Genomic DNA, 57,671 nt, shown 5'->3' on the forward strand with positions numbered 1-57,671 from the left:
CTATCAGACGCTCCCTTCCTCTGGAATTTCCCGCAGGAGGCTGCAAAGTATCTCAAGCATACCATTTCACACCCCGGAACACAACCCCTAAATCGTGAAATTTCTGTTTGATTTTCGTTTCGGGCCGGTCCGCGAGGGTTCCCGGACGCAGCGTTCAAAGGCTCTGCCGCCAAAGTGCAACCAAAAAGAACCGCCGTCTGCCCAAACGAATCCAAAGGCAGACGGCGGTTTTCAAAAGAGAAGAGAGAAAGACAGCTTTCGGGAGATCAGCGGGCCAGCAGGATGGATGCGGTCACTTCTTTTGCGTCCGGGCTCAGGTCAAAGTCGCCGCCGTCCTGCAGGGTGAAGCGGATCTCGTACACCTTCTGCGCGCGGAGACGACCGGAGGCATTTTCCAGCGACCAGCTGCCCGTAAAGGCGTGATACTGCCCGTCGGTGCCCTTGGCGTAGAGCTTGTAGTCGGAGGCCTTGCCGGTCAGGCCGTTGACCCGGATGGCGGCAATGGTCTGGGGGTGGAGGTTGTCGAAGGTGACGGTGTGCAGCCAGGTCGCCGGGGTGCCCTGCCCGCCTGCTGCGGCAAATTCTGCCGCCGAAACGACGGTGCGGCGGGTCTTATCCAGGTCCACCTTGCGGTAGGGCATCTCCGGCAGGTAGACGAAGCGGTCCTGCAAACGGAGCAGCTCCTTGTAGCCGGTGGGGCAGTACAGCTTGTTGCCGTCCCGCCCGGCATACATGCCGATGGCCATGTTGTTGTAGCCGTACAGCGACGCGACGTCCACGGTGAGCACGGTCCTGCCCGTCTCAAAATCCAGCACGATGTACTGCCACATACCGCTGTCCACATCCTGCACGAAGCCGTAAATATAACCGGTGGCCGTGGAGAGCTTCATCATGGAGGTGTCGCTGAGGTCGTCGCGGCACCAGACGCTCTTCATGGTCCAGCCGTCGTCGGTCCGGATGGTATCCACCCGCTCGATGCCTGGCATGATCATGCTGTTGCCCTTCATCAGCCAGTTGCGGTCGTAGATGTTCTCGTAGCTCTGGATGGAGGAATCGTTGTCGGGTTTGGCGAGGTTCGGGCTGCCGGCGCCGAACCAGTTGCAGACGATGGTGCTGATGGTGCCGGTGCCGTGGTCGTAGACGATGGCAGAGTTTTCCACCGAGACCGGCATATTGGCGGGCAGTTCGTCGATGACGGGCAGACTGGCCACGATGGCACCGGTGTGGATATCCAGCGCCAGCAGGCTCACGGTGTCCAGATTGTCGGTGAAGAAGACCAGGTCCCGGCTGAGGGAGGGCGAGCAGCCGCTGCCCCAGGCCAGACCGCCGCCGGTGGTGGCGTCGCCCTCATGGCTGTCCTTGGCACCCACGCTGTTGTAGCCGGTGTGCCAGACGACCTCCACGCCGTTGTTGGCCCGCAGCAGGTAGCAGGCCAGGTTCGTCAGGATGACCGCGCCTTCCTTGCAGGCGGCGATGCCGTTTTCGGCACCTTCCCCGGCGATGGGCGCATAGACGTGGACTTCGTGGTCGAGGTCGGCCGTGCCGCCCGCCAGGATGGCCTCGATGGCGGCATGGGAGACATAGCCCATCGCGCCCTGCTGGCCCCGGCTGGGGTAGATGCGGAAACCGCCCGTCACGAACCAGAGGTTGCCCTCGTAGTCAAAGACGACGGAAAGGAGCTTCTGGTCCAGCGTTCTGCCCAGCACCTTTTCGGCTGCGGCCTTGATGTCGATGTCCAGCATCTTTTCGAACACCGGCAGCGGGGTGCCGTTCTCGTCGGCGGCGCGGAGCATCAGGACGTGGTTGTGGCTGGTGGGGCAGACGATGAGGTTCCGCCCGTCCACGAACGAATAGGAGCTCTGGATGACATACCCGCCGCCGTCGTGCCTGGTGGGCGAAAAGAAGCCCCGCGTGGTCACCTCTTCCGCATCCAGGTCCCGGATGGCGAGGCCGCCCAGGAACGGGCTGATGGGGTTGTCGAAATTGTCAAAGAAGATGGCCGGAGAGGCATTGGGGTTGACCTTTTCCATCGCTACATTGACTTCCGGGCAGATGCCGATGGGCAGCACGGCATCTGTGGAGTCGGTGTTGTAGCAGTCGTGGTGGATGTTGGACTCGCTGAAGCCCATAAAGGGGTTGGCATCCACGACCTTGGCGGTCAGAGGCTTGGGCGGAAGGGCGGTCTCCGCCTTGCTGCCCAGCAGCCCGGTCAACAGGCTGTTGGTCTCCTCCGCATGGGCGGCAGGTGCAAGGCCGCAGGCCAGCAGGGTGAATGCAGATGCGCTGAGAAAGCTGCGTCGTGTCATTTTCATCGTGTCGATCCTCCAATTTTCCATTGATGCGTTGTCGATTCGTTATAAATTCAGGAGCACATTGGCTCGGAAGACGTTGTTCTTCGTTTCTACGGTCAGATCGCCGTTGTACTTGCGGACGGCGGTCTCGATGGAGACCAGCCCGATGCCGATCCCCTCGTGCTTGGTGGAGTGCAGGATGCCGCTCTGCTTTTTCAGCACACCGTCGTAGCGGTTCTCCACCACGATGCCCAGCATGGCCGGGCTGAGCATCCGGGCCATCACCCGGATCTGCCGCTGGTCCGGCGTCAGCTTCCGGCTGGCGTCGAGCGCATTTTCCAGCAGGTTGCCCAGGATCATGCACAGGTCGGCTTCCGGCATGGGCAGCAGAACGGGCAGCTCCAGCTTCCATTCGATGGGCACCCCCTTCTGCCGGGCCTCGTGGTCGTAGTGGCCCGCCAGCGCATCCACTGCGGGGTTGGCGCACAGGGTGGGGCGGGCCTCGCTGAGCTCGCTCTCGTACTGGCTGAGGTAGTGTTTCAGCTCGTCCAGCTGCCCGGCCTCGGTCAGGCCGGAGATGACGTGCAGGTGCTGGCGGAAATCATGCCGCAGGCTGCGGGTCTGCTCCATGTATTCCCGCAGCTCCATATAACGGCGGGATTCCACGCCCAGCAGCTGGTTTTCCCGGTCCAACTGGGTGTTCCGGGTGTACTCCTGCGCCACCCGGTACATCTCGTACAGCAGCAGGAAGATGCCCAGCAGCGAGATGGACACCGCCAGCACCGCAATGATCATGATCCGGTTGAGCAGGACGACCGACGGGTCCAGCGGGATGCAGAAGATGAGGAAGGCCGCATAGATGGCCGGCAGCGGCCACGCCGACTGCCAGAACGCTTCGCCGTGGTATTCCTGCAAGAGCCATGCGCTCCATCGGACGGCCGTGAAATGGAAGAGGACGCTCAGCACCGCCGAGAGACACAGCGCCAGCAGCGCTGTGGAGACCAGATTGGCCTCCTGCTGGTTGCCGGTCTCGGCGCGGGCGTTCAGCACCACGGCCATCAGCGAACAGACCGCCAGCATGACAGCGGAGACCGAGAACAGGAAGGCCGTCTGGCTGACGGTCACTCCCTCCGTCCGCCATCGCAGCAGCCAGAACGAGACGATGAGAATGGGGAGCAGGAAAACGTTGCTGGGCAGTTCAAAGATCGTGCACAGTGCTGCACACCCAAGGCACAGCGCCGTGAGGGCACCGCCCGCGATCCAGCAGGTCGTTTTTGGGGCCTTCAGGTGGTCCCGCAGCGGGGCCAGGCAGAGATAGGCCCCCGGATACAACAATGCAAATTCGAGAAAGTAGCGTCCGAACAACACAGCATCCACGGCGTTTTTCTCCTCTCAGAACTCCCGCTGCATGTGGCGGAATTGATATTGTGTGAATTGCGCAAACAGGCTGTTTTTATCCTTCAGGCGGACGGGCAGCCGGGCACCGTCCAGCATCTCGATGCAGTCGCCCTCGAACCGCAGCACCTTATCCATGTTCAGCAGCAGGCCCCGGTTGCAGACAAGAAAGTTCTCCTGCGTCTCCAGCTGCTGCTCCACCTGCGCAAAGGTGGCAGCGGCCCGGCATTCGCCGTCGTCGGTCACGATCCGGACGAAGTGGTTCTGGGATTCCGCATACAGGATCTTATTCAGCGGCAGCTGCACGGTCTGGCGTGCGATGCGCACCTCCAGCTCCGGCTCCTGGCGGCAGAGCACCCGCCGCAGTTCGGCGGTCAGCTGCCGGATCTTTTCCTCTTTATACGGCTTGAGCAGATAATCGAACGGATGCACCGGAAAGGCTTCCCACACGTATTCCGGCGACGAGGTCACAAAGACGATGAGGAGATGCGGGTCCTTTTCCCGCAGCTGCCGGGCCGTCCCGATGCCGTTCGTGCCCTCCATGCAGATATCCAGAAACACCACAGCATACGGCCCGGCGGCGGCTCTGTGCAAAAATGCGTCGCCGCTCTCGTACAGGTCGCAGACGACAGGATCCTCCCACGTCTGCCGCAGCAGCCGCTCCAGCCGCTGGGCTTCAAACTTCTGGTCTTCAACGATCGCGATCCGCAGCTCCATCGCTACGCTCCCCCCTTGCAACTTGATTGTACCACATTTTTCCGCCCCCTGCACCTGCCTTTCACGCGCGAAACACCCCCTTTCACGCAGAATTGCCCCATCTGCGCCGCCAAAGCGTGTCGGAAAACATCGAATCCGTCTGGTCTGCCCGCTTCCCGCCGCCTTCTCCAGAATCTGTGTTTTTTCATTCCTTTTTTACATTTTTTCAAAAAAGGATTGACAGCGTGAAACCGGCATGATAAGATAACATTTGATTTTGAGAGACAAAGCATGTCGGAGTCTTTTCAAAGCAATTTACCTGGGACCGCCCATCGGGGCTAAGGCCATACGGACAGCCGGGTCCACTGCCGACCGGCGGCATCGCCGCCATTATTGATCGAGTTAAGATCTCGAATTTTATAAGTTGGTTCCTTTACAGCCATGAAATTGCGCACCCGCTGCGCAGACTTGTGAAACGGTCAATAAGAGTAGTAAAAGTGTAATTGCTATATAGACTCTCCTCATCCCGTCTTTTGGATCCTGCACACCGTCCGGTTCCGGCTCGCCGCTGGGGGCTTTGTGCGCACATTCAAACGCTTTTTGCAAAGCGCAGGTCTGCACCTTTGGGTGTTGGTCCTGCGCTTTTTTGTTTGTCAGGGGATCAGGGACGGAGGAAAAGAACATGAGTGAGAACCGTACACGGTTCCGGCTGGACCAGCGCCGGGCACCCATCTACGAAGCGCTGGAACAGTTCCGGCAGATGCGGGTGGTGCCCTTTGACGTGCCGGGCCACAAGCGCGGCCGGGGCAACCCGGAGCTGACCGCCTTTCTGGGCCAGCAGTGCGTGGGCGTGGATGTGAACAGCATGAAACCGCTGGACAACCTCTGCCACCCGGTATCGGTCATCCGGGAGGCCGAAGAACTGGCCGCCGATGCCTTTGGCGCGGCCCACGCCTTTTTGATGGTGGGCGGCACCACCAGCTCGGTGCAGAGCATGGTGCTGACCGCCTGCAAGCGGGGCGATGAGATCATCCTGCCCCGCAACGTGCACCGCAGCGTGCTGAACGCGCTGGTGCTCTGCGGCGCTGTGCCCGTTTACGTGAACCCAGAGGTGGACAAGCGCCTGGGCATCTCACTGGGCATGAAGCGGGAGCAGGTGGAAAAGGCCATCCGGGAGCACCCCAACGCCGTGGCCGTTCTGGTGAACAACCCCACCTACTACGGCATCTGCAGCGACCTGCGCGCCATCGTCAAGATGGCCCATGACGCCGGGATGCTCTGCCTGGCGGACGAAGCCCACGGCACCCATTTCTACTTTGGCGGCGGGCTGCCGGTCTCGGCCATGGCCGCAGGGGCCGACATGGCCTCCGTCTCGATGCACAAAAGCGGCGGCAGCCTGACCCAGTCGAGCCTGCTGCTCATCGGACCGAACGTCCACCCCGGCTATGTGCGGCAGATCATCAACCTGACCCAGACCACCTCTGGCAGCTATCTGCTGATGTCCAGCCTGGACATCTCCCGCCGCAATCTGGCCCAGCGGGGGCGGCAGGTCTTCCACCAGGTGGCCGACATGGCCGAGTATGCCCGCGAGGAGATCAACGCGGTGGGCGGCTACTACGCCTTCGGCAAGGAGCTGTGCAACGGCAACTCGGTCTTCGACTTCGACACCACCAAGCTCAGCGTCCACACGCTGGACATCGGCCTGGCGGGCATCGAGGTCTATGACATCCTCCGCGACGAATACGACATCCAGATCGAGTTCGGCGACATCGGCAACATCCTGGCCTACCTCTCCATCGGCGACCGCCCGCAGGAAGTGGAGCGGCTGGTCAGCGCACTGGCCGAGATCAAGCGCCGCTACCGCACCGACGGCACCGGCCTGCTCAGCCAGGAATACATCGACCCCGTGGTGGCCACCAGCCCGCAGGAGGCCTTCTATGCGCCCAAAAAGAGCCTGCCTCTGCGCGAGACCGTAGGCATGGTCTGCAGCGAGTTCGTCATGTGCTACCCGCCGGGCATCCCCATTCTGGCCCCCGGCGAGCGCATCACGAAGGAGATCCTGAACTACATCGAGTACGCCAAGGCCAAGGGCTGCAGTATGACCGGCCCGGAAGACCCCGACATTTTACACCTGAACGTTCTGGCCTGAGGAGGAAAACATGGAATTTTGGTTTTCGGAATTTCACACCCCGGATGTGAAACACAGCATCCGGGTGAATAAGCAGCTCTATTCCAAGCAGAGCGACTATCAGCGCATCGACATCTTCGAGACCCCGGAGTTCGGCCGGGTGCTCACGCTGGACGGCAACGTCATGCTGACCGAGCGGGACGAGTTCATCTACGATGAGATGATCGTCCATGTGCCCATGGCCGTGCACAAGGAGGCCAAGGACATCCTCGTCATCGGCGCAGGCGACGGCGGCGTGGTGCGGGAGCTGACCCGCTATGACCGGGTGGAGCGGATCGACCTGGTGGAGATGGACCCGCAGGTCGTGGAGGCCTGCCGCGCCTATCTGCCCGGCAACGCCTGCCGGATGGACGACCGCCGGGTGCACATCTACTTTGAGAACGCGCTCAAGTTTATCCGCCGGTGCGAAGAAGAATACGACCTCATCATCGTGGACTCCTCCGACCCGTTCGGCCCGTCCGAGGGCCTGTTCACCCGCGAGTTCTACGGCAGCTGCTTCAATGCGCTGCGGGCCGACGGCATCATGGTCAACCAGCAGGGCAGCCCCTTCTACGCCGAGGACGCCAGCGCCATGCAGCGCAGCCACAAGCGCATCGCGTCCACCTTCCCCATCAGCCGGGTGTATCAGGCACACATCCCCACCTTTGCCGCCGGGTACTGGCTGTTCGGCTTTGCCAGCAAGAAATATCACCCCATCGACGACCTCGACGCCGACGCATGGAAGGCGCTGAACATGCGCACCCGCTATTACACTGCCCGGCTCCATGTCGGCGCATTTTATCTGCCCGCCTTCCTCGAAGAGATGCTGCGGGAAGTGGAGGAACACTGATGCAACCCAACGTTGAGACCTTTATCGGCTGCGACAGCAGCTACCGCGCCGCCAGCATCGTGCTGTACGGTGCGCCTTATGATTCCACCACCAGCTACCGCCCCGGTGCCCGGTTCGGCCCGGCCGCCATCCGGCACGAGAGCTATGGTCTGGAGACTTACAGCCCCTATCAGAACGCCGACCTGACCGACTTCGACATTTTCGACAGCGGCGATCTGGAGCTTTGCTTCGGCTCCAGCGAATCGGCGCTGGCCGACATCGAAGCCCGCGCCGAAGAGGTCCTGAAGGACGGCAAGTTCCCGCTCCTGCTGGGCGGCGAACATCTTGTCACGCTGGGGGCCGTGCGGGCCGCCGTGAAGAAGTACCCGGACCTGCACATCGTCCACTTCGACGCACACGCCGACCTGCGGGACGACTACCTCGGTGCCCGGCTCAGCCATGCCTGTGTCCTCCGCCGCTGCCACGAGCTGGTCGGCGACGGGCACATCCACCAGTTCTGCATCCGCAGCGGCGACCGCACCGAGTTCGAGTTTGCAGCCCAGCACACCGAGATGCACAAGTTCGACTTCACCGGCCTTGCCGAACTGACCGAGCAGCTCTGTGCCAGCAAGGCCCCGGTCTACCTGACCATCGACCTCGACTGTCTGGACCCCTCCTGCTTCCCCGGCACCGGCACCCCCGAAGCGGGCGGCGTGAGCTTTTTGCAGTTGCTGGATGCCATCCGCACCGTGACCAGCGCAAACATCGTCGGTGCCGACCTCAACGAGCTGGCCCCCACGCTGGACACCACCGGTGTTTCCACGGCCACGGCCTGCAAAGTCCTGCGGGAGCTGCTGATCGCGCTCGACAAGGGCTGGCCCGGCTTCCAGGTCTGATGAAACCACGCGCAGGCGTTCGCTCTGCGCTGCGATATATGATAACAAAGGAGAAACCTACCATGAGCAAAGTTCTGATCATCGGCTGCGGCGGCGTGGCTTCCGTCGCCATCCACAAGTGCTGCCAGGTCCCCGAAGTGTTCACCGAGATCTGCATCGCCAGCCGCACCAAGTCCAAGTGCGACAAACTCGCGGCTGAACTGGCCCCCAAGACTGCCACCCAGATCACCACCGCCCAGGTGGACGCCGACAAGGTGGACGAAGTGATCGCCCTCATCAAGAGCTACCAGCCCGACCTCGTGATGAACATCGCCCTGCCCTATCAGGATCTGACCATCATGGACGCCTGCCTGGCCTGCGGCGTCAACTACATGGACACCGCCAACTACGAGCCGGAGAACACGGACGACCCGGAGTGGCGCGCCATCTACGAGAAGCGCTGCAAGGAGGCCGGTTTCTCTGCCTACTTCGATTACAGCTGGCAGTGGGCCTATGCCAAAAAGTTTGAGGAAGCCGGCCTGACCGCGCTGCTGGGCAGCGGCTTCGATCCGGGTGTGACCCAGGCTTACTGCGCCTATGCCAAGAAGCACGAGTTCGACACCATCGACACCATCGACATCCTCGACTGCAACGGCGGCGACCACGGCTACGCCTTCGCCACCAACTTCAACCCGGAGATCAACCTGCGCGAGGTCTCGGCCCCCGGCAGCTACTGGGAGAACGGCCACTGGGTCGAGATCCCGGCCATGAGCATCAAGCGGGAGTACAACTTCGATCAGGTGGGTGAAAAGGACATGTACCTGCTCCACCACGAGGAGATCGAGTCTCTGGCCAAGAACATCCCGGAGGCCAAGCGCATCCGCTTCTTCATGACCTTCGGCCAGAGCTACCTCGACCACATGCGCTGCCTGGAGGACGTGGGGATGCTGTCCACCACGCCCATCGAATTCAATGGGCAGGAGATCGTGCCCATCCAGTTCCTCAAGGCCCTCCTGCCCGACCCCGCCAGCCTCGGCCCCCGCACCAAGGGCAAGACCAACATCGGCTGCATCTTCACCGGCAAGAAGGACGGCAAGGAAAAGACCTACTATATCTACAATGTCTGCGACCATCAGGAGTGCTACCGCGAGGTCGGCTCGCAGGCCATCAGCTACACCACCGGTGTGCCTGCCATGTGCGGTGCCCTCATGCTGCTGACCGGCAAGTGGACCACCAAGGGTGTCCACACGGTGGAAGAGTTCGATCCGGACCCGTATCTGGACGCTCTGGACAAGTACGGCCTGCCCCGTTCTGAGAGCCACGCCCCGGCTCTGGTGGACTGATGCGGCTGCGGGACACGCGCCCGCCCTTTGCCGGGCTGGCGAACCTCTCCGAGACCGCGCTGTCTGCCCTGCCCACCCCCTGCTATCTGCTGGACGAAGCCCAGCTGCGCCGCAACGGCGAACTTCTGCTGGGGGTGCAGCAGCGCACCGGCTGCAAGATCCTGCTGGCACAGAAGGCGTTCTCGAACTTCGACCTCTATCCCCTGCTGGCCCCTTATCTGGCGGGCACCGAGGCCAGCGGCCTCTATGAGAGCCGCCTCGGCCGGGAAACGCTGCCCGACAAGGAGAACCACGTGTTCTGCGCCGCCTACCGGGCCGACGCATTCGACGAGCTGCTGCACTACGCCGACCACATCGTCTTCAACTCGCCCCGCCAGCTGGCCAGATTCGGCCCGACAGCCAAAGCGGCGGGCAAGAGCGTCGGTCTGCGCATCAACCCAGAATGCTCGACCCAGGAAGGCCACGCGATCTACGACCCCTGCGCCCCCGGCAGCCGCCTGGGCACCACCCGTGCCCAGTGGGACGCCGCTGTGCAGGCAGACCCGGCCCTGCCGGGTCTGCTGGACGGCCTGCACTTCCACACCCTGTGTGAGCAGGATTCCGACGCGCTGGCCCTGACGCTGGCCGCCGTGGAAGACCGCTTCGGCGACCTGCTGCCCCGGATGCAGTGGCTGAACTTTGGCGGCGGACACCACATCACCCGCCCCGGCTACGACCTGCCCACGCTGGAGCGCTGCATCACCGAGACACAGACAAAGTACAGCGTACAGGTCTATCTGGAGCCCGGCGAGGCCTGGGCGCTGAACGCAGGCTATCTCGTCACCACGGTACTGGACACCCTGCGCAACGGCGATACCAGCCTTGCCATCTTGGATCTGTCCGCTGCCTGCCACACGCCGGACGTCATCGAGATGCCCTACCGCCCGCCCCTGCTGAACGCGGGCGACCCCGGCGAAAAAACCGTCACCTTCCGGCTCGGCGGCCCGACCTGCCTGGCCGGGGATGTCATCGGCGACTACAGCTTCGACGCCCCCCTCACCGAGGGCGACCGTCTCCTCTTCGGGGATATGGCCATCTACACCACCTGCAAGAACAACACCTTCAACGGTATGCCCCTTCCGCCCATCTGGACGATGGACGCCGCCGGCACCTGCCGCGAGCTTGTAAAGTTCGGGTATGAGGATTTCAAGATGCGGGTGGGAAATAGCAAAAAATAAAATATCCCGCATTCAAACGCGCCCCTTCCCTGTGGCAGACCACATCGGAAGGGGCGCTTGGTTTATGATGGAGCTCACATAACAAAAACACCCTTCCTCTCACGGAGACCCGCAAAAGGAAGGGTGTAGAACTCAAGTTCCTGTTGTCGCACCTATCACAGCATGTTCGTACCAGCAAAGCCGGTACTAGCTGTCATTCAGCACGGCACCTCAAGCACTTTTGAGCGTAGAGCTGTGATTAGCAGTTCTCAGCGAAGTACTTAATGGTACGGACCATCTGAAAGGTGTAGGAGTTCTCGTTGTCGTACCAGGACACGACCTGAACCTGATAGGTGTCATCGTATCTACGCTAAATTTTCACGATTTTTTTGTGATCGTTCATAATTTCGAAACAACAGTTACAGTACCACAACATACCGTTGTCGTACCAAAACCGGCTTGTTCGTACCAAAATTATATCACGTTTTAGCGTCATTTGCAAGGTTTTGCGAAGTTTTTCTCTAGAGTCCATTTTTTGCCTTTCAAAGATGAACTTTTACTGTTGTTTTTGTTCGGAGCACCCGGGGCCCTAGGCTCCCGCCGGGGCGTTCGCCTTCCCGGAGCTACTCCTCCGCCATGTGAAGTTGATATTCGTATGTATCGTTTTTTCCGGATCATTTTTCATTTTCCTGCGCATCAGTCATCGTGCTGCGGCAGGTTGATACGAATTTCTTTCCTGAAAATACAATAGAATCCCATCAAAAATATGTCTTATATACAGATTGCAGCAACAATCTATACGCAGGCTTGCCTTCGTACCTCCTTATTCTGTTTTCTGCTCTATCAGCTTTCGCTGTGGTGGGTTAAGTATAGAGCGCAACCAGAAGCCATTAGCACCTGAAATCACGCTGGCCGTAACGCACCATGACAGGCAGAAACAGGTTGAGGTAAAAAGGTCAAGCCGCGTAAACCCGCATAAAATCAGGCTTTTCTCTGGTTGCCCATATGCGGTTGTCAAGTAAGGAACAAAAATTTTTGCAAAAAAATAAGCCTTTCCAAGCCGAAACCGATACGGTTTCAAACTCGGAAAGACTTCTCTTGTTATTTTTTTGATTTGAGCTTTTCTCTCCTTCTTGACGCGTGATAGCATTTGTGCTATCATATAAATAGAAAATCACATTGCCACTTTGGAGACAATATTCTAATGTATGAGATTGAATTTTACGAAACAGAAGATGGAAAGTGTCCTATCTGGGATTTTCTTGAAGCTTTACGCCTCAAGGCTCCTACCAATAAAGATGCACGGATACAGCACAAACAGGCAAGCCTCTACATTGAACTACTTCAGCAAAATGGAACCCACATGAATGCAGAGATTACGAAGCATCTTGACGATGGCATTTGGGAGCTTCGGCCTGGAAACAATCACATATTCTACTTTTTCTGTCAAAATGATACTTATGTACTACTTCATCAGTTTCGAAAGAAATCTCAAAAAACGCCTAAACGCGAAATTGAGAAAGCAAAAGCAGAGCGCAACGACTATCTTCGCAGAAAGGAGACTGCTAAATTATGAAAACATGGAATGATTACAAAGAATACGTTCGTACTGTAGACCCTGAAACAGCAAAGGACATCAAAGAAACAGAGGAAGTGGCTGCAATTGTCACTGCCATGGTTGAGCAGCGGAATGCGCTTGGCCTAAGCCAACGCGAACTTGCCGCCATGTGCGGTCTGCCGCAATCCTCTGTTGCAAGAATTGAGTCCTGCAAAACAACGCCTAATCTCGGAACCCTCTTGAATATTTTCCAGCACCTCGGATTAACGCTTACTGTTTCTCCCGTCAATCCTACCGTGTAATTTCTTATCACGGAGTCTGCTTCATTCAGCAGGCTCTTTTTTCTTTGTCTGTACTAACATTCCCTTTCATCTTTTCGAGCGAAATTATAGCAGCATTTTCTCCGCGTCATATCATCCCCTAAATTGGCATTTTACCCTGCCACCAATCATTTGCCTTCAATAGTTTTCAGTTCTTCAAGGTAATAGTCGCCATGATAGAATTTAGAAACATCCATATCAAGCGCTTCAATTACCCGACACGCCAAGCCAAAAGAAGAAGTCAAAATGTTTCTTTCCCCAGATTCCAGCCTTTGATATTGACGTAAAGTTATATTGGCTCGATCAGCAACCTCTTGTTGCGTCATCCTTAACATTTGTCGTCTTTCCGATAAGACAGCCGCTGCTGTTGGAATTATCGTTTGAAAACCATCTAAAATTCCACCACTCATAGGAATCGCCCCCTCCATTACGTCCATTTGGTCATATTGTACAACCAATCGGACGTAATGTCAAGTCAAATACTTTTAGAGGTTCAAGCCTATTTTCGATTAACATTCGTTCTCAAATTCATTTTCTTCGAGCGAAATAACAACCGCATTTTTCTCAGCATCATACCGTCCTTTAAATTGATGGTCTTTTTCTACAGCTAGACCATTTGTTTCCAGAAGCGCATGCAAAGAGCCATTCTGAAAAATCCACACTGAATAGGCGGTTCTGCATCCAGTGCGAAACCACCTGTTCATTTTTCACATTACTTTTATTGGAAACACAACTGCATTAAGCTCAGGTAGATACTTACCCTCTACCCTATGAAATTCTAACGGAGAAAAATTGTTTGCCTCAACCAAGCGATCGATGAACTGCTGGCTGCAAATTCGCATATTGCACCTGTTATCCATCAGAAGATTTTCCGGCACCTTAAACGACATCGGATGAGATGCTTCGCAACACGCCACTGCAACAGATTGTTTATCCTTTCCCTGCAGCACACAAACATAGCTTGGACTCCCCAAAATACGAATCACATCTTTGCTGATTGTCAACTGGCTCTGTTTTGCAGAAATCGTCAATCCAAGGCGCATCACTCTCTCATTGCTCATGTAGTCGCCCCTCTCTTCTCATACAGATATTGACCTTTTTCCGTATTTATCGTTTGTGTTGATGATGGGCCTGATGAATTGATTTCGTGGTCTATCCGTTCTGTTTCAGTCGCTGCAGAAGCAGTTGGTTCCACGTCTTCGGCTTCCTTTTTTCCCTCTACTTCTTCATTTTTTCTGCCATGATCGCCGCTTGTGCTTGCTCATCGCCTTGATAGCTGACGATATTTTCAAACATACTCATCTGGTGTGTTGCCACGTAGTCATTGTAAGACCGTCCAATTCTGCCTTTATAAATATCCGGGAAGAATTTGACCTGTTTCTTCTTCACTTCTCCCGTCATTGGGTCTGTAAACTCCTGCGGCTGCGGAGTAAACATAATAGCTTCTTCCAAATCAAAAAGCATGACCAGTCCCTGATCTGAATTAGCCACCCGTCCAAGCACTTTATAGCGGCACTCCCGATTCCAGTTCATCATGCGGAACATCTTTTCCAGAAACTCCAGTGACGAAATAGACTTGTTTACCCATACGCCATTCTTTTGCCGTGCCCATTCTACAGACGCACTATCTTCTTCGGGGCACATAATCAAGGCCATCCGCTTCTTTGCTGTATTGACAATAGGCAAAATGTACTTTATACCCTCAAACAGCCGGATGCAGGCCATATTGAATGTCATTTCGCCGTATTTGATACTGACAGCAGGCTTTTTAACCATAGAAAACTGCGTCCGAGGCGGCAGTTCGTACCCATCGAACTTTTCAAATTCCAGTTCTTCGCTCCTTTCCTTACGAATCTGCGCCAGTTCACGAATCAACTCTACTTCGCGCAGGGATAACTCCTGCCGCTTATCTACTTCAGTCATTTCCTGAGACCTCCATTACATTGACATCAAAAGTTCGTCCAATTCACGCTGAACTTCGTTTCTGCTCGGAATTGCACCAATCATGGGATTTTCTACGACTTGGCCGGATTCCATCACATCACTAACTGTAATGCTCTGAACCCATTTACTCCGATATAACCGACATTTCAGATTCATCGAACACTCTTCAGCCTGCTCATACTGATTTTTCCCAGTCAAAATCCGGGACTCATCCAACTCAAAAAGCAGGAATTTTGCATTTCCCTGACCCCGGCAGATACCACGGCACTGGTAACGGCAATTCATTTTCCAGTTCAACGTTTGAAGGATCAGGCCAGAAAACGCTCTGGCTGAAAAGGCACTATGAACGTCATTGTCATCTTGCCAGTGCATCGTCGTTGAAAAGCCGTGATTGCTCTTTCGCAAAATCACGACCTGCAGAACCGGATGATAGAGCAGTTCCACATACTCGCAGTCGTCCAACCGGCTATGGCAGGCCTTGCTGAAACGGATTCCATTTTTAGAAATCGTCATAACCGGGCTGCTCTGGTTGATAAAGCAAGCACCTGAAACCGTCATATATTCAGATTGAAGTGCCTTTCCCAGTGTTGCCCCAGCCCTCATCTCTGCTATATCGTTCAGTTTCATCACCTCTTCCGGCAGATAGGTGCTCAGGCAAAGGCAGCGGATGCTTTCAACACTGATGCCGCTCCAATTCGGATGGATGCCAACAAAGCCTTTCAATGTTCCCTGCTGGATCACCACAATATCCTGCACACCGCACTTCTTCCTGCTGGATGCCACCAGATGTGCAGCCCGTGCAATTTCCGGCGAAACGATTGCTTCATGGTGTTCCGGAACATAGGCAGAGCAGCGATTCCCATTATTCTTTGTAACCTTGCCCAGCTTGTAGTCCACCACGATGCTCTTCCGGGCTTCCAGATCACCCCAGCGGCGTTCATTTTTCATGATATTTGCCACCATCATGCCATTCCACTCCTGCTTGCCACGCAGGGTGCTACGCTTCTTCTGCGTCAGCACTGCCGCAATTTGATCGCAGTTATAACCATAGATAAACGCCAGAAAGATAAAACGCACCGTCTTTGCTTCTTCCGGCTCAATTACCAACTGTCCATCTTTGGTATGCCGATACCCCATCAGGTCGGCCACCGGGTACTGGCCTGTCATAATGCGCTGGTCATACGAAAGGATCATGCGGCGGCTCTTATTGCCCGATTCCCAGTCCGCCAGAAGCGCCTGAATGTCAAGGCTGTATTGGCTACTTGGATTCAGCGTGTAGATATTCTCTGTTTCAAAGTACACACCGATGGGATGTGCAGGATGCATAGTTTTCAAAGCTGCGATCTGTGTCATGCAATCCGAAAAATTCCGGGCAAAACGTGAAATGCTGGCACAGATAATCAAATCCATCTTCTGGTCTTTGGCATCCCGCATCATGCGCTTAAACGCATCCCGTTTCCGCAGTGAAGTACCCGATTTTCCTTCATCGCTGTAAATATCCTGCAAATTCCAGTTTTCTGTTTCTGCAATCTTTTTGGTGTAATATAGAGTCTGGTTTTCAATGGAAGAAATCTGTTCTTCGCTGGAAGTGCTGACACGGGCATAAACGGCCACACGCTTCAGGTCGCTGTCATAAATCGACGGTGTCGGTTTCGCCGGACGAAAGTAGTCTTTTGCCGTTTTCTGGCCCTGTTCTGCCTGCTTATGGATTCTGTCACGAATTTCAGCTTTTCTCTTTTCGGACTCCAAATGCCTACTCTGCCAGTCTGCTCCACACGGCAGCATGTCCACATCTTCTGCTGGGATATGTTCTACGTTCATTTTTCTTCAGCCTTTGTCATTTCATCTTCCAGTCGAATTCTCCACTCAAGATAATATTTCCTTCGGATTGATGTATATTTTTCGGCCAACTCTTTCAGGTTCTGACGCTGATTTTCAACATCAAGAATCGTGTCGATTCTCTGGTCGTCATCATCTGTAACAATGTCCACCCGCATCGGCATATCAAACAGATATTTCAGCAGAAAACAGAAATCACAGGTATTCGCTGCAAGGTAGGCCCTTGTCTGTGAAAAAATCAGATTGACGGCACCCTTTTTGCAATCTTTGAGCAGATGCACCATTTCCGGGCGTTTATAAATTTCCTTATTCCCTGTGATGTCAATATAAACACCAACCAGCTTTTTATCGCTATCAGTTTTAAACTTTTCAGCATAGTAGGAACTGTGATAGGCTACTGCTGCATCCTTAGCGCGTTCCCACAGTTTTGCAAGTTTCACATAGCCGCCAACCTTATACTTGCGATCCATTCATAGCACCTTCTTCCGGCTGAACGCTCCAATACCATTTCCGCTTTTTCTGGTAGCAGTGGATTCCCATTTCTGTTTTTACCATCCGCGCTACTCGTTTGCTGACACCTTCATTATCTAAGCGACAATACATTTCATTTGCGCTCATATCGCCTTTTTCAAGGAAATGCTTAATCCAGTAGACAGCTTTCTGTTGCTCGGTATCAAATTCAGGTTCGGTGTCCGGCTGTTGTTTTTCAAAGAGCTGTGGCCTACATTCAAGCCACTGAAAACCACTTTCGGCAGAAATAGAGAAACGGATGTCTTCTGCCGTAGGCGCAAGACTGTTTTTGATTTGATGTACGATTCTTATATCAGGGTTCTCTGTATCTCGCTCCACCTGCAGGACGCTTCGTGCTGCTGCCACAACATCAATGCTGCCAAGGCTGCGGTACAGCCCTTTGGAGCCTTCTTTTTTATTGAGGTGCCCAATCAGAACAATAGCGCAGTCGTAGCCAACAGCCCACATTCCAAGGCGGCGCATAAGTTTCCGTGCCCTGCCTGCGATCTGCAAATCTGAATCACTGCCAAGATAGGCCTGAATTGGATCGATCACGACCAAGCGCGGCCGGAATTCAATGATTGCCTGACGGATGCGCTCATCGTCCAATGTAAGGCCGTTATAGACTTCTTCATTGATGAAAGCGATCTTCCCGCAATCTGCTCCGCAGCGTTCCAGACGGGGCTTTATCGTGTCTGAAACGCCATCCTCGGAGCACTGATAAATCACCTTTTGCGGCGCACCGATCTTACAGCCATCCGGGGTCTTACCTCCTGTTGAAAGTTCCGCAATCAGATTCATCATCATGCTAGACTTTCCATCGCCGGGATCACCCTGCAGCAGTGTGATTTTCCCGATTGCAATAAAGGGATACCACAGCCACCGTACATCCGTTGACTGAACTTCGCTATACAGTGTCAGCAGCCTTTCCATTTCGTTTTCCTCACTTTTTTGTAGTTTGGTTTCACGCTTTTATTATACGCTTGTCAGATATATTTTTCTGTGAACCAGCAGTTCACTTGTACCCTAAAATGTGAACTACTGGTTCACATTTTTGCCTCAGAAGCCACCTCCGCTAAAAGGGAAAAGAAAAATTCTGATTTCTATGCGGATCGATCTTTTGGTTTTTCTTGATACATTTTTTCATAAGTCAAATAATTAAAGTATCTTATGCGGGCATTTGAAAGGAAGATCACTATATGTCCGTAAATCGTACTTCTCTAGGAAAACGAATCAGCTTCTACCGTTCAAAATCGAATCTGACACAGGAAGATCTTGCCGCAAAAGTCAACTGCAGTCGTGAATACATTGTCCAAATCGAAAATGGCACAAAGGTTCCAAGCCTTTCTGTTCTTGTTGAAATTGCCAACACATTATCCGTTTCCGCAGATGAGCTTTTGCTCGACTGTCTTGAACATTCTTCTTCCTCTGCAAACTCCGAATTTCACCGCTTACTGCTGGACTGCAATGAAACTGAACAGACTGTCATTATTCGCATGGCAAAAGAGTTAAAGGCCGCTCTTGTCAGCCTTGGAATTTAACACCTATCCGTATTAAATTTGCAAAATAAAAAAGCCCGCATAAGCTGCAGACGCACCCTCGAATCCTCCTGGGTGCTGTCTGTGATTTATGCGGGCTTCGCTTTTATTGCCGGAACACTGTATTCACCTTAAATCAGGAAATCGCCGCATGTTCTTGTTGGGCGAGTTGACGATGTTGTACGAGGTGAACATGTTCGCCCAATTAGTGCAAGTGTAAATGGTTGCAATGTTTTAATGATAAAGATCATCCGTACAAATTCCTATTATAGCAGTTATGCTTATATTTGCAACACCTCACTGTCTGTGTTGCAGTAACCATTCGATTTTTTCAATAATACAGAAATAGTATTCTGTTTTAGCTCGTGTAGTAAACGAGCTAAAACTAAAGTGGCCTCAAATATTTGCAATAAAGGAATAGAGTTGCTATAATTACACTAAAGATTAATTGGACACATAATTATTAGCAGAAGAGCGTTCTAAACAGGCACGGAAAAGATTGGAGATGTTAAACATGAAAAAGTCGGATCTTCATATCCATACGGTTTCCACCAAAAGGGACAAACCATTTGAGTTTTCGATAGAAAAGCTAAAAGGCTATGTCATACAGGAAAAAGTAGATTTGATTGCGATAACCAATCACAATCTGTTTGATGCCCAGCAATTCAGCGATATCACGAATGCCCTACCCATTAAAGTCTTTCCTGGCATCGAAGTAGATATAGAAGCTGGCCACCTGATTGTCATTACCGATCCATCTGACATAGATGATTTTACAGAAAAGTGCGCGAAAGTTTATCGCCTTAACGGAACAAGTGAAGATTCATATATTTCCGAAGCACAATTTATGGAAATATTTAATAATCTCGGAAAATATATCCTTATTCCTCATTACGAGAAAGATCCAAAGCTCTCGTTCGAGAGGGTTCCTCAAATCAGCCCATATATTAAGTGTGGGGAGGCATGCAGTGCAAAGAAATTCATCTATATGCAGTCTAAAAGTGAAAAATTAGTTCCTGTACTATTTAGCGATTGGAGAGTTGAAGAAAAAGCACAGTTTCCTTCAGGAAGGCAGACCTATATCGATATAGATGACATTAATATGATGTCACTTAAATATGCATTAACCGATAAGGCGAAAGTATCACTGAAACCGGAAGATGGAAACTCTCTATTCCAAATCCTCGACAATGGTTTGCAAATCTCAACTGGATTAACTGTACTTTTAGGAAAGCGTTCGTCTGGCAAGACTTACACGCTCGATCAAATCAATGCGCAATTCCCCGGCGGCAAGTACATCAAACAATTTTCGTTGTTATCGACGGATGATGAGCAATCTCAGCGAAAATTCGAGGCGGCATTAAAAAATAGGGGAAACTCTGTAACAGAAAGCTATTTGGGGCCGTTCAAAACGGTTGTTGATGATGTGCAATCCGTCAATCTGGAGCAAGATGCGAAAGAAATAGACGAATATTTAGAGGCGCTGAAAAAGGCCGGAGAAGATGCACAGCGGCAAGACATCTTCTCCAAGGCAAATCTCTATCAAGAATCAAATTTTAGCATCAAAAATTTATCCTCCCTTGTCGAAATGATTGAAGCCGCAGAGACTTTACTGGGCTCAATTGAATACAAGGAGTTAGTTGAAAAGTATGTTGGCAGGCGTTCGCTTTTGCGTTTAGCCATTGCATTAAGAGAGCAATATATTCAAGAAAAGACGGATTCGCTGCACAAAGAATATGTAAATAGTCTTATCACATCGGTAAAGAAGGAACTAAGTGTTCGCTCTTCTACAACCGCTGTGCCAGATATAGATTTGTACCAAATCCTCATGAACCAGCACAAGGTACAGGTCTTCCGTGATGTGGTGAAAATGATAAAAGAGCCTCGTGTTATTCAAGCGCAGAATTTGTATTCTTACAGAGTAGTTGCCCAAAGTAGTCCATTTTCGGGTGCGCTGGCGATGCAGAAAGTTAGCCGAACCAGGACCGGCTTCTCCGATGCATTTAAGGAGTACTATGATCCGTACAAATTCCTACAAGTTCTGAAAGGGAAGGATATTCCAGCTTCGGAGTATTATAAGTACTTTGTTAACATTACCTATGAAGTATTTAACCAGTATGGAAGTCCTGCGTCCGGCGGAGAACGTTCCGAGTATAATTTGCTTCAAGAACTGTCAGATGGAGTTAAAAACAACATTTTGATTCTTGATGAGCCAGAGTCTTCGTTTGACAATATATTCCTTAGAGATGGAGTAGATAGCCTGCTTAAAGACATATCAAAAACTATTCCGGTAATTATTGCAACGCATAATAATACAATTGGTGTTTCTGTTCACCCAGATTACATCGTTTATGCCTGCAAAGAGGTCTTAAGTGACGGAAAACTTGAATATCATTTGTATTCGGGTTATCCTTCAAGTGAGGATCTGGTTGATTTAAAAGGCAATCATATACCACGAAAATCGGTATTGTTGGATTGTCTTGAGGCTGGTGAAGCAGCCTATATGGATCGGAGGAATTCTTATGAAATACTTAATGGTTGATAATGGAAGAGTATTCTATTCTTTGGACGGAAGTGCAGCAAGCAAAAAGCCAATCGACCAGATTAGCAAGGACGATTTGCTTATACTTTTGAAACTATCTATTTCTGAAGAATCCTTCGAAATGGATCCCTACAGCACCGAATCTGTTCACAATGCAGCACACCAAATTATTTACAAAAATATCTATCAGAAATTTGAAGATATCAGATTGCATAGGGTAAGTTTCGAGGATGAAAAGGTAAATCTTTACCGAACTGCGATAAATAGATACTCTTCTGAGCTTTCTGAATACAAGTAAGTATAAAAAGACTCATAGCAGTCGAGGATAAAACAAAAAAACAGCCTTGTCTTTCGCAAGAAAGACTAGGGCTGACCCTGTTCTACCATATCACTGTTAGAACATGATTTGAACTGTCGCATCCCGAATCAAATCAATAAACTGATCTTTCGTTATAACTTCTTTACGGCAGATAATCGACTTATCCGCTTGCTGCCGTGTATAAGTCAATTTTCTATCATTGCGGCGAAGTTGCCGCACCGCATCCAAAGTCAAGACTCCCTCACGATACATCTGGCACAAAACAAAGTCATTTGACTTAACGCCCACCGAAATCGGAGAATCCAGCGCAGGAGTAAATTCAGAATTTCCTATTAAGATGCGCTCTGCATTCGTTTGGAACTCATGCGTATTGCCTATCTTGAAAACGGAGTCAAGACTCCCAGTTTGCCAATCTTGGTTGATCTCGCCAATGCTCTACATATTTCTGTCGATGCGCTACTGGTTGACAGCCTCGATTATTCTCTTTCTTCCTCTGATTCCAATTTACATCGTCTCTTATTAGACTGCGATGAAACTGAACAGACTGTCATTATTCGCATGGCAAAAGAGTTAAAGGCCGCTCTTGTCAGCCTTGGAATTTAGCACCTATCCGTATTAAAATCGCAAAATAAAAAAGCCCGCATAAGCTGCAGACGCACCCTCGAATCCTCCTGGGTGCCGTCTGTGGCTTATGCGGGCTTCGCTTTATAACTCTTTTTCTGCGTTTTAACTTATTTTAAGTTATAATACAAAATTCAAGTTAAGCTTTGCTGTGAATCACTTTTTCTTTACCATGCAGCGTTTTTTAAAGAACGAAATACCGTAGCAAAGGATTTGATCGTAGTCATCCTCATACTCTTTTGCATACATCCGATCATCAATTTGCTGCAACGCTGTATCGCACTCACTCTCCAGATTTTCCAAAACCTTCGTATACTTCGCCTCAAAGATTGCAACGCGGGCATTGATGGAATCGTAGACGACCACATCGCTTCGTCCTTCGCCATGTTCCTTATTGGAATCCACCATGTATCCTGCACCTGTGAAGATGCCCGCAAGGAATGCGTGGTAGAAGTCCTCCCGATAGTCATGGTAGCTAATGGTGCGCCGGAGCAGAGCATTCATTTCCTTGGTAATGCCTTCGCTGTCACCGTTCCAGACTGCATCAAACAAAGCATTTCGATTCCACTTCTTCGTACTGTCATCGAACCATTTGATGACTGTTGTTTCAAAAATCTCTTTGATTTCTGCATTAGGAATCATAAGGGCAACCATGCCATCCGACAATTCGCCTTTATAATCGCCTTCACGAGCTTTGGTCAAGTACCCTGTCAGATACAGCGTACTCCAGAGATTATCTTCTGAGGAATGCAGGTAGTCATAGGTCAGGTTTTCATCCACACGCTGAACAATGTAGCCGCCAGCCATCAGGGTTTCAAGTTTATTTGTGATTGTACTCCCCGCATAGTCAATAAAGGAACGGATGATTGCATTGTCGCTGGTGTTCTTCCAGTAGCTGATAGGCTTAGCCTTCGGGTTGCGCTGTAATTCCAGCATATAGTTCATTACATCCCACGGGCAGTAAACATCAAAGGCTCCGAAATGGTATCCATCATACCATTTTTTGATATTCTCAGCCTGCTCTGTCAGGTCGGCATCCTTTAGCAGCTGGTCAACCTCGCTCTGTACAAATCCGAAATACTCGTTCAGACGAGAATTTGTAATAGTATCCGATACAAAATTGTTGGTTCCTGTAAAGATGCTCTCTTTCGCAATCTTTAAGCAACCCGTAACAACTGCGAATTGAAGTGCTTGATTGTCTTTTAGGGCCTGCATTAAGCCTTTCATAATATCGAGCATTTCAGTATAGTAACCGTTATTGTTTGCTTTCGCTACAGGAACATCATACTCATCTATAAGAAGAATTACTTTTTTGTTGTAATGCTTATTTAGCAGCAATGTTAAAAATTGAATCGAGCGCAGCACATCCGTCTTTTCCGCTTTTCGATCACTTATCTGCTGAAAAAGAAATTTTTCTTGTTTGCTTATCACCTGACTATCCAACAAATACGTGTGATTCTGATACAGAAGAGTAATTTCATAGACAAGCTGCTGATATGCATCCATAAAATTCAGACCATCTATCTGCCGGAATGAAATAGAGATTGTCGGATACTGGTTCATCCACGCATCACATAATGCCTGATGCTCTGCAATTTCTAGCCCTTCAAACAGTTTTCTGCTGTTCTTTCGGATGTCGAAGAAGTTTTCCAGCATACTCATGCCCAATGTCTTACCGAATCGTCTGGGGCGAGTAATAAGCGTCACTTTCGTTCCGGTTCTACTGAGCAGTTCGCTAATCAGTCCCGATTTATCAATATAGTAATACCCATTTTTACGAATTTCTTCAAAATCCGAAACTCCAACGGGAATATTCATTTCTTTCATCTCTGCTGCCCCTTTCACGTAGCCATGCACAGACTTTTCGTTGCTTCTATGATACCATGAATCTCGTGTTCTTACAAGAAAAACTCTAATTGCCGCGTTAGTTTTGCCTACGGCTCATTCTGCATGGTCTGCCAGCACATCTTCAAATGTAAAATGGATTTTCACACGTTCATCGTTGAAAACCTCGATGCGGTCAATAAAGGCTTCCACCACATTCTGTGACAAATGCATCACATCGCCTGCTTCTCCCACCGTATTCATCATGGCTTGCAAATTATCCGTATCCTTTTTCACAGGCTGGAAAATTTGATCTTTCTCGGTACGCAGCCTTTGAATCTGCTCCATTCTTTCATCTTCCTGCACTCTGTAGGCATCTCTCTGCCGGATGAATTCTTCCTTGCTCATATTTCCGTCGGCATACTGCTCATACAGTGCAACACGAAGTTTTACGAGCTCTGCCTTTTCTGCACTCAGCTTTTCTTCCTGCCGTTCCAGTGCGGAAAAGATGATCAACGCTTTGCGTTCCCGTTCGTGCAGGATTTCCAGCATATGCTCCGCCTGCTTTATCTGCACTGTCAGCGCGTTTCGGACAATCTCTTCCAGCATTTTCTCAGAAATCGGGATTCGCTTGCAGGGGCTGTCCACCGCCGTGGCTGAAAATCTGCAGTTAAACGAGGGATCAAGTTTCTTGAGAACACGATATTTCATCAATTTCCGGCAATAGCCACAGTAGACCTTTCCCTTCAGCGGATACTGGCGTTTTGTGTAGTTCCCTGCCTGATGATTTCCATGCTGCAGCATAATGACCTTTTGCGCCTGTGCAAATTCTTCTGGGGTCACAATAGCGGCATGGCTGTCCTCGATTCGTACCTGCTGTTCCAAGGGAGCGCGCAGGACCCGATGTTTGCACGGAACAGGCATAATGAATTTCGCGCCCACGTAGGTTCCCTTATACTTCTCATTTTTCAATATATGGTAAACCATTCCGCTTGTCCAGTGGCTGCGCTGCAAGTCCCATGCTTTCTGCTCGCTGTACACATGGTTTTCCGACACATGATACACTGCCGGGGTTGGAATCTGCTTTTCGTTCAGGATTTTTGCGATGGTCCCCGTCCTGTTTCCCTGCAATGCCAGTTCAAAAATCAGGCGCACATACTGGCTGGCTACCGGGTCTAGGATCAGCTTATGGCAGTCATTTGGGTCCGGCAGGAATCCAAACGGGCGGTATCCTCCGAGATACATTCCTTTTCTCTGCATCACATGGTCTGCTGCTGCGATTTTGGCAGAAAGGTCCCGGCTGTAGGATGCGTTGATGATGTTCTTAATGGCTACTTCCAGTCCGCGTACATCGTTTCCGATCTGCATTCCACTGTCATAACCATCGTTGACGGAGATGAAGCGAACGCCCAGCAATGGGAAGATCCGCTCCATATAATCGCCTGCTTCGATGTAGTCACGGGCAAACCGGGAAAAGTCCTTTACGATAATCGTTTTCAGCTTTCCATCCTGCGCATCTTGAATCAGCCTCTGAAACGCCGGGCGGCTTGTAGAGGTTCCAGAATAGCCGTCGTCCACGTACTCCTGAAGCGGCTCTTTTGCCAGTTCGGGGCGGGCCATGATGTACCCCTCTACCAGTCCGCGCTGGCCCTGAATGCTGTTGCTTTCGACCTTATCAGCCCCCACATCCTCGTCCGCAAGGGAAAGCCGGTAATAGGTTCCGATCATCTGCTGCTCACCGCCTTTCAAACGTGTAGATCAATTCCGTCTTTACGATTTCCGCTGCACGATTTTCCAGATTGCTCATGCGGCGCACCCACTCCATCTGATTTTCTTCTTTCAGTTTTTCCGAGACACCCTCCCGCTGGCTCAGTTGCTCGATCAAAACCTCATATCGTTCCGCTGCCTGCTCTTCCACATTTGCTAAAACAGTATCCAGTTTTCCGCTCAGCAGCAAACTCTGGTAATTGGCTGGTTTTCGTAGTTTCAGGTACGCCTTGTGCAGCATTCCCCATCGGCCAATCGGACGGGTCCGTGGCAGTTTCAAGGCTGGCAGATAATAATCACCCACCAAGACATATTCCATTCCTGTCCGGGCATCATAGATTTTCTCTTTCATTGTCTGTTCTCCTTTTTCGTTAAAACACAAATTCCGTATAAGTTATTTTCCTGCGGTCCACTTCAATTTTCTTTACATACTGCAGCAGATTATCTACCGTCAAAAGGACTTCGGTGTTTCCTGCGATCTGCTTTTTCTGCTGCAATTTTTCTTGAACGACGGCCAGTTCTTTCTCTTTTTCAGCTTTTGTCTGTCTGAATGTCTCAATTTCATTTTCTGCATCCTGCTTCAGTTCCAGAAATTTCTCCTTTGAAAGTTTTCCGAGAACATACCGCTCATAGCCGCTGCGCTTCTGCGATTCCAGCCGAACGATATTGCCCGACACCTGTTCCATTTCACGGCTCAATGCAACTTTCTTTGTTTCAAGATTGCTTTTTCCCGAATTCTTCTGCATCAGCTTTTTCAAGTACTTATGTTCTTCTAACCGCTGGTACAGTTCCTTATGGATGCCGTTCCAGAGGTCTTTCTCTGAAATTGAAACATGGCAAGATGCACAGTAAAAATACAGCGTACCATCACTTTGCCAATGACAAACCAATTTTTCTCCGCACTTTTTGCAAAAGATTCTGCCTTTGAAGATGTTCGGATTGTTCTTTCTGCGCTGTCTGCACCACTTTTTTCGCTCTTCCTTGACTGCTTGCTCGGCTTCCCGTAATGCGGAAACTTCATCAAACAGTTCCCAGCTGATAATCGCCGGATGGCTGTCCGGCACCATCCGCCAGCTTTCCCGTGGATTCTGCCCGATTTTCCGATTCGTTTCATCGTAGGCGATGCGGTTATAGACCATTGTTCCTGTGTAGATTGGATTTTCCAGCACCTTTGTCACGAAAACGGTCTGCCATGCTGGGTCCTTTACCCGCAAGGTGTTTTTCAGGTATCCCAGCTGACAGCGGCGTGTAAAAGGTGTCTGGATTCCCTGCGCAGACAGCTTCTTTGCAATCTCGCGCTCTTTCATGCCGGATTTCTTCCAGAGGAAAATCTGTATCACCACATCGCTGACTTTCTCATCCAGAACCAAATGATTCTGCTGATTTCTCTTGTAACCGAACGGAACCGGGGTATAGATTTCTCCCCGCGCTTCCTTGGAGCGAAAGCACGACTGGATCTTCTGGGACAGGTCTTTCGAGTACATTTCGTTGATCATGCTCTTGATCGGCACCAGCATCCCGTCACGGCTCTGGTTGTTCAGGCTGTCATAGTTATCGTTGATGGCTATAAATCTTACGCCAAACAGCGGAAACACCTGTTCCAGATACTGGCCTGTTTCCACGAAATTGCGGCCCAAACGCGAGAAGTCCTTTACCACGATGCAGTCGATTTTCCGCTCCTGCAGTGATTTTAGAAGCCTCTCAAATTCCGGGCGGTCAAAGTTCATCCCTGTGCACCGCTTGTCCGCAAACACATCCAGCAGCATCAAATCATCCCGGTGGTTGATATACTCTTTGATGTAAGAAATCTGCACTTCCAGCGATTCCGTATCCCGAAGTACATCATCAAAATCAGACAGTCGTGCGTAAATTGCGGTTTTCCAGATACGGTGCGGTGCGTTCTCCGCTTCCCGCTGCGCCGCACTTACCTTCTTGCTTACTCTTGCCATATGTCCAGCCTCTCCTTTCATGCAGATACTTCATGCTGTGTCTGCTGCTTCTGATGCAGTTCTTCCAGCAGGTCCGCAATTTCATCGTGGAATCGGAACGTAATTTCTACCCGATTGCCCTCATACACTTCGATTTTCTCAATCAGTTCCACGACCATCGGGCGGGTGATTTCTTCCAATTTTCGATACTTACGGTACACATCCAGAAACGGATAAGCATTTGGAGCAGTCTGTAAATTTCGTTGTTCCGCTTCCAGTTCTGTGATTTTGTGGTCATACTCTTCAATCCGCTTGCTGTACAGTTCGTTGTAGTTCAGAAAATCCTCCCGTGTGAGGATTTCGTCTGCGTAATCCCCGTACAGCTTTTCCTTAATGCCTTGTGTATGAGCCTTTTCTGCGGTCAGCTGCCGAATCTGCCGTTCGATGCACCGCACACGGTAGGGTTCCTGCTGGGCCTGCCGGATGCTTTCTACAAACTTTGCTTCCTCCATCACGATTTGAATCTGCATCTGGAGCGCGTTCCGCACGATGTTGTAGAGCTTTTCATCCCGCAGGTTATGGCTCGTGCAGCTGCCCTTGTTCTGCTTGCTGCCGGAGCACTGATAATAGATATACCGCTTTCCTTTATAGCTGGCCGACCTGCGCACTAGCCGGCTGCCGCAGTCCCCACAGTAGAGAAAGCCTGCAAACAGGGCCACCGTTTCGGCATCGTTCGGCCTGCGGGTTTCGGTTTCCAGAATCCGCTGCACCAGTTCAAACTGCTCTGCCGGAATGATTGCTTCATGGGTGTTGTCCACGATTGTCCAGTCCCGCATCGGCACATTCATTTTCTTTTTGGAGCGATAATCCAGTCGCCGGGTCTTTCCCTGCACCAGCTTCCCGGTATAGACCTCATTGTGCAGAATACGGTCCACTGCCTTGGCAGACCACGGCGGCTCATCGCTCTTGCGGAAATGCAGGCTCAGCTTTGCGCCGCTCTGCAGCTTTCGCGCGGCTGGAGACGGCACCTTTTCCGCATTCAAGCGGTCTGCAATACCCTGATTATTCATGCCGCTGATCTTCCAGCGGAAAATATCTTGCACCGTTTCCGCTGCCAGTTCATCCACAATTAGCCTGGTATGATTGGCAGGATCCTTCCGGTATCCAAACGCTGCAAAGCTCCCCACAAAATCGCCGCGCTTGCGCTTAACCGCAAGCTGGCTCTTGATTTTGACGGAAATATCCCGGCAGTAGGCATCGTTGAGCAAGTTCCGCATCGGAACCATGATGGAATCGCTGGTTTTCCACGCAGATTGACTGTCATAGTTGTCTGTCACAGCAATCAGCCGGACCCGCATGACCGGGAAAATCCGTTCCAGATAGCGTCCCACTTCAATGTAATTCCGTCCAAAGCGGGACAGATCTTTCACCAGAATGCAGTTGATAGTCCCTTGTTCCAGTTCCCTGAACAGGTTTTGGAACGCAGGCCGTTCAAAGTTCGAGCCGGAGTAACCATCGTCCACAAACTCATCCACGATGCACAGTTCCGGGTGGTCTATGGCATAGGCTTCCAGTAGTGTGCGCTGGTTTGCAATACTGTCGCTCTCTGTCTTATCGCCATCCTCACGAGACAAACGCAAGTACAAGGCTGTACGGTATCGGGTTGTATTTTGCTGTGTTCTCTTCTGCAAATTCACATCAGGGTATAACAAAAGCCTTCCACCTCCTTAACGAATCGGCAATACTGTTCGTCAGAGAAGCGAAAGGCTCCACATTTTTCTATGTAGAACAAGCCTGCCGAGCAAACTTTACTCAGCCGGCACATTCCTATTTTCTTACCCACAAACAGCTTACCAGAATCATCATCTTTTGTCCAGTGCTTTATCGCATTAAAGTGTGAAATTTTCTGTGTGATTTTTCAGCAGCTTGCCGAAGTCTTATCTGCCTTTTCAGCTGGCAGACTGAAAGCATCGGCCAACGCGCTCAGACAGTGTGCTGCTCCCTCTCGGTGCGAAATTCAGCTTCACAATAATTCCGTTGTCCAGATAGCAATAAGGATTTCGGACCTTATCCAGCAGATTTTTCAGCCTTTCCTCCTGTGGCAGTCCGTGTTCCACTGCATCCTGCGGCAGTTCCTCCAGTTCAGACTGTTCAATCGTGCGGATGTCCCGGTTCTTCATCTGGTAGATCTGCTCCAACCAATTCATTCTGCCGTTTTCTTGCAATCGCGTTCCTCCCATTCAAGCCAGAAGTGTTTTCAGTAAATCCAATTTTGCCTGTCCTATATCCTTTCTCATGCTGGGGCCTGTGCAGGCAATCGGGGTACACAGTTCCAGCAGACGGTCATAGATACGGGCGTGGGCGGTATCCTGCGGATTCTTCAACTCCGTCAGGGTCAGGTTCGTGGTAACGATCAGTGGTTTCCTGCTGCGGTAACGGCTGTCGATGATGTTATAAATTTGCTCCAGCGCATATTCCGTGCCCCGCTCCATGCCGAAATCGTCAATGACAAGCAACGGATAGCCGCAGAGCCTGTCCACGACTTCATTTCGCCCGGAAAAGGCGTTATTCAGTTCATTCATGATTCGGGCAAAATTCGTCATGCAGACGGCCACTTCCTGTTCCATCAGGGCATTGGCAATGCAACCCGCCATAAAACTCTTGCCTGTACCAACACCGCCCCAGAGCAGCAGCCCCACATTCTTTTCCCGCATTTCCGGCCAGTGGGCCACATACCGCTGTGCCAGCTGCATCTGTGGATTTTGCCCGTGATCGTTTGCAAATGTCCAGTGCTGCATCGCCCAGTCGGTAAAGCCCTGCAGCTTCAGCCGCTGCACTTTCTCGTAATGCAGCCTTGCATGTTCTTCTTTCTCTTGCTTTTCCCTTGTAGCCTGCCTGCACTGGCATTCAGCCGGATGGCGGTCACGCCCAAACAACTTTCTGCCGTTCGGGAAAAATGCTTCTTTTGGTGTATTGCAAGTGCCGCAGTACAGCAGCCCATCTTCTGCAACATAGTCCTGCGGTTCCACAGAGATCGTCATAAGCCTGTCCATCGCTGTCTGGATCGTTTCCGTCATAAACTTTCCTCCTTGTTGTAGGTATAGTCCGGGATACCTGCTCCCGGTTTCTGTTGTCTTTTCTTCCGTGCTGACCAGCTACGCAGGGTCGCCGCATGGTCTGCGTACTTCCTGCCTGTAGACTGCATATAGATTGAAAGGTCATCAATCAGGGAATCTAACTCTGCAATTTCCATTTTCAGTTCTGAATAATCTTCCAGATAGACATTCCGATAACGCCCATATGCTTCTTTGGTTCTACTCAGTTGGTTCAATCTTAGGTTGTTCTTATTTATTTGGTTAGGTGTGCAGTTTTGCGCAATCGTATTGCTCACTTTTGAGCAATCAGGCTGCTCATTTTTGACCATCTCGACTGTGCATTTCTGCGCAGTAGATGGGAAGCTTAGGAACACCTGGTTTGGCTTGGAAAAGCCATTGGACCGCCGTTCGATCAGCCGTGCGGCTTCCAGTTCCCGCAGGGCACGGGTGACACTGGAAATGCTGCTCTGAAGATCTTCCGCCAGCCCTGCCAACGGATAGAGCACATATGCCCGGCCCTGCACATCCACCCAGCCGTTCTTCTGCGAAAGGGTCATGCGGTCCAGCAGCAAAACATACGTCAATCGTGCCGTATGTGAAAGGCTCATCTGCAGCAGAAATTTCGGATAAGGGAAATAAGCGGGCAGTGGGGTTTGTGCCTTGATGTACTCTTTACTCAAACTTCCTCCTAATCGTTTTCAAAAGTCCCTGCCGAATGGGAAAGTCCTGCACGGGCTTACGCATCCGGCAGGGTTCCGGGGTGCGGGGTGGAAGACCCTGCTGATTTACAGGCTCATATCATAGCTGCGCTTCTTGCGTTTCGGTTGACGCTCACGCTGTTCCTGTCGAGCCTGCTCCTGCCTTGCCTTTTCGCGGACTCTAGCCTCCCACTCGCGTTTCCATGCAAGGTCGGATTTCATTTCATCGGTCTTTCGGAAGATGCTGTACACGTTATCCGATGCAATTTCCAGACGCCGGGATTCTTCTCTCAGGGGAGCGTATGCCTTTTTCCTCTCCGCGATTTCTTTGGTCAGTTCTTCTTTCCGTTTTTTCAAAGATTTCAGCGATGGTAGCTTTCCATCATTTTCTTCTCGGAAATATTTCACGGATTCTGCATAGGCATCCAATTCCTTGGAATGCTCTGCACGGAATTTTTTCTTAAAAATCGCCTTCGTAAATTGCTGCTGGACATCTTTTGTAGAAAGATACTGCCCCGCATAATGAATCTGTTCATTGGTTTTGTACAGTTCATCCTCTGCCTGTGACAGCCGTTCATACGCAGCCTGCGCATTGGCCTGTGCTGTCTTACACAGATCATTCAGTTCTGTCAGGTCGTTGATGTTGTTTTCCTGCACCCATACCAGCGTTTCAGCCATTTTCTGCAAATTGCTGATTTTGACCTTTAGTGCATAGGCCAGATTTTCCTGTGCCCTAACATTCTCCTGCAGGTCCACAACAAGCCGCAGCCTAGTTCTGGTCGTAAAGATCAGTATGGGATCTTCCTTGTACCGCAGATTCTTCTCGGCGTTCTGAACAAAGAATCCTTCCAGACATTCTCTTTTGCAGCTATCCCCCAAAGAACGCTCCGATATGAACTTGTTCCGTTCCGGCGGCAGATAGCTATAACGCCCACGTTGGGTTTTGACGAAAATGTTGTATTCATCCTGCAGGATGTCTTGAAAATCTTCATACGAGATTGCTTTCTCACGAGCAGCGGCAACGGCATCCCGGATAAGCTGCTTCTGTGTTTGAAACTTTGTCGGATTGGGCGTAAATCCTTCCGTTTCGATTTTCTGTTTTTTCTCATCCAGCCGCCGCTGTGCCCAATACTCCGCTTCGGTCACACCCGTTCTGGATGGTGACAGTAAATCGACCTGATGCAGAAACTCGCGGCGGCACAAATCCATGAGGGATTTCTGCAGGTGTTTCAGGTATTCGTTCGTCACATGGTGCTTGTACCCTGCCTTGCAGTCAATGGGCCGCTCCATAAAGGGCTGCTTAGGCACATCCAGTTTTCGCAAACTGTTGATTACGATATGTACATGAATATTGCCGCTGCCATTATGACCGTCTATGTGCGTACAGACCAATGCCTGATGCCCCGGAAAATTTGCTTTTGCGTATTCCAGTCCAAGCTCCTGCGCCCGTTTACCCGTCAAACAATTTTCTGTGCTGTCCCGTGGATCAAAGCTGATGATGTAATGGTGGCTTTTGATTTCATTCTTGTTTTTGTTTTTCTGGTACTCGCGGTTCAGCTGCTGGCAGGCTGCATCGAAAGAATAGGGTTCACAGTTCAGACCGTCCAGATAAAACTCATCCCGCATGATACGATTTCCTTTCTGGTCAAGGATCGGAGCTTTCCGAAGCTCGTCATGCTTGAAAATCAGGTACTCCAGCGCAGCACCATAGTTGGAGTTCTTACTTGCGATATGCTTTAAGATTGCCATAGTTCTTTCCTGCCATTTCTGCGACCTGCTCCCGCATTTCAAAAATGCAGGAAATCGCATGGTTGATGTTTTCACGCATGACATATGATGGAAGGCCTCCACTGTTGAAGAACGCTGCGATCTGGTTCAAGTTGTTCCCGATGGCGGCAAACTCCCGTGTAATTGCTTCGATCTCGTCCGGGTGAACATAGAACACATACGAGGTATTCACTCGGCCTTTCATCAGCATCTGCGCTGCAAATTCAGAGAGCGTCATTCCGGCATCTTCGGCCTGCTGGTGTAAAAGTTCATGTACTACTTCTGTAACTCGTGCGGAGATTACTTTTGTCTTTACGATAGATTTCACTTTTTTCTTCGTTCGTGGCATGGGGTCTCCTTTCCAAAATCAAGAGTTTGATTTTCCCGGCAGTGCATCTGCACTCCGGCTGTGGCCTGCTTCTGCAGGTCACCAACAGGCAAAATCATGTGATTTTGCACGATGTGAGGGTATGGGGAGCACAATCCCCATCAAGATGCCGCGTGGAGAAATCGCCCGTAGGAGCGATTTCGTATACAAAGGCGAATCTTGCTCTTAACTACCGTCCACTCTGTCCTAGCCCGTTCCTGCCCGATTTTCTCCGGCGTATTTTCCGGTAAGACGCGCAGAATGCGCATTCAGTACCAGAGGTATCCTGCTGGGGTGGCTCATGCGATTTTCAAGGTGCGATGTGACTTTGTAAGGAATTAGGGATTTTCAGAAGTGATGCCGTAGCGAATTGGCTTACTTTTGAAAATACTTCCTATACCCTATACAAACTTTAAGGGGTGTTTTTAAACTGGGTCTTTTAAAAGTTCAAAGAAAATTCATTTTTCCAACGTTCCCCTCTACCTATAACAATCTAAAATGGGTGTTTGGCAACCAGATTTTCAAATTTTGTCGAACTGCCTAATTTTAGAACATAGATTTTGTTCATTTCCCACTTATAGAACTAGAGGAAAGCAGTTTTGCAAAAGATTTTGAAAGTCCCTACACTAATAGGAATCCTCAGGACCGTTTTTGAATACAGTTTTGAAAATTTCACAATTTCGTGCAAAAAGAAAAACGGCAAAGTTCAAAATCGAACCTTACCGTCATTCATAAAGACACTGTATAAAACGAAACGCCCACGATAAGCAGGTGGCGTGCCTGTTCATCGTGGACATATTGCTATTTTAACGTTGTGTAACTGTTATCGATGTTCCTACACGGGCAACCTTGACACATCCGTGTCAGGACGATTCACTGAACGATCTCTTCATCTTCTCCTTCACTTCATCCGGCACATCGATCAATCCGAACCGATAGAACATGCCATAAATGTAAGTCACTCCCCGGATATCCCCCAGCGCCTTGGGTCTGTCCACTACCTCTCCAATTTTACCGATATTGTGATACGCCAGCAGCGCAGAACTCCAAGCAAGGCTCTTGCTGTCCTCTCTGCGGTCGATCCACAGCTCCTTGGTGAACTCATCTCCCCTGCCCTTCTTCAGCGTATATGTAAAGGGCAAGCCGGACATCGTCTTGAATTTGTATCCCTGAAAAGCCACCACGCACTTCCAGAGATTTACTTCGCAGGGATTCTTCTTCAGCGCAACCACAGCTCGATAGTGACGCTGCCGCTCTGCCCCGGCACTGATATTGGAAGCTTCAGCCTCCTCCGGGAAATACACGCCTTTCTCATACGGCAAATAAGAGGTCACAGAGGGACGGGACAACTGCAAAGCAGACATGGTGGAGGTGACAGCAGCAGAATAACTTTGTGTGCTTCTAAAAGAACAGAACGTCTGCTGGACGAGCTTTGCCGTGTCCGACTCGTAGACCCCGACTGTGATGAGCAGCTTCCGAACCTTGATGGGGTTGAGGGACAGTGCGTCTGCGATGGCTTGCAGACTCATTTTGTCCGTATAAAGGTCAGCAGCTGCTTTCATCTGCTGTGCTAGGTTCTTGGATGCACTATACTCTGGCTTTGATGGCTTCCGCCCACCGCCGGGCTTACGCGCACGTGTATTACTCACTAGTTTTCACCTCGTTTTTTATTTCCGTCACAAACTATATATCGTGCTCAAGAATATGCCGTGTGAACTTCTGGAGTTCAGTCCACACGGCGTATTGCTTTATTTCAGTTTTGTGAGTGACCAATAATTGACGTCCTATGAAATCGGAGCCCCCTGTGTTAGTGCCGCCCCTTTCCCGACAGCATATAGCGGTGCTAACACCTGTCAATATCTTAATCTATCCATTTCACCTCCTTTTCGAGCACATTCTTTATTTCTCCTGAACCCAATATATCTCGCATTCTCTGATTATATTCTTCATCACTCTCTTTTTGCTTAGCTACCATTTGGATTCCCTCTTGACTCAAATTTCCATTCTCCTCAAGTTCCTTTTCTAAAGAATAACTCTTTTTTCTTACTTCTTTCAAGATATATATGACAGTTTCCAAGCGATAAGCATCAATCAGTTTAGAGTACGCCACACCTTTGTTAAAAATCACTTCTGCGCACGGCTTCATAACATCTAATTTGTCGATTGACTTATTTACATAGAAGTTTGCCTCTTGAAATATGAATGGGATACTTTCATCCTGTTTATCCTTGCCAAGCCCTACTTTTTTCCCGGACAAAATATCGCAAAAGGAAGTCGCAGTCATTACCCAATAACATACTTTATTGTCAAACTCATCTACAAATTCACTTTTGGCTCGACCAAAAGTTTTATGTTCCTTTATTTCCTGTATTCGATGTTTTGCCATGCGGTATCCCATCAACGCCAATGGTGCGGCCGCTGCAATCGTCAGAAGTACCTTACCCTTTGGAATTATGTCCATAATATCGGCGTGGTCTAATGCCATTGCAAGAAAGGCTAAAAATGCTTCCCACAATACAGATATTTCCAGTGTTTTCTTCTTATCCAAAATACTTACTATCTTTTCAACATCTTTTTTTAGGCTCATTTCTTGCCATTCATTAAACTTAATATCATAATTCATAGAGTTATCCTCCTTCCATATTTGTATGTAGCGTTTTTTAGAATGTTACACCAATTGCCTCAATGTTTCTGTCAAGATTTGCGGCCGGGTTGGGCGCATACTGTCCCTTTTCTCTTATAGTTTCATTTCCAAGCCATTTCAAACATCCACGCTGAACAGCATAAAGCTCATCTACATATTTTTTTCCATGCTCATGGTTGCTTAATCCAAATAGTTTATTCAAATCTTCCTCGGATGCATTATCTTTTAAGAATTTCACAATTTCTTTTAAGATTTTTGCTGTGGCATCTTTACTATATTTAACCACATTAAGTCCATAAAGCTCTGCAAACTCAGAGTTTCGCTTATAGTATATGAGGTAGGTCATTTTCACTTCCACGCCACTGCATTTACAATTTTGGCGAAGATACCGTTTTCCGCGAGCAAGGCAACTTCCAAAACCTTCCTGTTTGCTGCCAATAAATTCAATACATGCTCTAACTGGGCACGCTCTCAATTCTTGACATTTGCAGGCACGGTCAATAATCTCCGGTGCCGGGATCACGTCGTGGCCACTGTGGTCATCCGTCCGTACAACAACAGGTGCATAGAAATGCTTTGCCATAGATATTACCTCCCAATTATCACTTCATGTATCGGTATACTACATACTTCACTTTGTTTTTTATGCCCGAAATTTCTTTCAGCCGACTTTTATCTTCGCAGATTCGATCCGGGCCAGCTTCTTCTTTCCAGTTCCGGAACCGAAATCTTCTTTCTCCATTCAAAAAATTCCGTCAGGCATTTTTTCAAACCTTGCTTTGTTTCCATAAACGCCTGCCGCTCGCCACTGTCCGTTTGTATTTTTACATTGGAAAATCTGCGATTATACTCTCTGTGAATTTCTGATGCCATGTAATTATGGAATTGTTCCAGTCTCTACCTGTTGAGATAGGCTCATAAGCATATAGGTAGAAAAGCATGGCAAAGAAAGACAGTAAGATTGAGAAGTCGAACGGTTCGTAGAGGGCGGTTAAGATGTTCATAAGGAGTTTGGATAATACTTTAATCATATTACAAATCACTGAACAAGCCAGCTTTATACACGCCATTCTCCAGCATCTTCTTGAAGCTATCCTTTACAGCTGCAACGTCCTCATGGTAGGTCATACCATACCAGGTATCGTTGGTCTTTAGAACCTTCACGGACATTTTACCCTGCTCCAGCAATTCACCGATGAAGATGGGAATCAAGTATTCCGCTTTCAGAGGATTGCCCGGAACTTCCTTCTCGAAAAACTCTTTGAAGCCTTCCTCCAGAACATCCAGAAAATCAGGAGTCAATCCCCACATATTCATAGAAACCAGAGAATTCACATCAATCACTTTTCCGTCCGCTTCTGCCCCATCCGCTGTTTTTACGATGTTCTTGGTCTCTACGACCTCAGTCAAGTTATTTTCCGCATCCATCTTGCAGATGCCGCGGGTCACACCACCATTATCGGACAGTGTGTTCTTCAGCACAAAACCTGCCATGCAGGACTTTCCGCCGTTTACCAGATAGTCATGGACGGCTTTGAAGCCCTCTTTACCATAATAATCGTCTGCGTTGATTACGATGAACGGGGTATTGATTACGTTCTTTGCTGCAAGCACTGCCTGACCGGTTCCCCACGGCTTTGTCCGGCCTTCCGGCAGAATTCCCGGAATATCGTTAATCTCCTGGAAAGCATAATCAACGGTCACATTGTGGGAAGCGCAGATTTTAGCAATACGATCTACGATAACCTCTTTGAATTCTTTTTCGATATCCTTCCGGATAATAAATACCACATGGTTGAAGCCTGCCTTGATTGCATCATGGATCGAGTAGTCCATAATGATGTGGTTGGAAGCATCCACCGGCTCCAACTGTTTAATTCCTGTTCCAAATCGGCTGCCGATTCCAGCCGCCATAATAAGCAATGCAGTATTCATTTTTCAATCCTCTTTACAAAAGTTTTCCAGAAGATAGCCCAACCATGTCTGATCGCCTTTTGATGTTTTTAATACAAGAATCGCATCCGAATCTCGTCCCCACCACTTCCATGACAACTTATGCAGATATTGTTTCTCCAAAAAAGCTTCTGCTTCTCCTCTGTTTACAGGTTGATCATACTTTCTATTAATCGTTAAGCATTCATTGTTGCCACAACGAACACTATCAACCATATTTCGGATTTTACTTCGTTCTTTATATGCAATATCAAACATATGATCTGTCATCAGATAATTTACATAGTACTTTCTGTTTGTCCAATATTCAATATGCATATCATAATTAAACTTGCAAAAGGCATTTCCCGCTTTTGCACTCATAAAAAAGGTGCTCCACCGGCCTCTGCCAATATACCATGTGTTATCTTGGCCTAATGTTTCCCATTTATCGTTGAAAAATAGTTCATCAATATCTTTGGTAAAAAACATTGTTGCATCAGACCAAACGCCTCCATAATAATACAGCAAATATGTCCTAACCACGTCACTAATTTGGGTTTGATCTAATGTTATATTTTTCAAATCAGTTTTATCTGCTTTGTGTTCTGTAAATCTATCAATGATAGCCTTAGGCAATTTTACATACTGCTGAAAATTATCCTCGCTTAAAACTACTACTTGATGACCATTGCTGTGCTTTCTCATGCTCTCAATGCATTTTTTCACAATAGGTGGTGCATTTTCTTCACCTTGCCACCACATTGTCCAAATCACATTATTTATAAGTTCTTCCGAATTCTCACAGCGATATGAAGTCATTGGCGAGACATCATCAATTCCATCATAATCTCCAGCTTGCAATCCCTTATAAGAAATCGGGCAAACCCGTTTTAAATATTTTTCAATCACATTATTATTTACATCATGAAGCATCCATACAATTTTACCACCCTGCCTATATCCAACAAATATATGGTTTATTGTTTTCCAAAGCGTCACAGCAGGGCCGAAATATTTCAAATATGCTATATTTTCTCTTGAATTCATTTTTGCCTCCCAAAAGTTTTCAGTATGCTAAGCATCGTATCGTCATTTGTCTTATTCCAATAAACAACACATGGTAACATAAAAACCATCATTCCAATAAAGATCTGTGCAACTAATGTATACGGATGCATTCCTAGCAGCCTTCCAATACTCTTGCAAGTAAAAAGCATTATTAGGCCAATAAAAATGTATACTCTAATATTTCTTCTATTCAAATACTTCATAAAATCAATTTGCCTTTTTACGAATTTTATCTGTATAAAGAGCATCAAATACTCTGTAAACAGGGTTGCAATTGCCGCTCCCGCAGCACCACAGAATGGTATCAGTACAAAATCAAGAATAATGTCACAAAAGGCCCCCCAAGCCATAACTACAATATAGTCTTTATCCCGCCCTGCCGGTATGAGATACTGATCACGAATCGCCCGTGACAACGTATTGGCAGGAATTGTAAATGCCAATATCGTAATTAGCGCCGCACACGGCAGAAAAGCTTCTCCCCAGAAAACGACCGAAAATTCTTTTGCAATTGCAGCTGTTCCAAAGGAAAATGCAATCGATGCAAATACCACAAATTTAATCGATTTATTCATCAACTTTTCAAACCCTTTGACTTCTTTATTCGCCAAAAGATAAGTCATGCGTGGAAACATAACATTGGTCAATGAATAAATCAGTGTTTTAGAAATCAGTGCTTTATCTGCATTCTCATAGTAGCCAACATTTGCTTTATCAGAAACACTGCCCAGTATAACCTTATCGATTGAAATATACATTGTTTCCAATAGTGTCGGGACAAACAAAATCAACATATGCTTCAAATGCGTCCACATATTGCACCAGCAAACTTGAGGACGACTGATTTTTCCGCGAATCATGACATAATACGTTGCATTGCTTATAAAGCTGCTGGCCGCCATTATAATAAAGTATGTATATAAATCATGTTCATTGTTAACACATAGCACTATAAGAACAAATGTTGCAATCTTTATTACCATATCTCGAATGGCAACACCTTTATATTCTTCTATTCCAAAAAAGAACCAGTTAATATTAAGTGTTCCACCTAAATACATTAAAGTAAGCACTATATAATACTGGAGATACTCGCCCTGAAAGTTAACTACAAATAAAATATATAATCCAAAAATAACGACACTGATCAAGATATGAGACAAAAAAATTTCCCAAAACACTTTACTTCTTTCTATTTTATCGTCTCCAGCTGATGCAATGCATCTTATGCCGTATCGATAAATTCCCAAATTTGCAATAAGAACAAAATAATTTAGAATTGTTGTTGTATAGGAATAAACCCCAAGCCCATTTGCCCCTAACGCTCTAGAAAGGATAGGAGAAGTGATCAACGGAAGGATCATAGACAAAATTTGATATAAGGTTTGATAGAAAAAATTTGATTTTATCTTATTCATTTATAAAGCTCCACAATACCTTCCAAGATACTTCAACACAAGATTTTGATATTGTTTAGCAAAAAAATATGCGCATTTTCCATTAGATGTTCGCAGCAAGTCATTTGCTAATCCGTAAAATTGTATTCCAAATCCGTATTTTTTTATTCGCTTCTTATCTATAAATTTACGAAAATGTCGAAGTGCCGACTTTATCTTTCTCTTATATTTTTTATCTTTACAATAGACCTCCTGCGAATCATCCACAATTCCGCTATCCAATAAAATCTTTTGGTATAGAGTCAATTTCCTGTTATTTGAGAGTTCTACCGAACTCTTCCAATTCAACTTACTGAATATCGGAAAATCAGAAACTTCATATGTCGTTTCTGCCATTTTTTCCTGCATCTTCAAAACATTTCCTGCATATTCAGTCACTTCATCCAATTCTCTATTTGCCTGCTTAATTTCATTAAAAATAATGTAGAAGAAATAATCAATAAGCAAATAGTCCACTAGTTCGTCTTCGTTCTTCCAGTATCGACATAAAAGTTCAGCTTGCTTTTCAAAAATAACATTATGTGCAGTCCCGCCCAGCAAAAAACCGCACCATTGATTATTTGATACGCCTTTATTGGGCATATTCATTTTTACTGTATAAAAATTTTTTTCAAAAACTTCCTCTGAAATTTGTCTATTTACATATATCGTACTATCAAGCCATAGTCCACCATATGCATTTAACAAATTAATTCTAATTATATCTGAGAAGTGCGTTAGTGAAATTACCCCCTTTTCTCTTTTCTTTTCAATATATTGGGGCAGTGCAACATACTTTTTATAGTTAGATTGATCAAGGACAATCACTGGGTGATTTCCAGAGTTTTTTCTCATACTATGTATACAGGCCTTTACAGTAGGCGGCGCATTGCTTTCCCCCTGCCACCACATTGTCCATATTACTGACTGCGTTATTTCTTTTTTCATATTATTTTTCACCATATTTAATTCTAAAAATAGCATATACAGGATAATAGATTTTTAAAAACAGCAAACGATATATTATTCGTTTCTCTTTTGGGATTCGGGTAAGATTTCCTTCTCGTTGAATCGTTTGATACAGTCGTTCAAAGTCAAATAGATTTATTATGTCCTCAACTGTTTTTTTTCTAGCTTTCCATACCATATCATTTTTGCTGTTAAAATAGTCATATTTTAGCAGCAAAATCAAATCATTCATTTTATATAAATCGAATGATTCTTTTATATCATTACATTCTAAAGACTTATTTGAACGTAGAATTTGTTCAATTCGCTTATTAACGCGCATAACATTTTGTGAATATCCCTTATGATAACTGTGTACTGCAGAATTCACATTAACGTAATAACAATATACTGCGCTATCGACAACCATATTGCTTATTGAAGCAGCATAAAGCTCCAGCATAAATACAAAATCTTCTCCGATATAGATATTTGTATCAAAGCGATAGTTAATAAGCAGCTCCTTTTTTATTAGTTTTGCACACGACGAGCGGAAATCATGCTGCGAACAAAACTCACTATATCCATCCGCTCTCAGCGCGTGATTCATAAGTTCTTGCGAAGTTATACAATTTTTTTCAGCATGACTTCCCTGTGATATTTTGGGTTGATGATCCAATACACGTTGGCTTGAAAAAATGACTATATTCTTGTCAGATTTCGCATATGCCTTTATTGTTTTCACACCGTCCTCTGTCAAATAGTCATCGGCATCTAGAAAGAGAATCCATCTTCCCGTGCTTATTTGGATTCCTGCATTTCGTGCTTTGCTCACACCTCCATTTTGTTGGAAAACAGTTTTTATATTATGGGGGTATGTATTTCTATACTCTTCTATTATTTTAGCACTTTGATCTGTCGAGCCATCATCAATTAAAATCAATTCTATTTCCGGATCCAACACAGACTCTATACAAAACTTCAGATATTTTTCAGCATTGTATACCGGAATAATGACTGATATTTTTTCCTGTCCATTCATTTTTTTCTCCCGATTCGTAATCTTCTCTTATTGAAATTTTTTGGCTTTTATTTATTTCCATAATTGTTAAATAGAAAAAAATCCAAAAATATGTAATATCTATAAAATGAGATGTCACCATTTCTGCCATTACAAACGTCACAATAATATAGTTATATGCATTTGCTCTTATCAATTTAAATATCGTATACACGCATACCAGAACTGCCAGAATCCCCATTTCAAGGTACATATTAGGAAAGTCCATTTCTGCTCCACGCAATACAAATTTTGTAGAGTTTAATGTTTGAAATCCCGCACTTTTATAATTACTATTGTATATGTTTCTGTATAGCCATGCGCGGCCCATTCCAAATGAATCCAAGTTCACATTAAACAATTTTCTTATAATCGTATCATCGATAATTTGCAAATTCATTTGAATATAAATTGCTGTTACAATTACCGTCCCTATCGCCGTTACAATTACTAATCGTTTTTTTACCGTATTTTTCAATAAATATTGTCCCAAGAAAAAAAGAATAAATGCATAGAGAATCATTATTCTTTTATTCGTCATTATAACAAATATCAATGACAATAATTTCCATTTGTTTTTTCTTTCGTTTGCACACAGATAAATGCAAAGCCCCATTGATAATGGTGAAAACATATCAGATTCTGTTGAAACATCATTAAAACCTGATAGTGTCAGTCTAAAAAAAGCGTCTATACTAAATCGATGTGTCAATAGCAAATCCAATATGTATGCTGCAAAAGAAATACAGAGGATGACTTTTAATATCCGTGTAATGTCTTCTAGCTTAAATATATTTACCGAATAAAAAGCACCTGCGAGGGGAATCAATATTCTAAATACTCCCACAAATGGCACTATATTAAATGTATCATTTCGCACCATTTGATATATCGAAATCAGCAAAAATGCCGCTGACATGAGAAGAATTTCTTTCGCATCATCTCTGCAAAACCATGTGTTTTTTATTTTCTTTTGAATCAAACAGTTTATAATGAAAAACAGCATCATCAGATTTTTCATATAATTAAAAAATGCGATGCTGTACACTTCTTTTGAAAAACAATCTGCAATATGGAAGAATAAAATCAGAAATAATATCAGGGCATCTTTTCTATATTTTATTTTCATTACATCTTTCCTCTTTGTCGTAAATATTCTTTAATCGTCTTACCGCGAAATTTATATCATACCCTGCGTTTTGAATTTTTTCGTATCCTTGTTCTCTGTCTGCATTGAAATATATATTGCAAATTTTTTTGATCCAGTTTTTAGTATCACTAAGGCTAAGCATACACATCTGGTTAAAATTGATAACAACTTCTCCTGATATTTTTTTAGAAACTACGCAATGCAATCCGCTCGCCTGCGCTTCTATCAATGTAACCGGCAAGCCTTCCCATCGAGAGGGGAAGACAAACACATCCATCGCCTGCATCCAGCAATTCACATCATCTCTAATCCCCAAAAAGTATACCTGGTCATCCATTTGCAAGCTGCTCACCTGTTTTTTTACTGTATCCTGCAGTGGACCTGCTCCAAGCAATATCAGTTTGGCTTTTCTTTGTTTTTGCACTTCGTAAAAAACATTTACCAGAAATTCATGATTTTTTTGCTCATTAAAGTTTCCAACATGACCAAGTAGCAGCGTTTTCTCGTCAATATTCAGCATTTCTCGATAGCGTTTTCTGATTTCGGGATTGTACTGAAATTTTTGCAGATCTATTGCATTGGGCAAAACAGTATAATTTCCACAGCCAAAAATCCAATCCCCTGCCAAGGTTGAACAAGCTACTGCTTGTGTATAGCTCGCCCGTAACAACGGATACAATAACTTATGTACCTTTGGGTGCTCACATCTTGAATTGTGGCAATGTGCAATTCTGACAGGCACTTTTTCTATTTTGGCAAGGGAAAGTTCTAGTCCCATGGTGCTGCTGTTTCCATGGACATGAACCACGTCAAACTTTTGGCGTTGCATAAGTGATTTCAAAGAAAAGATATAACGCAACATTTCTTTTTTTCTATCTGGAAGATATTCAAGTGCACATCCCAGATCAACGAAACTTTTCAGAATTTTCTCATCTCTCACGCCTGTCACAACAATCGTAAATGTTCCCTCATAATCCTTCTGCTTCAACGCTTGGATATAGTTCAACATATGCGTAGTAATCCCACCCATTCCAAGTCCAGAAGTATTAACGATCAATATTTTACGCATACTTTTTCCCACTCTTTACTGTCCATTGTTCTGGATTCGATTTTGCTCCATCTACAATTCCATCGAAGGTTGCCTTTATCACAGCAATTTTATTCTGTGCCCTTAAAATGCTCGGAATCATAAATGAAATAATAAATCCAAAATATCCTTTGCAATTATAATTTTCATACCCAACGCGGCCATATTTCTTCATTTTTTTGTTTGCATAAATAATATTTCTATTCGTATAATAGACTCTTAAAGGACTTACAAACTTTTTATAGGAAAATTTTACAAAATTCTGATTATGCAAAATTTTGCTCACGCCAACCCAGAATTTTTGTTTCCACTCACTTTTGGGAGTTATTTTTCCAAACTCCTGATCCAAAATCCACTTGTTGAGTTTCAAAATTTTGTATCCACTTAGCGTAATTCTCTTGCAAAAGTCGTTATCAACAAGATCTATAAACATCCATTCGTCAAACTTTCCACATTTTTCCCAAGCTTCTATTGATGTACACGATGCAGATGTAATACAGAAATTCACATACTCTTCCGCTTCATTATCTTCTGCCTGTAGATATGTTCTTCGCCTGTCGATAACCTGTGGGCAAACAATACCAATATTTTCGTGTGTTCTTATACTCTCTTCAAAACCATGAACCATCCCATCTGGAATTAATGAGTCCTGGTCCATAGTTATCAGCCACTTATATCCATCAACCTTTGCCTGCTCCATGATTCGATTAAGCGCATATGCTATGCCACAATTTTTATTTTCTGAGAGATAAGTGACACCATCGTAATCGCCATCTGATATATCAGAATTATCAAATATATATATCTCCTTCACTTGCTTTTTTAAACGAGATATATTTTTTTCAAGTCGTTCCTTCTCAGCATTAAACACCACTATACCAGCAGCAATACCACCTATCATTCCAAGAATTCCCCCTTTACAATATTCCTGTATACATTGTATGAACAATATCTGCTTTTACTTTCTTCAGATAAGAATAGATCGTCCTATAATATGCATAAGCGTTCTTCTGCTTCTGTGGCAACTTACATAGTTCTATATTGTTTTCTTGGCACATTTTTTCATAGCCGATATCATAGGGTTCTCCGGCAGCAATAAACACTTGAAATCTATCCTTATCCAGATTCGTAGCATAATTCATGACTTGGGATGTCACACCATTTCTATCAAAATATGATGTTATCATTACTACTTTAATTTTTCTCATAAATAATCCCATTTCAGATAGTTTCCAGTTTTTGTAGCTCGGCAGAGAAATCAATCGGATGTTCTTTCAAATACTCAACAGTTTTTTCCATTTGAGAAGGATTGCTATACAAGTACTCAATTTTATCTGCCATGGCTTCTGCACTTAGTTCGGCAACATATCCATTGACACCATCTTGTATCTGTTCAGCCAGAGGTCGAATATTTGAAACCACAATCGGTAAGCCTAAAACTCGTGCTTCAACAATAGTGAGTCCGTATCCTTCATGCCGAGATGGTTGGACGTATAAATCGCAATTCTTCATATACGAGTATGGATTATCTTTACGGCCAAGAAATACAAATTGTTCTTCCAGATTGTACGTTGCCACTAATTTCTTAAGTGTTTCTTCATCTCTACCGCTACCAATAGCATACCATGCAAAATCAATTTTCTTTTTCTTCAAAATATTTGCTGCTTTTACAGCAATATCATAACCTTTTTGCTCCGTCAGCCGGCCAACGGTTACGATATTGAAAACATCCCTAAATGGTACAACCTCATCTTGTTCGGCCTTTCGTTTAATTTCTTCAATATCTATAACATTATAAAACACATCAGCCTTGTTCCCATACTGCGGATACTCTTCACAAAACACATCAACAACTGCCTGTGACACACCATAAACCTTGTCATACATACACAAGTATTTCTGAACACTTTTCAGCCAGTAGAGTTTTTCATCATGGAGCCATGTTGCCTTTTTCTTGGCTTGTATTTTTGTCGCCAAGAACGCAGTCACAAATGAACCATATCCATAGAAGTCAATGGCAACATCATAGGTCTTTTCAAAGACATTTGTCACACAATTTGAAATAAAATCGTAGTATGGAATAAATGAATTAACCGATAATTTTTTCAATACCTTTGCCGGGAAAGCATACATTGAAACCAGTGATTTTGCAAAAGAACTATTAAAAGTCAGTTGAACAATATTAACCTTCTTTTTTAGACGATAAGCATATTCATTGTCCGAATCAAGCAATACAAGTGTTATATTATAAGCTTCTTCGGGAAGCGCATTAATTAACTCTATCAAAGCCACTTCAGATCCGCCGCCGCCCAGCGACTTGGCCATTATTAATAATTCTTTCATCGATTTTCCCCGCAATACAATTCGTTTACCAGATTCTCCAGTTCTTCATTGAACTTAGCATTATTGCTGCTCATACCATGTCCCATACCAGCAACAATCTGGTCATAATTCATGATAACATCTCCCAGCGTATTAATGTCTTCCACCGGAATAATCGTTCCCATTCTCTGCGCCACATTCCTTGCAAACTCAACCTGATGGTCGTTTACATGCTCATTGAACTGATGTTGCCGCGGCACAACGATGGGCGTTTTCCCAATCTGCAGCGGCATAATAAAACTTGCCGGGCCCCCTGATGTCAAGATAGGGACAAAAAATTTCACACAAAAAAATAAGCCGTATAGGATTTTCTAATGGCTTTGAACCATTTAGACGCCCTATACGGCTTATTCATATTTACCTAGCTAGTCTTTTCCAGTATTTTTTCTATAATCCTATTAGTCATATTTTCCATTTCCCCTGCAGCATTTTTTGAATTTTTTTCCGCTGCCGCAAGGACATAGTTCATTTGCTCCCACTTTAGGACGAACTCTTTTATACGGCTCTTGATATTTATTCTCTCCAAAAAGAAACTCTCTTAGTCCTTCCTCAAAATCTGCAATCTCTTGAACGCCACCGTCCGACATAGGGTTATACCTTGCATCCTGCTGAGCATTTATCACCACTGCTTTCGTTAAATAATGTGCCCGATTTTTTTCTTCCGTGGAATTGGGCAGTAGTTTATTAAAGAATAATTCTCTCAACGATTCAGAATATGGATTTAATTCCACATATCGGAACACTTCATCTATTTCTGTTCTCACAATCTTTCTGTGCAAGATACCTTTACACAGCGCAAGTTGTGCCGACATAAAAGCTCCCGCAACTTCACATTGGTAAGGGTTTACTGAAAGAATTTCTCTTGCATCAGTAATTATTGTATTTATTTTGTCTTTATCTTTGTTCACAAAATTAAGTTTAAATGTGTTTGTCGCACCCCATAGCATTCCCAAGTATTCAGATGCCTCATTATTTTTTTCATAGCTATTTAGAGGAACTTCTATTTTTATTTCACTCACTTCGTCTAGTGATATGGTTTCGCCTTTATCAAAAAACCTTTCCTCCAAGTCGCAAAGTCTACATAACATCCACTTAGCTTGAACATCAACGTCATTCAGATATTTTTCAGAAAGCATCTTTGCGTCCGCCATAACTTTAGCAATGACGTCTTTCTTTCCCATTTGAAATGCCATTTCAATAATATTTCTGTGTGATAGCATCAAGATACGCACTGCATTGATATTTTCATAGTTACATTTGCTTCTCATTGTTTTCAAGACATTAAGTGCGTCATCAAATTTTTCAAGCTGAAGATCATTCATCATTTCAGCATTGTAGCAGTCCATTTCTGAGATAGATGACAATTCATCCATCTCAGGATTTTCACCGATTATTTCGTTCATTTTCTGAATCAAACTATTAGATTCTTCTACAAATCCCTTTTGTGATAACCCTTTTATAGCTTCGGATAAAAACAATTGTTTCAGGACGTTGGTGGCTTCACCTCCTTGAACCTTGCACATCTCATCTAATGCCTCCATCATGTAAGAAAGATCATACAGTGACCACCCTGCATATTGTTGTGCCACCATATTTAATCCCATTACCTTTGTTGTTGCAAGCTTCTCCTTCTGAGTATTTTCCTCTGGAATTTTTACTTGTCGCCAAAAAGCATATTCATTATCAATGATAGAAATAAGAACCATCGGGTCATCGTTTTCATCAACTGTCCGCTTTTGTAGGAGATTAAGTCGTCCAAGCAATACATCTATATTCTGGGTATTTTCGTCAAACTCTTTCAAAACCTTCTTAAAAAATGAAATTTCAGGAAAATCCGTCAAAGCCCGCGTTATAAATATTGCAAATTTGCTTGCTTCATTTTGCCACAACTCATTCAGCACTTCCGAAAGTCTTGAATCATCCATATAGAAACAAAACATATATTCTTTTATTAAGTCTGGATATAATGGTTCAATTTCCAAACTATTCTCATTTACGTTTTGACAAATTGTTGCAAATATTGCTTTCTTTTCTTCTTCTCGTTGCTTTCCCGGAAAAGAGTGATTTTGCAAAAAGGAATTCACCATATTCCAATCGTCTTGATAATAGATTGGAATCTTTTCCGGTTGAAGTTTACCGCTAATATTGGCTCTCAATAGTAAGTGAATAAATGCATTGCAACAAGATTGGTCATTGTCTAATATCTCCAGCCATCTCTGCTGTTCTCTTTCTAGCAGTTTTTGCAGAAGCTCCTCAAATTTATCATATCTTGGCAGTTGGAAGTCATTTTCAATCCATGCTTCTACAAATATTTGCACAAATAAAGGTCTGAATTGCAATTTTTCGTATTTTTTCCCATAAGCCTCACATAATTCCCGTGCGACTATATCGTCCGCTTCTATTCCTCTTTGGTTCATAACTTCTTTAATTAAGGTTTCTACTGATGCTCTATCCAAATCCCCCAAATTCAGAAAATAGTTTTTGTACTCCGTACTTTTTAGATCGTACGTGTCATATTTTCCGATCCTTTGAAGCAGCTTGTAATACCACGAACTTGCATTTCTTGAGTTTTCACGTTCCAACAAAAGAATTCTTATTTTATAGTCCGAATTTTCAAATTTTTCTTTTATCGAGCGAATAGCATTTGCAACAAATCCTTCACGACTTGCAACATAATCAATGACTACCACTGTATTGTTAAACGGTTCAAATGAATCGAAATCACTTTGGGTTGCATTCTCATTAACAAAGAATCCGAACCATTTACCGGCAGATTGTTTTAGAAACTCTAGTGCAAGGCGACTTTTTCCTGCTCCAGCCTGCCCCGTAATCGCCCACCACAAGAACTTCTGATCTTCTTCAAGAAAATTTTGCAATTGGCTCATTTCGCTGGTACGCCCGCAGAAAGGCAATTGTTGTAAAGAATAATGATACTTCTGCAACACATCTGTCGCATATCCCGCTGTTTTGTATGGCGATAGTCCAATCAGCGGTCTTTTAATGACCTTCTCTTTAATGCGCAATTCTGCCATGTCCTCTAAGAAATCTGGCAAATCACTGTACTCATTTCCATACGAAATAAGTTTTATATTGCTGGGCATTCCAACGGGATTTTCGCCCTCTCTATAAAGGAAATAGTATTCCTGATTCATCTTGAGATGGCTATTGGCGAATTGAATAAATCGTGATATATTAGCGTCTTCTGTTGTCTTTCCGCATCCAACAAAAATGAGCGTTCTCGTTCCCAAAATTCCTTGTATAAACTGCGCTCCTTGATTATTCATTACCGCATCATACTGTTCTTTATCTGCAACAATATTGTCAATCTCCTTTTCAGAATCATAAATTCCATGAATGTGCAAAACATTGTTCGATTTTCCCTGTTTTAGCATTTGAAAAGCTACATTGGGTTCTTCATAAGATACCGCCATCAGTCCAGTAGCATTCTCTAGAAGGTGGTCATAATTTGTCGTTGCAAACACATCCTGCATAAGCAATATTTTCATTAGTGTGTTTTTCAGTTTTTCGTTCACAACCACGGTTGATTCAAATGCCTCATGCATCCATGTTTTATAAGACCCTTCTTCCTTGAGTATTTTTATAACTTTTCCAACAACAGAAACCATGTTGTCCGTTGAGTTATCGGACATCAATGATTCATTAAGCATATCCGCAGTAGCATGGTCTTTTATACGACCAATTCCATCAACTATCCAATCCCACCATGTGTATTTTCTTCCCGATAATGCTGTTGAAAATCCTGCTCCAAAGAGGTAAACAATCTCATTCTTTTCTAGTGCTTTTATAAGATCAGGATACAACTGGATGTCACTTTTCATATTCTTTCTCCATAAAGTTGCTGTCTTTCAACTTATATTCGACCTTTTTATTTACGGCAATATATACAATTCTCCTACTTCTCGAAGAATCTGTTCTTTTGTTCTTCCCACAAGCCCCAACTGCTTGATGTCAACTGCTTCATCTTTCATCCGTTCAACAAACCTCTGCATATCCTCATACACGCCACTAGGAGCGGCAATCTTGACCGTAGGGTCAATCAACTCAGTCAATCGAAAAACATCATTTTTATGTTTTTTGATGTTTTTACTATCAACGTGTTCTCCTAACGCTTTGCGATCCGTCAAATCCATCCACGCTTTCGCCTTGAATGGAATCAGATATGCAGCATCCAAAACCGTTACTCCATCAACGGTCACTTTTCCCTGTTTCAGAAATTCATAGTAGTCATCATCCAAAAGAATTGCGGATAAGCTCGATATGTCCTCATCCATTGGCAGCGGAGTCAGTTCTGCATCATCTGGAAGCTGAATTGCATCCAGTTTTCTGGTAAACAACTCGATCATTGCCGGGTAGCGGTTTGAGGTCGGGTGGCTGAAACGATAGAACTGCGGTACCCCCGAACTCTTATTGCAGTGTTCATATCCGGCCTGTTTTACATAGTCCCAGAACTTTCTTCCAAAATCCGCATCCACTGCTTCAATAATCAGAACAAGGTCAATATCTTTTGTTGCACGGAAATCTAAGCCTTCTTCTGTCATCAAGATGTCACACGCTGTTCCACCGATAATTGCATACTGGCTCTCGTTGCCCTTAAACCATTCCTTAAAGCTCTCAATTCCTGTTACCATCTATCTTCCTCCACAGGTTATTTAACATTTCTTCTACTGCTTCTTCTACCCGTTCATCTGCATCTTCTCTAAGCGATAATGCTAGAGAAAGTTCATCAACCATTTTTTCCCTCGATAATTTTCGTGGATCATACCTCCACATTTCAATAGCTACCTGCGAATTTGAGTCCTGTAAATCCTTGGTCATAAAGTCATTCCACTGAGATATTTTTTCTGAAGCATAGCACCGAACACTAGGCGCATTGAGCATCGAATACTCTGCCAACGCAGAATAACCGCTCTCCAACAATTCAATCTTTACTTTCTCATCTGGAATATAGACCGTTCTTTTCACAGGACTAAGCAGAGCTTTCTCTGCTTTATAAAACAGTTCCTTCGGGGAATTTTCCGAGGACAGTATCTTCTGCACTCCGATTTTTTTTGCCTGCAAAAGTTCCATTTCTTCAAGTTGTTTCGATGCTCTGGAAATAGATGTTGGAGTCAACTCCAAATCTTTTGCAGCCTGACTTGTGGACAGCTCCTTTGCTCCCTCATAAATAAAATAAAGCAACAGCATCTGTGCCGATGGCAAGATTTCTTCTCTGTCACTCTTTTCTGCATCACAGCGTTCCTGCAAATACACCGCCATGAAAGGCAGATATATTTGCTTTCCATCTACAATAAATGCTACTTTCTCTCGAAGCAAATACTCTCTTTGCCGTGCCGTGATTTGTTCCAGAACCAACACCACAGGACAATCCGCACTCTTTTTCACACGTTCCAGATGCTTTTTTAATGTTTCCACCTGCTCCAATTCGTTTTTTGGATACAAAAAAGCCACTTTTTGACCATTCAAAAATACTCTCTGCGAAACGTATCTCGTATTGATGAAGTTTGGCAGATGCTCTAAAGCTTTATTTTCATATAGCACTTCGATTCCTAAAACTCGCTTAAGGTATTCCACTCTATCGCCTCCATTCATAACTCTTTTTCTGTATTATAACTTATTTTGAGTTAAGATGCAATATTAAAGTTATAATTAGCAAAACCAAACATTGAAAATCCAGCATTTTCCAAATAATTCTGTTTTCATTTCACTTCTTGATACTCCACCCCCACCGTGCTATACTATTATCAAATCAAATATTGAGGGAGTGCATTGTCATGAGCAAAAAGCTTGTTGCCTATTTTTCTGCCAGCGGCATTACCGCAAAAGTTGCCGAAGATTTAGCAGATGCCATCGGTGCAGACATTTTTGAAATCCGTCCCGAAGTCCCTTACACAAAAGCCGATCTGAACTGGATGGATAAGAAATCCCGCAGCACTATTGAAATGAGCAATCCCGATTCCCGCCCTGCCATCGCCGCCAAACGCGACAACACGGATGAATACGATACGATTTTTGTCGGATTTCCTATCTGGTGGTACATTGCCCCTACAATCATCAATACATTTCTGGAAAGCTATGACCTAAAGAATAAAACCATTATTCCATTCGCCACTTCCGGTGGCAGCGATATGGGCAAGACCAATGAAAAGCTTGCTCCTAGCTGCCCTGGTTCCAAACTCCTGCATGGAAAGGTATTTAACGCTTCCTCAACCAAAGCTGATTTGTCTGCATGGGTAGATAGTCTGAATTTCTAAAGAGGAAATGCCATGAATATTTTTGAAGAAAAGACCGACAGCGAACTGCTTTCCTATTTTCCTGATTATCAAAAGCTGTGTTCCCTTGACAAATATACTGGATTTCAAAATCCAGACTTTACGGCAATTCTTAAATCTTATCGGGAGAAGTTCGGCCCTATTGGTGAAGGAGTCCTTGGTCACAACTTCTTTGAAGCTGTTTTCCATCGTTGGGAAAAGACCGTACATAACGACTGATTCCCATTCCTACGGAATGAAATGCCCGCCTGATCGAGAAGATTTGCGAATCCTCTCAACCAGACGGGCATTCTTTTTGCTTACCTCGCTGATTCTATGCAGTTATGCGCCATACTTTTCCAATGCTCTCCGAATCACATCCTCACAGTTAAACTCAACTTTCATCGTTTGATCGTCATACAGATAAACCATGCTGACAAAGGCATCCACACATTCCTTGGTCAGACCGCCTATGTATGTTTTTTGACTTGCCTGCTCTGTCAGGCTGCGGATTTCCTCATCCAGTTCATCTGCGGTTTCCTGCTCTTCCTCTTCTATACGAATCTTCTCTTGCAAATCTGCCAGCTTTTCCCCCAGTCCTTTCTTCTTTTCCAGATATTCATTGCGGGTCAGAATCCCATCTGCATACGATTCATAGAGTTTAATTTGCTCTGCCCGAATCATTTCTGCCTGCTTTTTCAAATCATCAACATCTACACACTGCAAGGTTATGGATTTTTTCTCCTGCATTCCCTGATTCACAACTTCCAATGCTGTAAATACCGTTTTTATAGCGCGGGCAACTCTTGAATTGACCGCCTGCTCTCTGTAATAGCCTGAATAGCAGTGTGAGAATTTTCCTACTGACCTTTTGTGACCGCAACAGAATACCATTTCGCCATACTGCTTCTCATGCCGGAGCTGTCTCAGGCAGTTTCCACAGCATATTTTGCCTTTCAGAGCAAAATCATCTTCGGTTTTGTACTGGATCGGAGCAACATTGCGGATTGCCTTTTGTGCCTGATAATACTCATCTTTTGTAACGATTGCTTCATGGGTGTTCTCTGTAATAATCCATTTATCTTCCGGTAAAGTGCGGAATGCCGTGGTATTCACATCAAGTTTCTGCCTTCTGCCCATCACCAAAGCCCCGGTATATTCGTACCGCCGCAGCACCCTCCAGACAATCCCCGGATTCCAAAGTATTTCGCTCTCCGGGGCTATAATTGCATTGCCGCCTACTATGGTATTTTTCCGTTTAGAGTACAACCCTGGTGTCGGCAACCCCAATTCATTCATCGCATAGGCGATCTGCGTTGTATTGCGCCCAGATAATGCCAAATCAAACACCTTTCGGACGCAGACCGCTGCTTCTGGGTCAATCGCCCATCGCTGATTGCCTTTCCCGTTCCAGACGTAACCAAACGGCACATTAACAGATGTAGCTTTGCCACTTTTCCAGTTCACTTCCAATGCCGCACGAACCTTTTTGCCAATATCACGGCTATACAGATTATTCACCAGATTGCTGACTGCAACTTCGATGCCCGGAGTGCCGTTGTTCAGCTTCATGCTGTCAAAGGCATTGTTCACCGCTATAAAGCGGACACCCATCAATGGAAAAATCTGCTCAATGTAATCGCCCACGCCAATATAATCACGCCCTAACCGGGACAAATCTTTGACCACTATGGTCTTTATCTCCCCTTGCTTCAGGTCAATAATCATTTTCTGAAACGCCGGACGATTGAAGTTCGTTCCAGTATAGCCATCATCTACATACTCCACAATTTCGCCTGGGAGATCGTCCTGCTTTTCAATATAGGAATGGAGCAAAAGCCGCTGGTTTTCAATGCTATTGCTCTCATCCTTGCTTCCCTTTTTCAAATCTCCATCTGACAGAGATAATCGAAGATAAATCGCAATCTTATTATTCATTCTGCACCTCCGCCACAAATGCCAGAACCTCTTGATACGGGTCACTGCACTTAAACTCAATTTCTACCGAATTGTCGATGCCTACATAGATTTTCTTGATAAGCTCATGTACCAGTTCTTCATCAAATTCTTTCTGATTCAGAATAGCCCGCATCCGTTCCATCTGTTCATCGCAAATTCTCATTCTCTTTTCAAGTTCCAATGACCGCTGCCGCTGCTTTTGCAATTCCTGTTCCAGTCGCTGCTTTTCAGCAATATAATGTTCTTTTAACTGGCTGTACTCTTCTTCATCCAGAATTTCTGCCTTATAGTCCTCATATAAGCGCAGCCGCCGTTCTTCGGTTTCCTGAATCCGAAATGCAATCGAGTTTTCTTTCACCTTGATGGAACGGGTGGAATCCAGACCACCGTTGTTCAGCATTTCTTTTACCATCTTTTCTTCTTCGCACATGGTAGAAACAAGATGATGAATCTGCTTCATTGCTACCATCATAACCATTTTTTCTGGCACAGTATGATAGGAACATGGTGTTGTCCCCTTCTTTCTCTTGCACTGAAATACTCCGAAATAGCTTTCCTCTTCCGTTTTATGCACCTGACGCACAAATGTCATGCTACGCCGACAACAGCCGCAAAACACCATGCCTGCAAAGTGATTCCTACACTCTGCCCGCACCTGCTCTGAACGAGCCATTGCATTATTGCGGTTTTCCTTGTTCCGGTTTCTTTTTTCCTGCACGATTTCAAAATCGGACTTCAAGATAATTGCCTCATGAGCATTTTCCACAATATGCCATTCTCTCTTATCTACCGGGTGCAGCCCAATTCCTTTATAAGAGGCAGTCCGGGTTTTTCCCGTTACCAAATTTCCGATATATACCTGACTATCCAGAATACGGAGAACAGAACTGGAGTGCCATTTATTGAAAGTCGTATCATGTCCCTCGTGCAGTCTACGATTCAGATGTTCATTCGGACGAGGTACTTCCAGAAATTCCAACCTACGGGCGATTTCGTTCGTACTCACCCCCATAAGATACCACTGATAAATCAACTTCACATACTTTGCTTCATCTGCCGCTTCATACTGACTTTTCTGTTCATTCATGCGATAGCCATACGGCACACACCATGAAGTAGGGATTCCTTTTTCCCTACGCATCTGGTAGCTCAGCCCAATTTTCTTTGAAATGTCCTTTGCGTACAGGCTGTTTACCATGTTCTTGATGGGAACTGCAAGACTGTCCACATCCGACTGCCGGATATTGTCAAAATCATCATTGATAGCAATAAACCGGATATGCAGCATCGGAAAAATCGTTTCCAGATAGTTGCCTGTTTCAATGTAGTCACGACCAAAGCGGGACAAATCCTTAACCACAATGCACTGGATTTTCCCTGTCCGCACATCCTGCATCATACGCTCAAACTCCGGGCGGTCAAAGTTTGTTCCTGTAAATCCATTGTCCACATAGGTATCCGTCAGAGTCAGCCCTGGATGTTCCTTGATATAACTATGGATTTGCAGAATCTGCGTATTCAGGGTATCTTCTGTTTCATGTCCGCTGTTCTCTGACGATAATCGTGCATACGCTGCTGTACGCAGAAGATTGACTTCTTCGGAAATACGAATCTCCGGTGCGGCACTCTGCGGCATTATATTTTTTCTGCTCTTTCTAGCCATTTTAATTTTCCTTTCTGGTTCTCATCCATTCCTCCGGGAAGAATCTTGTCCATTCTTCCTCTTTCAAAACAGCCTCTACTCGCTTAAAATCATCAATCCAAACCCGCTCCACATATTTTTTGATGTGCGTCCGTTCCAGTATTTCAGGAGTCGTAAGGTCTTGAAATTTTGTCAGCCATGGATTTACATAACTGAACGCCTTCTCTATTACGGAAACTTTCATCATAATGTTCTTAAACTCTGCTTCCAGTTCTTCTATTTCTGCCTGATACCGAGATTCAAAATCCTCCAACTGCTCTTGTTCCATTTCACATCTTTCATATTTCCGGTAGACAGCAGTTCTCTCAACATCTTTTTCAGACAGCGCATCCATAAGTGTTCTTGCCTGTTCCCTATAAGGCTGAAGCACAATATTCTGGCATCGCTTAACTTCATCTTTGTCCGATTCCAGTAATCTGCCAATATATCTTGCCTGCTCCTGCGCTGTTTTCAATGAAGATCGAATCGCATCAAAAATTTCAGTGCTTTCAATATAGGGTGCTTTCCCACTAAAGCACTTATATTTTCTGTCAAAAGAATATATCTGCCTTGTTTCGTCCTCAGTCGTTCTGCACAACAAGCGTTCTCCACTTGCCCGGTCA

Annotated in this window: 51 protein-coding genes (1 of these 51 only partly in view); 12 read left to right on the forward strand and 39 right to left on the reverse strand. The window is 46.0% G+C overall.

Features of this window, described 5'->3' with window-relative positions; all coding sequences use genetic code 11:
• Window positions 1-266: 266 nt before the first annotated feature.
• From DWY95_RS05295 to DWY95_RS05305, 3 genes are read right to left on the reverse strand one after another with little or no spacing between them, the layout of a single operon-like run.
• Window positions 267-2,312: a hypothetical protein gene (locus DWY95_RS05295; RefSeq protein ID WP_243082589.1), complete on the reverse strand. Its 2,046-nt coding sequence runs from the start codon at window positions 2,310-2,312 to the stop codon at window positions 267-269.
• A 42-nt stretch (window positions 2,313-2,354) separates the two neighbouring features.
• Window positions 2,355-3,668 carry a sensor histidine kinase gene (locus DWY95_RS05300; RefSeq protein WP_243082590.1) on the reverse strand — a complete coding sequence of 438 codons (1,314 nt, stop codon included), beginning with the start codon at window positions 3,666-3,668 and terminating at the stop codon, window positions 2,355-2,357.
• A gap of 15 nt (window positions 3,669-3,683) precedes the next feature.
• The gene (locus tag DWY95_RS05305) at window positions 3,684-4,403 is read right to left on the reverse strand and encodes a LytTR family DNA-binding domain-containing protein (RefSeq protein ID WP_118552666.1); all 720 of its coding nucleotides are present in this window, start codon (window positions 4,401-4,403) and stop codon (window positions 3,684-3,686) included.
• A 661-nt stretch (window positions 4,404-5,064) separates the two neighbouring features.
• On the opposite strand from DWY95_RS05305, the gene DWY95_RS05310 reads away from it, so the two are divergent.
• From DWY95_RS05310 to DWY95_RS05340, 7 genes are all read left to right on the forward strand, one after another.
• Complete coding sequence (locus DWY95_RS05310; protein WP_118552667.1) at window positions 5,065-6,531, forward strand: aminotransferase class V-fold PLP-dependent enzyme; 1,467 nt, start codon at window positions 5,065-5,067, stop codon at window positions 6,529-6,531.
• A 10-nt stretch (window positions 6,532-6,541) separates the two neighbouring features.
• Window positions 6,542-7,399, forward strand: coding sequence for a polyamine aminopropyltransferase (speE, locus tag DWY95_RS05315; protein ID WP_118552668.1), 858 nt, complete (start codon window positions 6,542-6,544; stop codon window positions 7,397-7,399).
• On the forward strand, window positions 7,399-8,274 hold the full coding sequence (speB, locus tag DWY95_RS05320) for an agmatinase (protein ID WP_118552669.1): 876 nt from the start codon (window positions 7,399-7,401) through the stop codon (window positions 8,272-8,274). Before speE ends, speB begins: the two co-directional genes overlap by 1 nt.
• Window positions 8,275-8,336: 62 nt before the next feature.
• Window positions 8,337-9,596: a saccharopine dehydrogenase family protein gene (locus tag DWY95_RS05325; protein ID WP_097793184.1), complete on the forward strand. Its 1,260-nt coding sequence runs from the start codon at window positions 8,337-8,339 to the stop codon at window positions 9,594-9,596.
• Window positions 9,596-10,813 carry a carboxynorspermidine decarboxylase gene (locus DWY95_RS05330; RefSeq protein ID WP_118552670.1) on the forward strand — a complete coding sequence of 406 codons (1,218 nt, stop codon included), beginning with the start codon at window positions 9,596-9,598 and terminating at the stop codon, window positions 10,811-10,813. The genes DWY95_RS05325 and DWY95_RS05330 overlap by 1 nt, the downstream gene beginning before the upstream one ends.
• A gap of 1,183 nt (window positions 10,814-11,996) precedes the next feature.
• Window positions 11,997-12,368, forward strand: a complete 372-nt coding sequence (locus DWY95_RS05335; RefSeq protein ID WP_118552671.1) for a type II toxin-antitoxin system RelE/ParE family toxin — start codon at window positions 11,997-11,999, stop codon at window positions 12,366-12,368.
• Window positions 12,365-12,652, forward strand: coding sequence for a helix-turn-helix transcriptional regulator (locus DWY95_RS05340; RefSeq protein WP_118552672.1), 288 nt, complete (start codon window positions 12,365-12,367; stop codon window positions 12,650-12,652). Before DWY95_RS05335 ends, DWY95_RS05340 begins: the two co-directional genes overlap by 4 nt.
• 146 nt (window positions 12,653-12,798) lie before the next feature.
• Here the strand turns inward: DWY95_RS05340 and DWY95_RS05345 are convergent, their stop codons facing one another.
• From DWY95_RS05345 to DWY95_RS05370, 6 genes are all read right to left on the reverse strand, one after another.
• A complete protein-coding gene (locus tag DWY95_RS05345; protein WP_158577523.1) occupies window positions 12,799-13,080 on the reverse strand; it encodes a helix-turn-helix transcriptional regulator in 282 nt (93 codons plus the stop codon).
• A 297-nt stretch (window positions 13,081-13,377) separates the two neighbouring features.
• Entirely contained in the window at window positions 13,378-13,731 is a 354-nt protein-coding gene (locus DWY95_RS05350) for a hypothetical protein (RefSeq protein ID WP_118552674.1), read from the reverse strand.
• Window positions 13,732-13,888: 157 nt separating this feature from the next.
• Window positions 13,889-14,593 carry a hypothetical protein gene (locus tag DWY95_RS05355; RefSeq protein ID WP_118552675.1) on the reverse strand — a complete coding sequence of 235 codons (705 nt, stop codon included), beginning with the start codon at window positions 14,591-14,593 and terminating at the stop codon, window positions 13,889-13,891.
• Between the two features lie 15 nt (window positions 14,594-14,608).
• Window positions 14,609-16,435 (reverse strand): recombinase family protein, encoded by a 1,827-nt coding sequence (locus DWY95_RS05360; protein WP_118552676.1) that lies wholly within the window; start codon window positions 16,433-16,435, stop codon window positions 14,609-14,611.
• On the reverse strand, window positions 16,432-16,923 hold the full coding sequence (locus DWY95_RS05365; RefSeq protein WP_118552677.1) for a hypothetical protein: 492 nt from the start codon (window positions 16,921-16,923) through the stop codon (window positions 16,432-16,434). Before DWY95_RS05365 ends, DWY95_RS05360 begins: the two co-directional genes overlap by 4 nt.
• On the reverse strand, window positions 16,907-17,896 hold the full coding sequence (locus tag DWY95_RS05370; protein WP_118552678.1) for an AAA family ATPase: 990 nt from the start codon (window positions 17,894-17,896) through the stop codon (window positions 16,907-16,909). The genes DWY95_RS05365 and DWY95_RS05370 overlap by 17 nt, the downstream gene beginning before the upstream one ends.
• Window positions 17,897-18,162: 266 nt before the next feature.
• Here DWY95_RS05370 and DWY95_RS05375 point away from each other — a divergent pair, with 266 nt between their 5' ends.
• The 3 genes from DWY95_RS05375 (at window position 18,163) to DWY95_RS05385 (ending at window position 21,341) form a co-directional block, all read left to right on the forward strand.
• Window positions 18,163-18,504, forward strand: a complete 342-nt coding sequence (locus DWY95_RS05375; protein WP_118552679.1) for a helix-turn-helix transcriptional regulator — start codon at window positions 18,163-18,165, stop codon at window positions 18,502-18,504.
• 511 nt (window positions 18,505-19,015) lie between these two features.
• Window positions 19,016-21,043: a hypothetical protein gene (locus DWY95_RS05380; protein WP_118552680.1), complete on the forward strand. Its 2,028-nt coding sequence runs from the start codon at window positions 19,016-19,018 to the stop codon at window positions 21,041-21,043.
• The gene (locus DWY95_RS05385) at window positions 21,024-21,341 is read left to right on the forward strand and encodes a hypothetical protein (protein ID WP_118552681.1); all 318 of its coding nucleotides are present in this window, start codon (window positions 21,024-21,026) and stop codon (window positions 21,339-21,341) included. The genes DWY95_RS05380 and DWY95_RS05385 overlap by 20 nt, the downstream gene beginning before the upstream one ends.
• Window positions 21,342-22,139: 798 nt before the next feature.
• On the opposite strand, the gene DWY95_RS05390 is transcribed toward DWY95_RS05385, so the two are convergent.
• The 27 genes from DWY95_RS05390 to DWY95_RS05525 all read right to left on the reverse strand — a co-directional run bounded on the left by DWY95_RS05390 (window position 22,140) and on the right by DWY95_RS05525 (window position 52,731).
• Window positions 22,140-23,810 (reverse strand): AAA family ATPase, encoded by a 1,671-nt coding sequence (locus DWY95_RS05390; protein ID WP_118552682.1) that lies wholly within the window; start codon window positions 23,808-23,810, stop codon window positions 22,140-22,142.
• A 114-nt stretch (window positions 23,811-23,924) separates the two neighbouring features.
• Entirely contained in the window at window positions 23,925-25,535 is a 1,611-nt protein-coding gene (locus DWY95_RS05395) for a recombinase family protein (RefSeq protein ID WP_118552683.1), read from the reverse strand.
• A 7-nt stretch (window positions 25,536-25,542) separates the two neighbouring features.
• Entirely contained in the window at window positions 25,543-25,926 is a 384-nt protein-coding gene (locus DWY95_RS05400) for a TnpV protein (RefSeq protein WP_118552684.1), read from the reverse strand.
• 19 nt (window positions 25,927-25,945) lie between these two features.
• Window positions 25,946-27,544 carry a recombinase family protein gene (locus DWY95_RS05405; RefSeq protein ID WP_118552685.1) on the reverse strand — a complete coding sequence of 533 codons (1,599 nt, stop codon included), beginning with the start codon at window positions 27,542-27,544 and terminating at the stop codon, window positions 25,946-25,948.
• The gene (locus DWY95_RS05410; RefSeq protein ID WP_158577524.1) at window positions 27,541-29,142 is read right to left on the reverse strand and encodes a recombinase family protein; all 1,602 of its coding nucleotides are present in this window, start codon (window positions 29,140-29,142) and stop codon (window positions 27,541-27,543) included. The genes DWY95_RS05405 and DWY95_RS05410 overlap by 4 nt, the downstream gene beginning before the upstream one ends.
• 309 nt (window positions 29,143-29,451) lie before the next feature.
• On the reverse strand, window positions 29,452-29,709 hold the full coding sequence (locus DWY95_RS05415; protein ID WP_118552687.1) for a DUF6870 family protein: 258 nt from the start codon (window positions 29,707-29,709) through the stop codon (window positions 29,452-29,454).
• A 33-nt stretch (window positions 29,710-29,742) separates the two neighbouring features.
• Window positions 29,743-30,579, reverse strand: coding sequence for an ATP-binding protein (locus tag DWY95_RS05420; RefSeq protein WP_118552688.1), 837 nt, complete (start codon window positions 30,577-30,579; stop codon window positions 29,743-29,745).
• Window positions 30,576-31,277: a replication initiator protein A gene (locus DWY95_RS05425; RefSeq protein WP_118552689.1), complete on the reverse strand. Its 702-nt coding sequence runs from the start codon at window positions 31,275-31,277 to the stop codon at window positions 30,576-30,578. Before DWY95_RS05425 ends, DWY95_RS05420 begins: the two co-directional genes overlap by 4 nt.
• A gap of 105 nt (window positions 31,278-31,382) precedes the next feature.
• Window positions 31,383-33,044, reverse strand: a complete 1,662-nt coding sequence (locus tag DWY95_RS05430; RefSeq protein WP_158577525.1) for a relaxase/mobilization nuclease domain-containing protein — start codon at window positions 33,042-33,044, stop codon at window positions 31,383-31,385.
• Window positions 33,016-33,411 carry a plasmid mobilization relaxosome protein MobC gene (locus DWY95_RS05435; RefSeq protein ID WP_118552691.1) on the reverse strand — a complete coding sequence of 132 codons (396 nt, stop codon included), beginning with the start codon at window positions 33,409-33,411 and terminating at the stop codon, window positions 33,016-33,018. The genes DWY95_RS05430 and DWY95_RS05435 overlap by 29 nt, the downstream gene beginning before the upstream one ends.
• 881 nt (window positions 33,412-34,292) lie before the next feature.
• Entirely contained in the window at window positions 34,293-35,078 is a 786-nt protein-coding gene (locus tag DWY95_RS17360; RefSeq protein WP_243082591.1) for a hypothetical protein, read from the reverse strand.
• Between the two features lie 212 nt (window positions 35,079-35,290).
• Window positions 35,291-36,052 (reverse strand): hypothetical protein, encoded by a 762-nt coding sequence (locus DWY95_RS05445; RefSeq protein ID WP_118552692.1) that lies wholly within the window; start codon window positions 36,050-36,052, stop codon window positions 35,291-35,293.
• Window positions 36,053-36,089: 37 nt separating this feature from the next.
• Entirely contained in the window at window positions 36,090-36,656 is a 567-nt protein-coding gene (locus tag DWY95_RS05450) for a hypothetical protein (RefSeq protein ID WP_118552693.1), read from the reverse strand.
• Between the two features lie 449 nt (window positions 36,657-37,105).
• Complete coding sequence (locus DWY95_RS05460) at window positions 37,106-38,008, reverse strand: sugar phosphate nucleotidyltransferase (RefSeq protein ID WP_118552695.1); 903 nt, start codon at window positions 38,006-38,008, stop codon at window positions 37,106-37,108.
• Window positions 38,009-38,011: 3 nt separating this feature from the next.
• Window positions 38,012-39,055, reverse strand: a complete 1,044-nt coding sequence (locus DWY95_RS05465; RefSeq protein WP_118552696.1) for a capsular polysaccharide synthesis protein — start codon at window positions 39,053-39,055, stop codon at window positions 38,012-38,014.
• The gene (locus DWY95_RS05470) at window positions 39,052-40,494 is read right to left on the reverse strand and encodes a flippase (RefSeq protein WP_118552697.1); all 1,443 of its coding nucleotides are present in this window, start codon (window positions 40,492-40,494) and stop codon (window positions 39,052-39,054) included. Before DWY95_RS05470 ends, DWY95_RS05465 begins: the two co-directional genes overlap by 4 nt.
• Window positions 40,495-41,460, reverse strand: a complete 966-nt coding sequence (locus DWY95_RS05475; protein WP_158577526.1) for a capsular polysaccharide synthesis protein — start codon at window positions 41,458-41,460, stop codon at window positions 40,495-40,497.
• 1 nt (window position 41,461) lies between these two features.
• Window positions 41,462-42,502: a glycosyltransferase family 2 protein gene (locus DWY95_RS05480; RefSeq protein ID WP_118552699.1), complete on the reverse strand. Its 1,041-nt coding sequence runs from the start codon at window positions 42,500-42,502 to the stop codon at window positions 41,462-41,464.
• Window positions 42,453-43,649, reverse strand: coding sequence for a hypothetical protein (locus tag DWY95_RS05485; protein WP_118552700.1), 1,197 nt, complete (start codon window positions 43,647-43,649; stop codon window positions 42,453-42,455). Before DWY95_RS05485 ends, DWY95_RS05480 begins: the two co-directional genes overlap by 50 nt.
• The gene (locus tag DWY95_RS05490; RefSeq protein WP_118552701.1) at window positions 43,633-44,739 is read right to left on the reverse strand and encodes a glycosyltransferase family 1 protein; all 1,107 of its coding nucleotides are present in this window, start codon (window positions 44,737-44,739) and stop codon (window positions 43,633-43,635) included. Before DWY95_RS05490 ends, DWY95_RS05485 begins: the two co-directional genes overlap by 17 nt.
• Window positions 44,732-45,658 (reverse strand): glycosyltransferase, encoded by a 927-nt coding sequence (locus DWY95_RS05495; RefSeq protein WP_118552702.1) that lies wholly within the window; start codon window positions 45,656-45,658, stop codon window positions 44,732-44,734. The genes DWY95_RS05490 and DWY95_RS05495 overlap by 8 nt, the downstream gene beginning before the upstream one ends.
• 16 nt (window positions 45,659-45,674) lie before the next feature.
• On the reverse strand, window positions 45,675-45,977 hold the full coding sequence (locus DWY95_RS05500) for a hypothetical protein (protein WP_118552703.1): 303 nt from the start codon (window positions 45,975-45,977) through the stop codon (window positions 45,675-45,677).
• Window position 45,978: 1 nt separating this feature from the next.
• Complete coding sequence (locus tag DWY95_RS05505) at window positions 45,979-47,100, reverse strand: glycosyltransferase (protein ID WP_118552704.1); 1,122 nt, start codon at window positions 47,098-47,100, stop codon at window positions 45,979-45,981.
• Window positions 47,097-47,423, reverse strand: coding sequence for a glycosyltransferase (locus tag DWY95_RS05510; protein WP_347561981.1), 327 nt, complete (start codon window positions 47,421-47,423; stop codon window positions 47,097-47,099). The genes DWY95_RS05505 and DWY95_RS05510 overlap by 4 nt, the downstream gene beginning before the upstream one ends.
• Before the next feature lie 114 nt (window positions 47,424-47,537).
• On the reverse strand, window positions 47,538-50,978 hold the full coding sequence (locus DWY95_RS05515) for an SIR2 family protein (RefSeq protein ID WP_118552706.1): 3,441 nt from the start codon (window positions 50,976-50,978) through the stop codon (window positions 47,538-47,540).
• A 51-nt stretch (window positions 50,979-51,029) separates the two neighbouring features.
• A complete protein-coding gene (locus DWY95_RS05520) occupies window positions 51,030-51,788 on the reverse strand; it encodes a hypothetical protein (RefSeq protein ID WP_118552707.1) in 759 nt (252 codons plus the stop codon).
• Window positions 51,772-52,731, reverse strand: a complete 960-nt coding sequence (locus DWY95_RS05525) for a MarR family transcriptional regulator (protein ID WP_118552708.1) — start codon at window positions 52,729-52,731, stop codon at window positions 51,772-51,774. The genes DWY95_RS05520 and DWY95_RS05525 overlap by 17 nt, the downstream gene beginning before the upstream one ends.
• Window positions 52,732-52,931: 200 nt before the next feature.
• Between DWY95_RS05525 and DWY95_RS05530 the strand changes: the two genes are divergently transcribed.
• Both DWY95_RS05530 and DWY95_RS05535 read left to right on the forward strand, forming a co-directional pair.
• Entirely contained in the window at window positions 52,932-53,411 is a 480-nt protein-coding gene (locus DWY95_RS05530; protein ID WP_118552709.1) for a flavodoxin, read from the forward strand.
• 12 nt (window positions 53,412-53,423) lie between these two features.
• Complete coding sequence (locus tag DWY95_RS05535) at window positions 53,424-53,648, forward strand: hypothetical protein (RefSeq protein WP_118552710.1); 225 nt, start codon at window positions 53,424-53,426, stop codon at window positions 53,646-53,648.
• A gap of 102 nt (window positions 53,649-53,750) precedes the next feature.
• Here the strand turns inward: DWY95_RS05535 and DWY95_RS05540 are convergent, their stop codons facing one another.
• The 3 genes in view from DWY95_RS05540 to DWY95_RS05550 are tightly spaced (at most 1 nt apart) and all read right to left on the reverse strand, a layout consistent with a single transcriptional unit that may run on beyond the window.
• Window positions 53,751-55,346, reverse strand: a complete 1,596-nt coding sequence (locus DWY95_RS05540; RefSeq protein ID WP_118552711.1) for a recombinase family protein — start codon at window positions 55,344-55,346, stop codon at window positions 53,751-53,753.
• Entirely contained in the window at window positions 55,339-57,030 is a 1,692-nt protein-coding gene (locus DWY95_RS05545; RefSeq protein WP_118552712.1) for a recombinase family protein, read from the reverse strand. The genes DWY95_RS05540 and DWY95_RS05545 overlap by 8 nt, the downstream gene beginning before the upstream one ends.
• A 1-nt stretch (window position 57,031) precedes the next feature.
• Window positions 57,032-57,671, reverse strand: partial view of a recombinase family protein gene (locus tag DWY95_RS05550; RefSeq protein ID WP_118552713.1) — the end only. It continues 872 nt past the right edge of the window; 640 of the gene's 1,512 nt are visible here — the last part of the coding sequence; its start codon lies beyond the right edge, outside the window; it ends in the stop codon at window positions 57,032-57,034.

This window comes from Faecalibacterium sp. AF28-13AC, from assembly GCF_003478405.1.
Classification (GTDB): domain Bacteria; phylum Bacillota; class Clostridia; order Oscillospirales; family Ruminococcaceae; genus Faecalibacterium; species Faecalibacterium prausnitzii_E.

What these genes read in the sequence shown, in the direction of transcription:
- DWY95_RS05395 (WP_118552683.1), bottom strand. Translation starts at nt 25,535, where the DNA reads ATGATCGGAACCTATTACCGGCTTTCCCTTGCGGACGAGGATGTGGGG.
- DWY95_RS05465 (WP_118552696.1), bottom strand. Translation starts at nt 39,055, where the DNA reads ATGAATTCAAGAGAAAATATAGCATATTTGAAATATTTCGGCCCTGCT.
- DWY95_RS05470 (WP_118552697.1), bottom strand. Translation starts at nt 40,494, where the DNA reads ATGAATAAGATAAAATCAAATTTTTTCTATCAAACCTTATATCAAATT.
- DWY95_RS05420 (WP_118552688.1), bottom strand. Translation starts at nt 30,579, where the DNA reads ATGACGGAAACGATCCAGACAGCGATGGACAGGCTTATGACGATCTCT.
- DWY95_RS05305 (WP_118552666.1), bottom strand. Translation starts at nt 4,403, where the DNA reads ATGGAGCTGCGGATCGCGATCGTTGAAGACCAGAAGTTTGAAGCCCAG.
- DWY95_RS05530 (WP_118552709.1), top strand. Translation starts at nt 52,932, where the DNA reads ATGAGCAAAAAGCTTGTTGCCTATTTTTCTGCCAGCGGCATTACCGCA.
- DWY95_RS05310 (WP_118552667.1), top strand. Translation starts at nt 5,065, where the DNA reads ATGAGTGAGAACCGTACACGGTTCCGGCTGGACCAGCGCCGGGCACCC.
- DWY95_RS05335 (WP_118552671.1), top strand. Translation starts at nt 11,997, where the DNA reads ATGTATGAGATTGAATTTTACGAAACAGAAGATGGAAAGTGTCCTATC.
- DWY95_RS05515 (WP_118552706.1), bottom strand. Translation starts at nt 50,978, where the DNA reads ATGAAAAGTGACATCCAGTTGTATCCTGATCTTATAAAAGCACTAGAA.
- DWY95_RS05350 (WP_118552674.1), bottom strand. Translation starts at nt 13,731, where the DNA reads ATGAGCAATGAGAGAGTGATGCGCCTTGGATTGACGATTTCTGCAAAA.
- DWY95_RS05475 (WP_158577526.1), bottom strand. Translation starts at nt 41,460, where the DNA reads ATGAAAAAAGAAATAACGCAGTCAGTAATATGGACAATGTGGTGGCAG.
- DWY95_RS05450 (WP_118552693.1), bottom strand. Translation starts at nt 36,656, where the DNA reads ATGGCAAAGCATTTCTATGCACCTGTTGTTGTACGGACGGATGACCAC.
- DWY95_RS05295 (WP_243082589.1), bottom strand. Translation starts at nt 2,312, where the DNA reads ATGAAAATGACACGACGCAGCTTTCTCAGCGCATCTGCATTCACCCTG.
- DWY95_RS05345 (WP_158577523.1), bottom strand. Translation starts at nt 13,080, where the DNA reads ATGAGTGGTGGAATTTTAGATGGTTTTCAAACGATAATTCCAACAGCA.
- DWY95_RS05360 (WP_118552676.1), bottom strand. Translation starts at nt 16,435, where the DNA reads ATGAACGTAGAACATATCCCAGCAGAAGATGTGGACATGCTGCCGTGT.
- DWY95_RS05355 (WP_118552675.1), bottom strand. Translation starts at nt 14,593, where the DNA reads ATGACTGAAGTAGATAAGCGGCAGGAGTTATCCCTGCGCGAAGTAGAG.
- DWY95_RS05370 (WP_118552678.1), bottom strand. Translation starts at nt 17,896, where the DNA reads ATGGAAAGGCTGCTGACACTGTATAGCGAAGTTCAGTCAACGGATGTA.
- DWY95_RS05400 (WP_118552684.1), bottom strand. Translation starts at nt 25,926, where the DNA reads ATGAAAGAGAAAATCTATGATGCCCGGACAGGAATGGAATATGTCTTG.
- DWY95_RS05330 (WP_118552670.1), top strand. Translation starts at nt 9,596, where the DNA reads ATGCGGCTGCGGGACACGCGCCCGCCCTTTGCCGGGCTGGCGAACCTC.
- DWY95_RS05375 (WP_118552679.1), top strand. Translation starts at nt 18,163, where the DNA reads ATGTCCGTAAATCGTACTTCTCTAGGAAAACGAATCAGCTTCTACCGT.
- DWY95_RS05545 (WP_118552712.1), bottom strand. Translation starts at nt 57,030, where the DNA reads ATGGCTAGAAAGAGCAGAAAAAATATAATGCCGCAGAGTGCCGCACCG.
- DWY95_RS05415 (WP_118552687.1), bottom strand. Translation starts at nt 29,709, where the DNA reads ATGAATTGGTTGGAGCAGATCTACCAGATGAAGAACCGGGACATCCGC.
- DWY95_RS05480 (WP_118552699.1), bottom strand. Translation starts at nt 42,502, where the DNA reads ATGAATGGACAGGAAAAAATATCAGTCATTATTCCGGTATACAATGCT.
- DWY95_RS05445 (WP_118552692.1), bottom strand. Translation starts at nt 36,052, where the DNA reads ATGAATTATGATATTAAGTTTAATGAATGGCAAGAAATGAGCCTAAAA.
- speB (WP_118552669.1), top strand. Translation starts at nt 7,399, where the DNA reads ATGCAACCCAACGTTGAGACCTTTATCGGCTGCGACAGCAGCTACCGC.
- DWY95_RS05390 (WP_118552682.1), bottom strand. Translation starts at nt 23,810, where the DNA reads ATGAAAGAAATGAATATTCCCGTTGGAGTTTCGGATTTTGAAGAAATT.
- DWY95_RS05520 (WP_118552707.1), bottom strand. Translation starts at nt 51,788, where the DNA reads ATGGTAACAGGAATTGAGAGCTTTAAGGAATGGTTTAAGGGCAACGAG.
- DWY95_RS05535 (WP_118552710.1), top strand. Translation starts at nt 53,424, where the DNA reads ATGAATATTTTTGAAGAAAAGACCGACAGCGAACTGCTTTCCTATTTT.
- DWY95_RS05430 (WP_158577525.1), bottom strand. Translation starts at nt 33,044, where the DNA reads ATGGCAATCTTAAAGCATATCGCAAGTAAGAACTCCAACTATGGTGCT.
- DWY95_RS05540 (WP_118552711.1), bottom strand. Translation starts at nt 55,346, where the DNA reads ATGAATAATAAGATTGCGATTTATCTTCGATTATCTCTGTCAGATGGA.
- DWY95_RS05500 (WP_118552703.1), bottom strand. Translation starts at nt 45,977, where the DNA reads ATGGGATTATTTATGAGAAAAATTAAAGTAGTAATGATAACATCATAT.
- DWY95_RS05340 (WP_118552672.1), top strand. Translation starts at nt 12,365, where the DNA reads ATGAAAACATGGAATGATTACAAAGAATACGTTCGTACTGTAGACCCT.
- DWY95_RS05385 (WP_118552681.1), top strand. Translation starts at nt 21,024, where the DNA reads ATGAAATACTTAATGGTTGATAATGGAAGAGTATTCTATTCTTTGGAC.
- DWY95_RS05485 (WP_118552700.1), bottom strand. Translation starts at nt 43,649, where the DNA reads ATGAAAATAAAATATAGAAAAGATGCCCTGATATTATTTCTGATTTTA.
- DWY95_RS05380 (WP_118552680.1), top strand. Translation starts at nt 19,016, where the DNA reads ATGAAAAAGTCGGATCTTCATATCCATACGGTTTCCACCAAAAGGGAC.
- speE (WP_118552668.1), top strand. Translation starts at nt 6,542, where the DNA reads ATGGAATTTTGGTTTTCGGAATTTCACACCCCGGATGTGAAACACAGC.
- DWY95_RS05405 (WP_118552685.1), bottom strand. Translation starts at nt 27,544, where the DNA reads ATGAAAGGAGAGGCTGGACATATGGCAAGAGTAAGCAAGAAGGTAAGT.
- DWY95_RS05460 (WP_118552695.1), bottom strand. Translation starts at nt 38,008, where the DNA reads ATGAATACTGCATTGCTTATTATGGCGGCTGGAATCGGCAGCCGATTT.
- DWY95_RS05435 (WP_118552691.1), bottom strand. Translation starts at nt 33,411, where the DNA reads ATGCCACGAACGAAGAAAAAAGTGAAATCTATCGTAAAGACAAAAGTA.
- DWY95_RS05325 (WP_097793184.1), top strand. Translation starts at nt 8,337, where the DNA reads ATGAGCAAAGTTCTGATCATCGGCTGCGGCGGCGTGGCTTCCGTCGCC.
- DWY95_RS05505 (WP_118552704.1), bottom strand. Translation starts at nt 47,100, where the DNA reads ATGAAAGAATTATTAATAATGGCCAAGTCGCTGGGCGGCGGCGGATCT.
- DWY95_RS05490 (WP_118552701.1), bottom strand. Translation starts at nt 44,739, where the DNA reads ATGCGTAAAATATTGATCGTTAATACTTCTGGACTTGGAATGGGTGGG.
- DWY95_RS05365 (WP_118552677.1), bottom strand. Translation starts at nt 16,923, where the DNA reads ATGGATCGCAAGTATAAGGTTGGCGGCTATGTGAAACTTGCAAAACTG.
- DWY95_RS05495 (WP_118552702.1), bottom strand. Translation starts at nt 45,658, where the DNA reads ATGATAGGTGGTATTGCTGCTGGTATAGTGGTGTTTAATGCTGAGAAG.